The sequence below is a fragment of the Actinomycetota bacterium genome (assembly GCA_041658565.1).
Lineage (GTDB): Bacteria > Actinomycetota > AC-67 > AC-67 > AC-67 > JBAZZY01.
In genome coordinates, this window is the sequence record JBAZZY010000001.1 from 345251 (window position 1) to 402921 (window position 57671).

Here is a 57671-nt window from a genome sequence, read left to right on the forward strand (position 1 = left end):
TGCACAGGGCGGCGTCGAGGACCCGGCCCCCATGGGCGCGCCGCCTGGAATCCCCGCGCGCGATCGAGCGCGCATCCGACGCCGGTCCACCCGCGCGCCCGGCTACAGCGTCCCCGCAGGGACGTCGCGGTTCCGCATCGTCACGATCCCGAGCCACGCCGCCAGCGCGACCCAGACCCCGAGGACGACGAATGAGTGAGACGCGCGGAAGGCCGCCACTTCGAACTCCCGACAGCCGACCGGCGGCCCGCAGGTCGTGTATCGACTCAGCGGCCACCAGATTGCAGGCCCCGCACGCCCGGCAGCATCGTGGAACAGGCTGGCGACCGATTGCGCCGGCAGCACGTAGCGAAAGAAACCCGCGCCGCGCGTCAGCAGCCCGTCGCCGAGAAGGAGCAGCAAAGGCATCGCCAGTCCGGCAACGGCCGATCTCCCTACCGTCGCGGACAACGCCGCGAGACACGCGTACACCAGGACAACGACAAGTCCCGCCACGACGTCCCCCGCGTATGCGCGCACTCCGAGCCGTCCTGCGCCGCCTACATCCAGCGCGATTCGGAGAACCCAGTCCTCGGCGGCCAGAAGCACCTGCGCGCAGACGTACACACCGCCGACCACAGTGAGGATGCTCCGGAGTCGGGCGAGGTATGCGCGACCCCGATCCGGCATGTGAACAAGGACGGTCGGCCAGGTTCGGCCTGTCCAGTCCCTGCCCGCGAGAACGGCGCCTACCAATACCGCCCACACGACTCCGACGGCGGACCCGGTGGTTCGCGCTCGCCCGGCGGCGGCCTGGAGGGGAGCGAGTCGCCGCTCGGACACGGCGATCAACTGATCGAACTCATCCGAGAAAACGACCCGGAGAGCAGAAACGGGAAGGTCTCGAACTTTGCCCGGATCCAAACCGAAGCCAGGGTGGTAACACATCCCCGAGTCGCAGACCCCCATGCCCGCGCTGATACGGGTCGTCGTGCGCGCCAGATCCCGAAAGTGACGCTGCATCCTCAAGTCTGAGTAGGAGCTGAACGCCAGTCCTCCGAGCACGACGAGAAACGCGCCGGTGAGTAGCCACACTGAACGTCGGCGTACGGCCTCGTTCAACACGTCGGCTCCCCCACGTCTTCCCGCGGGCCCGGATCACCCGACCGGCCGCCGACCAACCGAATGAACGCCTCCTCCAGGGACTCCGAAACCGCACTGATGTGTTCCGGGAAGATCCCCCCGCCGGCAAGAATGCGGCACACCTCCGCCGGCGCAGCCCCCTCGACCCGAGCCGCTCCGCCGTCCACGCGAACGGAAAGACCGGCGCCGGACAGAACGTCTCGCACGGCCTCGAAATCCGACGCGACGACGCACACGGCGGCCGAGCCGGAGAGCAACTCGGCAACCTCTCCCTGATAGACAAGCGCGCCCCGCCGAATGAACGCGACGTGAGAACACACGCGCTCGACCTCGGTCAGGTTGTGGCTGGAAAGGAAGATCGTGCACCCCGCGCGCGCGCGCGACTCCAGGATGTTACGAACGAGCCGAAGCCCCGGCGGATCCAATCCGTTGGAGGGCTCGTCCAGAATCAACACGTCCGGATCGGCCAAGAGCGCAGAGGCCAGCGACAGACGCTGCTTCATTCCCAGCGAGTAGCCTCCCACTCGCTCGCGAGACCGCGACGACAACTCGACAAGGTCCAGAACGCCGTCCACGCGACCCACAGGCACGGCAGCGTGCATCTTCGCGAGCATGAGGAGGTTCTCGCGCGCGCTCAGGTGAGAAAAGAACGCCTGGCCCTCCAACATGAACCCGACCCGCCGCGAGCGAAGCGCCTCCGCGAGCGGCCGGCCGCCGATCAGTGCGCTTCCGCCGTCCGCTTTCAGCAGACCGGCACACAGCCTGATCACAGTGGACTTCCCGGCGCCGTTAGGTCCGAGGAACCCAAACACGACTCCCGCAGGAACAACCAAGGACACCGGTCCAATGCGCGCACGCGGCCCATAGGTCTTCGCGATGTCCCGAAGCTCAATCGCGGCAACCGTCATCGGATGATGCTCGCCCTCAAAGGCCCTCTCTCAGCAGGCGAGCAGGTCCCGCTGGACGCCGCACCCGCAATCACCGAGGAGAAGTGGAGCGGACTGCAGGACAAGCCCAGCGTGAACTCCCGGACGTGTCGGTGTCCTCATCTCTATTCGCGTTCTCGTCGGCCCCATTACCGTCAGCTACGTTCCTATACGTATACGTCGTGTCGCTCGCACAGGACCATTCCATTTGAGCCTCTGCTGTTCCTTGCCCCTCCTCGAACGGTTGCGCGTCCGCGATCACCGCCAAGTTATGCCAGAAGATCAGGATCCCCTGGCGCTGTAGCGTTACCCGAACATTCACCAACCCACTCTCGCTACTTGGAACTACCGTGCATGCTTCCTTTCCGTGCACTTCAACCATTCCCGTCGTATTCGTCGCGTCAAAACCGAACTGCGGCACATATGCCGTTGCGCCACAGCTAACGGACCCAGCTTGGGCGCCCACCATCGCAGCAACGTTGAGCGCTAGAACACCGGCCAACACAACAGGTACCGATCGGAAAACGCGTACACGCCACATGCCCTCTCCCCATCTGTCCCGGGCCTGCTTAACCCCCAGGACATCGAGATTACCATCCCCGCAGAGAGAGTCAATCGGCGTCCTTCCCCACGTCCCCGATCGCGCCAGCCCTCGTTTCCCCCGGTGCTGGGGTTCACCTCCGGCGTACTTCCGGCCCCAGCCTGCGCCGTCCCCCTTGGCTCGGACTGGCGGCCTGGGCCTCCTTCGTGGTCAACGTGGACGTCGTCCTGGACGGCCCAGCCTGCGGCCGTTCGCCGGAAGCTTGCGACGTCACCTTCACCGCCAAGCGATTGCACATGCCCGGCGCACTAAGGAGAAAGGAGGGACGCGAGGTCCCTCCTTACAGGAGTTCTCCTATTCCGGGGTCAACACCCCGGACTCACTAGGGAAGAATCGGTGGTAACGACGGCGGCCCGAACGCGAGCGCCGCATTTGCCGCAACCACCATCAGCAATGAAGCAGCCGCAAATACGGCGACCGACCGTGCCCAAAGTCTGCGCATCTGATCTTCTCCTTCCGCCTGTTTCCGACGACGGAGATGAAATCGGGGCTATTTGCGGGATGCCACACCCCCAAAAATGACTATCTTCGCCACCCCGAGTGCTCATCGGACCGCCAAAACAGAGGGGTCGGAGCAGCTCGAAAGAAACAGCCTGGGTAAACCTGGAAACTGGAGTACCCGCCGGCGCCGCCCTAGATAAGGCCTTGCTTTGCCGCCCAGGCTGCAAGCCCGGCTCGGCCGCTCACTCCCAGGCGCCGCTGAGAATTGGCGATATGGTCCTGGACCGTGCGTTCGGACAGGAAGAGTCGCCTGGCGATCTCGGCGTTCGTCGCCCCCGCCGCAACCAGAACAACAACCTCTTCCTCGCGAGTCGATAGACCTCGCGTCGACCGTCCAGAGCCCTTCGGGCGCCCGGCCCTAGGCCGCAGTCCCAATTCCCGCATGCAGCGTTCAACCGTGTTCACCTCGACGATCGCACCGGCCGCCAGGGCCAGTTCACGCGCCGCCTTCAGCCTCGTGATCGCCTCTTCGCGCCGTTCCGACAACGACTCCGCCGCCAAGCGCAGGCATCGCGCGCGGTCGGACACATTCGAGCACTCCGCGAGAATTTCGGCAGCGCGGTCAAAGTGTCCCACCGCCCCCGAACCGGACCTAGCCTTCTCTATCAAGCCCTTCAGTTCAGCGACCGTCGCTTCGTGTGGATGGTAGGGCGACGCCATCAACACGTGCTCTGCTTCCTGAACGCGCTGGGCCGCTTCATCGATTCGACCAGCCAAAACCAGCGAGCGGGCGTACAGCAGGAGCACGAGCAGTCGCATGTCGGGCGCCGAGTCCTCCGAGAACTCGTTATATGAACGGGCGAATTCCACAGTCGCCGCATCCGCCGGGCCGGCGCCGTGGACACGCATGATCAACTCGGCCAAAAGAGCCAGCGCAGCGGATCCGTCCTCGGCGACCGTCCCAGGGTCAAGGACCGCCGAAAGGTGGCGCATCTCGCCACCTAGATCCTCCCACCAGGAAACGATGATCCTTCGGGCCGCGTCCTCGTCGCCGCGTTCCACGGCAGCCCAGACGCGCACCACTCCCGCGTAGTGGCGCGCCCAACGCGTCGCTTCCAGGCGGCCTGCCGTCCGATCGGCCTCGGCAGGTGCGCCCATTCGCCACAGCAACCAGGCTCGCAAGTGGTCAATCGTGTGCACGTACAGCGTCCCGGTCCCTCGGACCAAGAACGCCCGAGCTTCCTCAAGATAGGTCAGGGCTTCCTGCAGACGCCCGCGCATGGCAAGCCGGAGTGCTTGGTTGCCGTGGGTCTTGCCGATCAATTCGTCCTCACCGGCGGCCAAAGCGAGTCGGCAGGCTTCCTTCCCGCGCGTCTCCGCCTCGACAACGTCGCCCCTGAACTCCGAGACCCACGCCAGCCCCTCGGTGGCCTCGGCGGTCAGCCGGGTGTCCCCGAGCTTGTCGGCACGGGCCACTCCCTCCAACAGAACCGCCTCGCCCCCGTCGGGATCTTCGAATACCCGGGCGAGCGCGTACCCCTTGTCTACGAGAACACGCGCGTATTGGGGGTCATCCTCGCAACCCGTCAGCAATGCAAGCGCCTCGTCGAATATCTCGACGGCCACCCGATCCCCAGCGGCGCTCTGCCTGACCCACGCGAGCCGAACCAGACACCGGGCGCCTTCGACGGGGCGCCGCAAATCCACCCACCCGTCCGCCGCGCGCCTCAGCGCTTTGGCGGCCTCTTCGAACTCCCGAGTGCGAATCCCAACCTCCGCACAACCTTCGAGAGCCTCAAGCATTGTGCCGTCCTGTTGCTCAAGCGCAAGCGCGGAAGCAAATGCCGCTCCCGCCTCGTCGAGCGCGCCGGCGTCGAGAGCTCGACGGCCGGCGAGGACGTGGTACTCAGCGGCGCGAGCCGAATCTCCGGCGCCTGCGAGGTGAACGGCGAGCGCGTGTGCGTACGGACCCAGCCGCGCGCCGTGATGACGCTCGATCGCAGCCGCAACCCGCCTATGGATGTCCCGACGCTCAACCGACACGATCGTCTCGGAAATCGCCTCCCGTACGAGCGCGTGGCGGAAGGCGAGTCTTCCTTCCTGGTCGGCCAGCAGTCCGGCGGTCACCGCCGAAAGCAGGCAGCGAGGGACCTCCCTCTCTCCGACCCCCGATGCATCCGCCAGCACCACCGGATCCAGAACTCCGGCCATCAGGGATGCGACCCTCATCACCTTCAGCGCAGGCGCGTCCAGCGCTTGCATTCGAGTCAAGACGGCGCGCGCGATAGTCGGCGGGATCGACTCGGCGCCGGCGACGCGGGCGGCAGCCAGTTCCTCGACGAAGAACGGCACACCGTCGGCCAGTCGTGCGATGACTTCCAGATCCTCCTGCGACGGAGGCGATCCCCACATCGCCTCGAGCATGACGACGAGTTCCTCTCCCCCGAGATGAGTGAGGTCGATCCGAGTGGCCAGCCGGTCCCGCCGCAAGAGATCTAACAAGCGCGTCGCACTTCCGCCCTGCGCCTCCTCGGGACGGTAGGTGGCCAGAAGCAAGATCCCGTCGTCCCGAGCCGACCGAGCCAGGTGAGCAATCACCGCCTGCGACAACTCATCGGCAGCATGCAGGTCCTCTGCGATCATCACCGGGTTCGGACCCAGCCTCGCCACCAACCCACGAGTCCGGGCCGCCACCTGACGCGGAGCAAGGCTCGCGCCGCGGTCCTCGAGGTCCTCCGCCAGCTCGTGCGCCTCCCGCATCCCCCCCGGCGCCACCGACGCGAGGTCCTCCAGCAGGTCGACGATGAGTGAATACGGACCAGGGCTCGTCATCGCTTCGGGGCGACCCCACGCGAACACGTGGCCGTGCGTCTCGGGCGACTGCGCGAACTCCCTGAGCAACCGCGTCTTGCCGAGCCCTGCCTCTCCGGCCACGAGCACCAGTCCACCGCCCTGCGCGAGCGCCGCCGCGAGCACATCCATCTGCTCGCGGCGCCCAACCAACACGGGACACGTCGTGGCGGTCGCCATCACCGACCACCGACTTCGGTGCACTCACTCATTGCCGGAATCCCTGCGCTACGGTTCGTGGTCGTTACACTACTGTTTCGCGCGATCGGCCCATGTCCTTCTCGCCCTGGAGGTCCGACTGTGTTTGCACTACTGGCGATCGCCCTCGGATTAGGGCTCGCGATCGGAGCCGCGTTAGGCGGGACCCCGCGCGCGCTCGCAGATGTTCGTTTGCGCGCCACCCCGCTACTGGCCGCGGCACTCGTCGCCGGACTAGCACCACTGGCAATCGAGATCGCCGCAGAACCGCGACGATGGATCCAGACGGCCACCAACCTCGGCGTACTGATCTTCCTCGCCGTGAACGCACGCGTCCTGCGCGGAAACCTGCGTGCCGGCTTGGCTCTGATCTCACTCGGCTGGGCGCTGAACTTCCTCGTCATCGCCGCAAACAAAGGCATGCCGTTGTCCTTGTGGGCGTGGAAGCACTCAGGGCAGACCGGAGCGCCGACGCCCGGAGAAGGCGGATTCTTCAAGATCGTGCTCGCCGGTCCCGACACGATTCTGAGACCGCTGGGCGACATGATTCCGCTGCATGCGCTGAACCAGGTCGTGAGCCTCGGCGACATCATCCTTCTGGCAGGGATCGCGGCGCTGATCGCGGCAGGCATGCGCAGCGCCCCGTGCGAGATGCCGGCCGAATCCGGCTCTGCCGAGGCAGTCGCCGCGCACGAACGTCGTTAGGCGATCGCATGACGGAGCCGGACAACGTCCTGCGGGTCGGCGCGGCGCGCATCCGTATGTCGGAACTTGTCTTGCGGTTCTCGCGCGCGAGCGGCCCCGGTGGACAGAACGTGAACAAGCGCTCCACTCGCGTGGAGGTGTTCTTCGACGTCGCGCAATCCCCGTCGCTAACCAGCGCGCAACGAACGCGCGCAACGCAGCGTCTCGCTACGCGACTCGACGCGCGCGGACGGATTCGCGTCACGTCGTCGGCCGGGCGAACGCAAGCCGACAACCGCGAACGAGCAATCGCGCGTCTTGTGAGCCTTCTGGCCGAAGCGCTGCGCGCGCCCCCTCGGGCTCGGGTGCCGACGCGCCCGTCGGCGAATGCGCGCGCGCGGCGTGTTGACGAAAAGAAGCGTCGCGGAACGACGAAACGTCTCCGCTCACAACCCCGCGACGACTGACCGTCAACCGCCGTATAGGTCCTCGATCGCCTCACCGAACTTGTCCACGATCGCACGTCTGCGCACCTTCAGGGTCGGAGTGATCTCGCCGGCATCCATCTGGAAGTCCCGATCCAGCACATGCCACTTCTTGATCTGTTCGACCCGCGCCAGGTTCTCGTTGACCTCCGCGATGACGTTGTCGATCAACTGACGGATGTCTGGGTGACCCACCAGTTCGGCGAACGAACCGGGTATCCCCTTCTGCTCAGCGAATTGTGTCACCTTCTCTTGGTCCAGCGTCAGCAGTGCCACCAGGTACGGACGCCGGTCGCCGATCACAACGCTCTGCGAGATCCACGGCGAGTACTTGAGCATGTTCTCTATCACCTGCGGTGCAATGTTCTTGCCGGCCGCGGTGATGATCAAGTCCTTCTTGCGATCCGTGATCCGAAGGAAGCCGTCTTCGTCGATCACGCCGATATCGCCGGAGTGCATCCAACCCTGCGGGTCGATCAGCTCTGCAGTGGCAATCGGGTCTCTGAAGTACCCCGGCCCCACGTTGTCGCCCTTCACGAGGATCTCGCCGTCCTCAGCGATCTTGACCTCGACGCCGGGAAGAGCCTGGCCGACGGTCCCGATTCGGATGTCCAGCGGCCGGTTGATCGACGTCGGGCCGCAGTCCTCGGTCTGACCGTAGACCTCTGCGACCGGCAAGCCGATCGCGTGAAAGAACCGCAGGATCTCGGGATTGATCGGCGCCGCGCCGGAAACCAACGCCTTCGCCTTGTCCAGACCGAGCGCGGCGCGCGCGAGCGCGAACAGCCCCGCGTCGGCCTCGGCGTACTTCGCCTCGAGTTCGGGCGGCAACTGCGTTCCCGCCTGCAGCGCCTCGACGCGCTTGAGGCCGAGTTGGATCGCCTGTTCGGCGGGCTCTCGCTGCTCGGCGGGGAGGTTCTCGATCAAGCCCGTGATGCCGGCGTAGAACTTCTCCCACACGCGCGGGACCCCAAAGAAGACCGACGGCCGGCACGCCTGCAGGTCCTCGCGTAACGTTTCTATCGACCCCGCGAACCAGGTCTCCAGTCCCAAACGGATCTGCTGGAAGTGACTCGTGACGCGCTCGGCGATGTGCGAGAGAGGCAGGTACGACAGCGCGCGGTCACCGGGCTCGGTCTCGAGCACGCTCGCCAAGGCGTCGCACGTCCAGACGATGTTGTGGTGCGTCAGCATCGCGCCCTTCGGCGGACCGGTCGTCCCCGAGGTGTAGACCAGCGTGCACAGGTCCTCGGGCCGCAGGCCGGCAACGTGATCGTCGAAATCCGACGGATTTGCCGCCGCAAACACGGCACCTGCTTCGATGAACGCCTCCCATGTCGTCACGAAATCGTCCGGCCGCACGCCGTCGGCATCGAACACTACGACTCGACGCAGGTCCGGCAGATCCGCGCGCGTCTCGAGCACCTTCGCAAGCTGCGCGGAGTTCTCGACGAAGATCACCTTCGACATCGAATGTGCGGCGATGTACGCCGCCTGCTTGGGTGCGTTCGTCTGATAGATGGGGACCGTAGCCCCTCCGCAGGCCTGCGTTGCGATGTCGGCGACATGCCACTCGAATCGATTCCCCGACAGGATCGCTACCTTGTCGCCGGCGTCCACGCCGACGTCTCGTAGTCCTCCCGCGACGCGACGAACGAAATCCTCGTACTCGGCCCACGAGATCCCTTGCCACTCGCCGCCCACCTTGCGGCGAAACGCAACCACATCAGGCCCGCTTCGGGCGCGTTCAACGAACGTGTGAACGACGGTAGCACCCATCGCACTCCTCCCCAGTCCGGCTCTCTCCTGTTGTATAGCCGGTCGGCGCAACCGTGCGCCACCCCTGCATGTCGCTATAGCGCGCGAATCATGCCCGCGTATCGCTCGACGACACTCTCCCAACGGTGAGATTCCTCGACGAAACGGCGGCCGTTCGCGCCCATCGCGCGCGCGCGCGATGGATCGCCCAGCAATCGAGAGAGCGAATCGGCGAGCGCGACGGAGTTCCCTCCGGCGACGACGTCTCCGGTCTCTCCAACAACGACCGCCTCAGGCGCGCCGCCGGAATCGCCGGTGATCGCGGGGCGCGCGCAAGCCTGCGCCTCGAGGTAGACCAAGCCCAGACCTTCGACCTCCAGACCTGCGAAGCGGCTGCGACACGGCATCGCAAACACGTCGCCGGCCGCGTAATAGGCCGCCAAGTCCTGCTCGGAGACTTCACCGGCGAACACCGTCGCATCGGCGACGCCGCGCGCGCGCGCCAGCCGCTCCAGGCGCGCGCGTATCGGTCCCCCGCCGGCAATAAGCAGCGTCGCATCGGGCACTTCACGCCGCACGGCCGGGAGCGCGCGGATGAGGGTGTCCTGCCCCTTTCGCGGAACCAAACGACTCACGCAAGAGATCACCGGACGGCCTTCCAGTCCGTAACGCCTGCGAACTTCGTCTCCGCTCACCTCGGGGTTGAAGCGATCGATGTCCACGCCGGTGCGCAGCATCCGCACGGCCCCTGGGGTGCCAAGCGCCGGTTCGAGAATCTCGCGCGTGAAATCGCTGACGACCGTCACGAGCGCGGCCGCGTCTCCAATGCGGCGCAACCACCGACGCAACCCCGGCAGGCGCGCCCAAGCGACTTCAAACCCGTGCGTGTGCACGACGACCGGACGATCTATGGAAGCCGCAAACAAGTTCATCGGCAAGACGGCCCCAAACGCCACGACATCGGCATCGGCAGCCATCGACCGCACGGCAGCACGAAGCTTCGACGTTTGCCGGCGAACTTCACCCGGCCATCGCACGATCTCCATCCCGGACGCGGCATCGAACGCGGCATCTCCGTTGAATGCGGGTGCGAGAACGCGAACCTGCACACCGCGCTCGGCGAGACGCCGGTAGATGTTCCACAGGTAGCTCTGGATCCCACCGACGCGAGGTGGAAAGTCGTTCGATATCAGCAGGAGTCTCATGGTCTGTGTGCGGACTCGTAGTCGAGCGCAGACTGGATGCGCTCCAAGGGTGCCGGATGAGTGTAGAAGGCCCAGCGAAGCACACGATTCGGCCGCAAATCGGCGAGCGCGTCACGAGAGAGATTGACTTCAAGCGAAATCGCAGCCGTCGGGTCCTTCGTGACGGTGATGGCGGTCAGGTCGGCCGCCGCCTCCGCGCCTCTCGAGATCCAGTTCTGCAGCGGTGCGGCGACGAGTCCGGCGGCAACGATGAAGAAGGCGAGGAACGGAAGAACGCGCGGATCACCGGGTCCCGACACGCCGATCCAGCTCGTGAACCTGCCCCACCCGAGGATCAGCCTGATCACCACGATTCCCGCGACGACGCCCGCCGCACCGTACAACGCGCCCTTCAAGACGTCGCGGTGCTTCTCGTGCGCAATCTCATGCGCAACGACGACATCGACCTCGCGCGGGGAGGACTTCTGAAGCAGAGTGTCGTACAGCACGACGCGACGCGTTGAGCCGATTCCGGATACGTAAGCGTTCTGCTTCGTCGTGCGCCGGCTCGCGTCGGCAACCAGCACGTCGCGCACGCCTACCCCTTCCGCCTTTGCGATCGCGAGCACGCGCGCGCGAACTTCCCGCGGCGCGGGGTCAAAGCGATTGAACGCGGGTTCGTATACGACCGGAAACACCCACACCAGCAAGAAAGTGAGACCGACGCCGGCAAGCGCCGCATACGCTGGCCAGACCCTAGGCAACGCGCGCGCAAGAGCGACGAACCCGAGCCCCGCCGCGCACGCCACTACAACCTGAAACCCCGTAGCCTTCGCAATGTCGATCAGCGCCCCGGCGAGCGAGTCAGTGCGCAGCCCCCAGCTGCGATCGTGCGAGTGCGAGAGGACGGAGAACGGAAGCGCAAGCAAGACCGGCACGACGACCACGACCGCCGCGAGCAGCAACGCTTGGCGCACCCAGCGCTCACCGGCGATGCGAGCGGACCAGTTGCCCAGGCGGCGCGAACCCGGACCCAGGCCCATCGCTCCCGTCGCCAAGAGCGCGACACCCAAAGAGCTGAAGGCCGCGAGGTAATGCGGTCCCTTGTAGCGGTCGGCGCGCGCGATCTCCTCGACCGAGAAGAAGTCCGTCAGGCGCGCGCCGCCCTCCCTGCCGGCTGCGAACAACCCAGCGAGTGATCCAAGGAAACCGAAGATGCGCCCCACGGGCCGTGATTCTAGAGGGAGTACCATCGCAACGTGACCCGCGAGCCGACGACGCCCCCGCAACGCCCGGCCCCACGGTGCTCCGAGTGCGCCGCGTCCATGGTCTTCGACAAGGGATTTCAGTCGCCTGATGGATGGGCGGAACGCTTTGCCTGTCCCGAATGCGCTCGCACGCACTATCGAAACTACGGACGGGGCTCGGTCTAGAACCGACGGTCAGCGCGACCGACGCCGCGCCGCAGGCCTCTTGGCCGCAGCCTTGCGGGCTGGTGGCTTCTTCGCCGCAGGCCTCTTGGCCGCAGCCTTGCGGGCTGGCGGCTTCTTCGCCGCAGGCCTCTTGGCCGCAGCCTTGCGGGCTGGTGGCTTCTTCGCCGCAGGCCTCTTGGCCGCAGCCTTGCGGGCTGGTGGCTTCTTCGCCGCAGGCCTCTTGGCCGCAGCCTTGCGGGCTGGTGGCTTCTTCGCCGCAGGTTTCTTCGGCTCACCAGAGCCACCCGATGGCGCGCGCAATGCCCGGCCGGTTCCTTGCACCCAGCCCAGATCCGCAGCCAGCTTGTTTGCGGGAGTCAGCTCCCGAGTTCGCTGATCGAACTTCCATGAGGCCTTGCGTGACCTGCCGCGGAAGGAGAACGTCAGCGTCACCGTCCACGGAAGTCCGTCTCGCCTGGTCGCCGACCAAGCGTCGGCCAGCATGTCGTCGGTAAGGCGCACGCGCCGCGCGATATTGACGGCGACGGCCTCCCCAAGAGGCAACCGCGACATCCCCAAACGCGGCTTCTCCTGGTACGTCGACTTCGCATCGGAGATGACACCTGCGCGTTCGTACAGCACCGGTGGATAGAACTGCTCAACGTACGCAACGTCAACTTCCGCCACCTGCGCGACCTGCTTCAAAGATGTGCCCGAACGCAGGAGCCGCTGCATCTCCGGCGGAGCCAGCTTCGGTTCAGTGGGCGGAACCGGCTCTTCCGCGCCACCTCGCGCAGCATCACGGCGTGCGTACACAGCGTCCTGCAAAACCTTCAACAGCCGCTTGTCGATAGCCACAGAGTGGCTGCCCTTGCGGCCGGAAGGCTTGTTACTCAGGACAAGTTCGGCCTGGTCCGGCGACGTGCCGACCACGCGGAGTTTGATCATGACGAGACCCCGATCACCCGCGCATTCTTGCCCACGAAACCATGCAGGGCAAGCACCTGCGGATTTCTGACGCAAAGAGTGGGCGCCGGTCGTCGGCGCCCACTCGTCCTCCTGGGGGAGGAAACCTCATTTCAGTTGCGACCTCGGCCGGCCCTCAGCCCGTTAAGAGATCCAAACGCACACCGGGAAGCAAGCCCCCGTCTCTCAGAGATCGCAGCGCTCGCTCCTCGTCCACATCGAAGATCACTGCGCCCGCGGGACAGTCCAGGACGTAGGACACCAGACAGCCGTCGCAGGCGTCCGCTTCACGCCCGGGACAGTCGCTGCAATCCAGCGTTAGGGTCTCGGTCTGACGGTATGCGGCCATGGTCGGCACCTCCTGCGGTCACCCTAGGGGGACCCCCCGACAAAAACCGCCGCCGGACGCTAGAGAGCGCCGCAGTCGCGAAGAGAGGCGATCTCGGCGTCGGTGTACCCGGCCGCCCGCAGGACTTCGTCCGTGTGCTCGCCGATACCCGGCGGCGAGGCCATAGGTCCAACCGAATCGCCTCGGAGCCTGATCGGATTCCCGAGGGCAGGCACAGATCCCCCGCCCGGCAACGGCACCTCCGCGATCATGCCGCGCGCGCGCACTTGCGGATCCTCGACGGCCTCGTCGAAGTCCTTCACCGGACCAAAACATGTCTCGAGGTGCTCGAGTTCCGCACACCATTCGTCCCGTGACTTCGTGAGCAAGACCTCTTGCAGTCGGGCGCGAATCAAATCCTGTTCATCGTCGGAAGCGAACTGGCGCTCGATCAGCTCCGGCAACCCGACGGCCTCACACAGCGCGCGCCAGAACTGAGGCTCGAGAGCACCCACGGTGACGTAACGGCCGTCGCCGGCGCGATACACCCCGTAACACGCCATCTGACCCGACAGCCCCATCCGCCCGCGACGAGGAACCTCTCCGGTTACCCAGGAGGCTTGCGCGTGGATCGAGAGCCAAGACATCGCGCCGTCCATCATTGAGATGTCGACGAAACGGCCCGTTCCCGTCCGCTCGCGCTCGGCGAGCGCGGCCAGGATTCCAACTGCACCCATCAAGCCCCCGCCTCCGAGATCGGCGATCTGCACGCCGGGAATCACGGGCGGCCCATCGCGGTCCCCTACAAGGCTGAGGACTCCCGCGTAGCCGAGATAGTTCACATCGTGCCCGGCGCGCTGCGCATACGGACCATCCTGTCCGTACCCCGTGATGGCGCAATACACCAGCCGCGGGTTCTCGGCGGCAAGCGCGTCGTACCCCGCCCCGAGACGATCCATCACGCCCGGCCGGAAAGACTCCACCAGCACGTCGGCGTCGCGAACGAGGCGCTTCAAGACCTCGACGCCCTCAGGTCGCTTAAGGTTGAGCGTCATCGAGCGCTTGCCGCGATTCAATGCGATATGACCCGCGGCGACGCTGCCGGACATCGGCGGGATCCAGCGAATGTAGTCACCCTTGCCCGGCTCCTCGACCTTGAGGACGTCTGCTCCAAGATCGGCAAGCAACATGGTCGTGTACCCGCCGGGAAGCAGCCGGCTGCAGTCGAGCACTCGAAGGTGCGCAAGCGGGCGCATCACTGCGTCGGAACCTTCTGCACTACCTCGATGTGCTCCGCGCTACCGCACCAGCGGCACGTCACGCGCACGATCTCCTCGCCGATGATCTCTTCTTCCTCGATCGAGGGGTCACCGCCCAGCGAGTAGTGCAGGTACTGCCGCGTATGCCGGCGCGCCTCGACGTCGAATCGGGTGAGGTTCCCGCATCCGCCGCAGCGATAGCGCGTGTCCGGAGATGTCGGTGTCGCCATGGGGCCGGAGTATACCGGGGCCGCGCGATCGGCTCCGCCGGCCGGCCCGGTGCGGCTCCACGGTATGCTCGTCGACGACCTGAGATCCACACGGAGGAATCGCCGATGAGCAACATGCGCCGCGTGCGGGTGATCGCGAATCCTGCGGCGCGCGGCGGCGCGCGCGACGTGGTCCCCCAAGTGATCGCGCGCCTTCGTGCGCTTGGTTGCGAAACACGCGAGACGTGGACGCGCGCGCCGGCCGAAGCGATCGACGTCGCAGTCGCCGCGGCACGAGAAGGCTTCGATACGATCGTCTCGGTCGGTGGAGACGGAACCGCCGGCGAAGTCGCCGAGGGCCTGGCGCGCGCACGAGGGCGTTGGCCGGGTGCGACGTCGGAAGCTACGGCCGATCCGGCACTCGTGATCGTTCCTGCGGGCACGGGAAACTCTATGTTCCGCGCGCTGTGGAGCGACCGGCCGTGGGAAGAGGTGCTCGACGAAATCGCGGCCGGGCGCGCGCGCGTCCGCACTCTCGACCTCGGTCGCGTCGTCGGAGCCGACCGAGCGTTCGTGCTCGGAGCCAGCGTGGGATTCCTCGCGCGCGTCGTCGAAGTCGCGGCGGGCTTGGACGCACTTGCCGGACGAGAACGCTACGCGGCCGCGGCGATGCAAGCGATGCAGACCCTGCAGACCGAACCGGTCGAGGTGGAAGTGGACGGCGTGGAGTTGTTCAAGGGCTCGGCGGTGTTGGTCGTCGCGGGAGGCGCGCGCCACCGCTCGGGTGTCTTTGAGTTCCTGCCGCGCTCGATGCTCGACGACGGTTTGCTGGATGTCAGCGTGATCGAAGGCACAGATGCATCGGCAATCACCGAGATCGCCGCTCTGATTGTTCAAGGCGCACACCTCGATCGGCCGGAGGTTCGATACGCGCAGGGATCTCGCATCCGCATCTCGCGCACCGACCGAGCGCCGCTGGTCTTTGAGCGCGACGGCGACCTCGGCCGGGCGCGCGGTCCGGTGCTGGAACTCGAGGCGGTTCCCGGCGCGGTGCGCGCGTGGGCTCCACCCGACGCCCCGGCGGGTTGACGCCGGGCCCCGCGCCTAAACCGTCATCGCTTCGCGAAGGACCGCAACCAGGTCACGGGGCGACAGCGTCTCAAGTCCGCCGATCGCGTCCGCGGCCGCTTGGGACCCACCGCACGCCAGGAACTTCTCCCGCATCAGCGCCGGGTGCTCCCGGCGAGTATCCGGGCCGGCGGCACCTATCGGGATTTCTCGGTCCCGAACGGCGGTGCGACCCCCCACAAGACGCACCTCGACGCGCGCGCCGACTGCCTTTTCCGCCTGCTCGAATGTGATCGCCGGGGCGCCGGGCTCAAGCGGTTCGCCATCCATCGCTCCCAGAAATTCGGCTGCGCGAGGGCCGGCGGCCCGCAAAGCTTCGCCGACAGGCGCCGTCGCGAGCAGCGCGCGCCGCGACAGCGCCGGATCGTGTTCAACGCGTACGCGGGCCGCAAGGTCCCACACCGCTGAATCACGGATGCGATCATCGCCGAAGTCCGCGGGTCCGAGCGCGCCGCGAGCGAGCATCACCGCAACGTTGTAAGCCACCGAGAAGTTCAAGGCGGCCACTGTCGAATCCGGCCCCTTCACGTACGGCCCCGATCGGTAGTTCATGCCGACGGTGAACACCGGCGCGCGCACCACGATCTCCTCGACATCCGGCGCGACGAGCGATCCAAGCTCTCCGTAAAGGTCGCGCGCGCAGTCCAGGGCCGCGTCGATGTACGCGCACCCCGGGTAGACCTTGAACGACAACGTCTCGGTGTGCCAGCGCTCGCCGAGTCCGTCGATCACAGCCTGCGGCAGCGGCACCGAAGAGAACTTGGCAAGGAACCCGTCACGATGCTCCAGAATATCGGGCGCACCGCGCAGTCCCGCCGCCGCAGCGTCGCATGCGTCCAGCGCCACGCCGATCGGAACCGACGCGGTGAATATCTTCGCGTCGCTTCCCATGAACGCCCGGTATAAGGCCCACGGCGGCGCCGCAAACGCGATTCCCCAGGCGTCTACCCACTGGGCCTGCGATCCCCCCTCGGCCCGCAGGCGCGCGGCGACCGCTCCGGCCAAATGTGCATGCGCAGCGGTCTGCCCACGGAAGTGCCCGAGCGTAGCCGAAGCCGTGATACGGGCGGCGCACTCATTCGCGGCGATGATCGACTCCAAGAACGCACGACCGTTGAGCCCCAGGATCGCCGCATAGGCGATAGGGACGTTAACCGTGGAGTGCGAGACATGCCCCGCATAGACCGTGTCATCGAAGTCCAGACACATCGTCAACGCCGCAAGCACGTACGCCGCGCGGCGAGGATCTTCCTGCGTCGGGGACCCAAAAGCCCGCACCGTCCGCCGCCCCAGATCGTGGGCGAGGCCGGCGCGCGCGGCGCCGAGTTGGGACAGAACCTGGCTCCGGGCGAAAGCCACGACACGGTCGGGCACGTCGTCAAGCGACATGCGACTTGCCCAGGCGGCAAGAGTTTCGGTCAGAGTCACGGCCGAGAGCGTACCGGTGGCGCGCCCGTCCGGTGCGAATCGGCTTCCAAGATTGAGTCCGAACGCTCGTTCGGATAGGCTTCCGAGCCATGGCGCTCGGCATGCAGCGGTCCTTCGATGATCTCGGCAGCGCGCTGTCGGACACAGAGTTCGTCGTGTTCGACCTTGAGACCACCGGTGGATCGCCCGCCTCCTGCGCCATCACCGAGATCGGCGCCGTCAAAGTGCGCGGCGGGGAAGTCGTCGGAGAGTTCCAGACCCTGGTCAACCCGGGCGTTCCGATCCCCGCAGCAATCACTTACCTCACCGGAATCACCGACGACATGGTGGCCGGCGCCGAGCCGATCGATCGCGTGCTGCCGGCGTTCCTCGAGTTCGCCGGGCGCGCAGTGCTGGTCGCGCACAACGCTAGTTTCGATACGCGCTTCATCGCCGCAAACCTCGCGCGCCACCACTACCCCGCCATGGGGAACCCGATCGTGTGTACCGTTCGACTCGCCCGGCGACTGGTGCGGGACGAAGTTCCCAACTTGAAGCTTGCGACGCTTGCGCGCGCGCTCCGCGCGCGCACCAGTCCCTCTCACCGCGCGCTCGACGACGCGCGCGCGACGACCGACGTCTTCCACTCGCTGATCGAGCTGGCCGGACGGTGGGGCGTGTCACACCTGGACGACTTGCTCTGGTTCCAGTCTTCGCGTGGACACCCCTCGTACTCGAAGGTTTCCCTCGCCGAGGAGTTGCCGCGCGCGCGCGGCGTCTACCTGTTTCGCGGCGAAGACGACACGGTGCTCTACGTCGGCAAGGCGACCGACCTTCGCTCACGCGTACGGCAGTACTTCGGCGGCGACGACCGTCGCCACATCGACGACTTGCTGCGCGATCTCGCTCGCATCGACCACGTTCTTTGCGCAACCGACCTCGACGCGAGCGTGCTTGAGGCCCGTCTGATCCGCGCGCACTCACCTGCATACAACCGCGCGCAACGCGGGCGGCGCGCGCAGTGGTTCCTGACGCTCACCGACGAACGCTTCCCGCGCCTCAGCGCCACGCGGCGCGCGCGCAGCTCAGGCGGCGCGCCCGACGGTGCCCTCGGACCGCTGGCGTCCACTACCGCAGCCGCGGTGCGCGAGGCAATCGAGGAAGCCACATGTGTGCGAACATGCACGCCCCGCATCACAGCACGCACCTCGATTCCGGTGTGCGTGCGCGGTCAGATCGGACGCTGCCCCGCCCCGTGCGACGGCGCGGTCGATCCCAACGCCTACGCCGAAGTTCTGGATCCCGTCCGGCGCGCGCTCGGCGGGGACCCCACGCGCGCGATAGAAACGCTCGCCGCTCGAATCGAGCACCTCTCGTCGGCGTCTCGCTTCGAGGAAGCCGCTTCCACTCGCGACCGCCTGTCGGCCTTGGTCGAAGCCGCGCGCGCCGGGCGCGCGGTGAATGCCGTTCGCGACGCGGGACGGATCAAGATCGCCGTCGGCTCAGACGTCGCGATCATCGAAGCCGGCTCCTTGGTGAGCGTGAACGGGCAAACGCTTCCGATCGATACCGACGGACACCCGGACGAAGAACGACTCATAGCCGGATGGCTCGCCCGCAACGTCGAACGCATCCGTTTGATCGCGTGCGACGGCGAGTTTGCGACACCCCTGGAGGGCGGACGCATCGTCGCCGAGTGGTTCGAACGCATCCGCAAGATGCGGCTCACCGCCGCGCCGGGGGCCGACCCGTTGCCGCGCGCGCCATCATCGCTGCCCGCCTACCGTCACGCCGCCGCGACCGCGGGAGCATCCGCGCGGTAGGTTGTACCGGCTCGCACCCGGGGAGGGACCTGCATGAACTCAAAGACCTTGTTCTCCGTCGAAGGCAAGACCGCGATCGTAACGGGCGGATCTCGGGGAATCGGCCTGATGATCGCGCGCGGATTCATCGACGCCGGCGCGCGCGTCGTGATCTCCTCACGCAAGGCCGACGTCTGCGACGCTGTGGCGGCGGAACTCGGACCCAATTGCGTGAGCATCCCCGCCGACCTCTCCAATTCGAAAGGAATCGAGCACCTGGCGCGCGCCGTCTCTGAGCGCGAGAACGCAGTCCACATCCTGGTGAACAACGCCGGCGCAACGTGGGGCGCGCCGCTTGAGGAGTATCCGATAGAGGCCTTCGACAAGATCTGGGCCGTGAACGTCAAGGCGATCTTCCACTTGACGCAGTTGCTGCTCCCGTCATTGCGCAAGGCCGCCGTGCCCGGCGATCCCGCGCGCGTCATCAACATCGGATCGATCGACGGGCTGAAGGTTCCCTTCTTCGACAACTACGCATACTCGGCGAGCAAGTCGGCGGTGCACATGCTGACGCGCCACCTCGCGCACAACTTGCTGAAGGACAACATCACCGTTAACGCGATCGCGCCGGGGTTGTTCCCAAGCAAGATGACGCAGTTCGCCTTCGAGAACGCCGGCGAGGCGCTCCTCTCGGCCATTCCAATGGGCCGCGCCGGCGAACCCGAGGACATCGCCGGAACCGCGATCTACTTGTCCTCACGTGCCGGCTCGTATCTGACCGGTGCAGTCATCCCCGTAGACGGCGGTGTCTCTACGCGGTAAGCGCGCCGATCACGCGGGACGAACGCGCTGGGAAACATCACGTAGACGATCCAGCGCGCGCCCCGCGCGCCCCGAATCGATCGATTCGCGCGCCAGCAAGAGCCCTTCGGCGATGTCGGATGCAAGTCCGGCGACCTCCAGAGCAGCCGCCGCATTCAGCACAACGGCGTCGCGCACGGATCCGACTTCCCCCGACAGCACCCGCTCGACCACCCGAGCATTGTCGGCAGCCGTCCCGCCGGCAAGCTCGGCCAGGCTCGAGCGCGCAATGCCGACCGACGCCGGATCGAACCGCCGCGCGCCGCCGCCGTCACCCACATCCCAAATCGTCGATGTCGTCGTCACCGTCAACTCGTCGAGCCCGTCGTCACCACGAAAGACCATCGCACGCTCGGTCCCAAGGCGCCCCAGCGCAGCGGCAAGCTTCGGGGCCATGTCCGCGTCGCTCACTCCCACGGTTTGGCGCAACGCCCCGGCAGGATTGGTGAGCGGACCAAGGAAATTGAACACCGTGGGGATGCCAAGCTCGCGGCGCACCGGTCCCGCATGCCGCATCGCGGGATGGAACACCGGAGCGAAACAAAAGCCGATCGCCGCCTCACGAATGCAAGCGGCAACTCCCTCCGGCGCAAGATCAATGACGACCCCGAGCGCCTCCAGAACGTCGGCCGAACCGCACGCCGACGACGCCGCCCGGTTCCCATGCTTTGCGACCGGCACACCTGCTCCGGCGACCACCAGGGCAGCCATCGTCGAAACGTTCACGGTTCCGGCACGATCTCCGCCGGTGCCGCATGTATCGATCACGTCGGGCCCGGCGTCCACCTTCAACGAGAACTCCCGCATCGCGCGCGCGAAGCCGGCGATCTCTTCCACCGTCTCGCCTTTTGCGCGAAGACCCAGCAACAACGCGCCGATTTGCCCCGGTGACGCCTCCCCCGACATCACAGCGCGCATCACGTCGGCTGCGCGCGCCTCGTCGAGGTCCTCACCGCAGGCAAGAGTTGAAAGAGTGTCGGGCCAGGAGAAATCGCTCATGATCCACGGAAGTATAGAGGCTCCCCGGCGCGCGATATCCTGAACTCATGCGAATCGCATTCGGAGCCGACGAACGAAACGCCGTCACGGATTTCGTACGCGCGGAACTCGAGCATCGAGGGCATTCGGTAACGGTCGGTTTCGGGCCTTCCGCCGGGAGCGACGAGCAGTGGGCCGACGTCGGCCTCGGCGTTGGGAACGCCGTTGCGCGCGGCGAAGCCGACTCGGGCATCGCGTGCTGCTGGACGGGGACCGGCGTGACGATCGCCGCGAACAAAGTCGGCGGCATCCGCGCCGCGCTGTGCAGCGACGCCGAACAAGCGCGCGGCGCGCGGCGCTGGAACGACGCAAACGTCCTCGCGCTCAGCCTTCGCCTAACCACCGAAGCGCTCGTCGCCGAGATCCTCGATGCGTGGTTCTCGACAGAACCCGATGCGTCGGAAGCCGACAACATCGCCAAGGTTACGCGCGCCTGACTACTGCGCGTCGGCGAGCATCAGCGACATCTGGGCGGCATTGCGAACCCCGTAGTCGCGGTAGCAATTATTGAAGAGCACATGTGTCCGGCGCGCGCGACCGGCCAGCTCCCGCACTTGCGGCACCCATTCCCGAAGCTCTTCCTCCGAGTACAGGTACTCGAACCGCTGCGCCGCGGTGATCCCCCGCTGCTTCCACGTCCGGGTGTTTCGGCCGTGGAACCGCACGACCGCCAATTCACTCGTGGTCACCAGGGTGAGCGGCGGCATGCTGGAGGAAAACCCCTGCGGCATGTCCACGTTCACATATGCAAGATCGTTGTCGGATAACCACCGCACAGTCTCCGAGGCGCGCGCCGGCGTCAGCATCCAGTCGCGGCGACGGAACTCGACGGCAACACGGTAATCGGGAAGCCGCGCCGCGCAGGACTCCACGTACGCGCGGTTGCCGTCGCAGGGAACGAACCACTCGGGGAACTGGAAGAGCACAAAGCCCAACTTTCCTGCCGAGTGCAACGGCATCAACGCCGAACGAAACATCTCGAACACTTCGTCGAGAATCGGCGCCGGGACATCCCGTCGCGACAGCGTGGCCGTATCCGCAACCGCCGCGCGCATGCGCTTGGGGAGCGACGACACCTTCGTCGGGTGCCCGGTTAGCAGCGAGAACGCCTTCACGTCAAAAGTGAACTCCGGCGGAGTTCGCTGCACCCACAACACGCAGTTCCGCTCGGACGGCAGCGCGTAGTAGCTTGCGTCGACCTCGACCAGGCTGAACCGCGAGGCGTAGTAGCCCAGACGGGCCTCAGCCGTCGTCGCACCGTCCGGGTACCAGCCGGCGTCCAGCAACGTCGGGTCCGTCCACGAGGACGTTCCCACCAGAACCTCGCCCATCGCTTAGGAAAAGTATCGCGCTGCGATCCGGGCGGCGACCCTGGTGGCAACTGCCTGTGCCGTTAACCCCGGAGCAACGCCTCCCGCCCCGTTTGGGAAGATCGACGTGTCGGCAATGAACAGCCGACCCACATCGTGCGCTTCGCCGTCGCGGTCAACCACGCCCGCGGCGGGATCAGCGTGCATGCGCATCGTTCCGTGCGCGTGCATCGTCGTCGGCGCAGCGTCGGCCCGGTGAATCGAGTCGGGTTCTGCTCCGGTTGCCAGCAGCACCTCGGCCGCGCGCCGCGCGAGCCAGTCGCGGCGGCGAGAAGTCCCGGCCGTCGGGCGGTAACGGACGACGGGCGCCGGGTTGTGCTCGTCTGAGACCTCGCAGGACAGCGCGACGCCGTTCTCCAAAACAGCGTCATCGTCGGTGGTGATCGCGATGACGAGCGTGTGCCGGTACGCCTCCAATCGCCGCTTCAGCGCGCTCCCCCACGCACGGCCCGACACCGCCCATGGTCCGTCCCCTCGGATTGCCCGCGGACCGAACGAGGTCGAATGCGCGAAGGACAGCGGCCCCATTCCGACGGACTCAAAGGATCCGTACCCGGGGAAGTCGGCGCGCGCCATCGACGTCTGCCCCTCGAACATGTCCACGTTGCGCGGCAGCACCCCCGAGACGTAGTCGCACCAGTGCGTAGTCAGGTAGCGCCCGACGACACCGCGGTCCGGCAGTCCGCTCGCCAGCCAAAGGCGGGGGGTCTCGACGGCTCCGCCGGCGAGAACGATCACGCGCGCCTGCTGCTCGTAGCGCCGTCCGTCGCTGGCGCGATAGCGCACAGCACGGGCGCGCGCCTTGCCTTCGTGCTCTTCGAACACGATCGCCGTCGCGAAAGCGCCTGTGCGGAATTCGCACCGGCCGGTTCGTAACGCCGCCGGCGCGTAAGTGACGTTGGCGCTTCGCTTCGCCAGCCGCTCCAGGGGCGCCCCCTCAGGGTTACGACATCCGATCAGGCACTCACCGCACTGCGTGCACCCGTCGACGGCCGGGTAACGCATCGACGCGACCGGCTTTACGGACGGCAGGACGGCGTTCGACTGCATTCGCCATCCACTCGCGCGAAGGTCCGGCCCAACCGCGTGTTCGATGCCGATCACCTCGCACCCCCGGATGAATAGCTCGTCCTTCGGAGCCACGACGTCGGGAACCGAGACCGGCAGGGTCTCCTCGACCCGGTAGTAGTAATGCGCCAATTCGCGATAGGACAAAGGCCAGTCCCGCTCGATCGCGTCAACGTGCGCGCGGGGACACGTGGCCCCAAAGCGCAAGGTGTTACCGCCGACTCCAGCCGTCTGGAACAGAGTTCCCAGCCCGTCTCGCACGCGTGGCCACGACGGCTTCGTGCGGTCCCTGGGACCCCAGCGAAGAACCCCGTCGAATGGATTGCTCATGTCCCATTCGAGCCCGGTGAACTCACGCTGAGGGTCGTGCCATGGTCCGGCCTCCAGGACCACGACCCCCAGCCCGATCTCCGCCAGTTCCTTCGCGACGACCGTGCCGGTGGCGCCGGCACCGACGACCACGACATCGGGAACGTTCGCCGGGGGCGAGAACGACATCACCGACCCCGCAATAGGCGGGACCTTGCGCGTGATGGCCCGTCGAACCCCGTCATCTGCCATCCCAACGAGGAGCGGACAACTCTTCCGTCAGCGTCTTGCCCCGTCCACTCGCCGTACACGGCAGCGACCGAGAGCAGTCCGAGCAGTTCGGGGATCTCGCGAGACTCGGCGGAATCCGCCGAGGCGAGTTCGTCGAGCACGCGCGCCCGCTCGCCTAAGTCGAGCTCGCAGAAGTCCCGGCCCGCGAACACCGAAGCGGCAATGGTATCCAGCGTTGCCGCAACCGACTCGGCAGACGAAAGGTAGTGCGACACGAAGCGATCGGCCTCGACGCCGGCGGCGCCCGGCGATGGATCATCGTCGGGACCGGGCACGAACACCTCGGTGGCGGCGCGAATCGTGCGGGCCGCGGGCGAGTCGTCGTGACTCACGAGTGCGTCAGGCCGGCTCGGAAAGCTGCTCTTCGGCCACGTCGTCGGCAGACGCCTCTTCGGGCGGGGCATCCCCCCCGGCCGGGCCTCCCGGCCGGCGCACGCTTCCGGCGGCGGCTACGCGCGCAGCCTCGGCCGCGAGCACTCGCGGCGAAACCGGCTCAACGATCGCATGATCGGCCCCGGACCACCTCGCCAGCCCGGCATCCTGCGGGCGGCTCAGCAGCACGATCACTGCCGGCGGAGCATCCAGGAGCTTCAACTCGCGCGTCAACCCGAATGCGCCGTAGGGCTCTGCAATCTCGTCGGTGACGACCAGATCGAACTCTTGGGTCTTAGCGAGGTGAAGTGCCTCGACACCGTCGTGCGCGACCGACGTCTTCCAGGATTCACCCAGAGAGGTGGAAATGCGCGCGCGCTTTTGTTCGTTGTTGGAAACCAGGAGAACTCTCACGGGGGCCAATCTTATCCCAGCCGGCACGTTCGCGGGCACGGGAGTACTTGATCGGACCGACCGGAGGTGTATGAAGTCACCAGCAGGATGCAACCCGAGGAGGCCCTATGGAGCGAAGCATGGCAGAGAAGCTGCTCGCCGAGTTCGTCGGCACGTTGACTCTGATCTTTATCGGAGCGAGTTCGATCATCGCCGCGAGCGCGAGTCCCGGCGGAGCCGGCCTGGTAACCATCGCCCTCGCGCACGGCTTGGCCATCGCCACCATGGTCTCGGCGCTCGGACACATCTCCGGCGCCCACTTCAATCCCGCCGTAACCATCGGAGCCCTGGTGACCGAGAAGATCGGCGCCAAAGATGCGGCCGGCTACATCGCCGCCCAACTCGCCGGCGGCGCAGCCGGTGCGGCGCTCATTCGCGCCGCGCTCCCCGAAGGGGTTTGGGGAGCGGCCAAGCTCGGCGCCACTCTGGTGTCCCCCGTCGTCTCCAACGGACAGGCCGTCTTGCTCGAAGCCGTTCTTACGTTCTTCCTGGTCTGGGTCGTGTTCGCCACGGCAATCGACCCGGAGGGTTCCTTCGGCAAGATCGCAGGCCTCACCATCGGTTTTGTCATCACGATGGACATCATGGCCGGCGGACCGTTCACCGGCGGCGCAATGAACCCTGCGCGCAGCTTCGGCCCGGCGCTCGTCGGCGGGTACTGGTCCGGATGGTGGGTGTACTGGGTCGGACCCGTGGCGGGCGGAGTCATCGCAGCCGTCGCCTACGACTGGCTGATCCTGTCCAAGCGCGGCACCGGCGGCGCCGCCACACCGGACGATCCCATGCCGGCGCCGCACGGCTGGGGCGCCCATGGCGAGGACCGCGACGCCACCATCGACGGCGAACACGAATAGACGAACGTCGCGAACGCTCGAAGCACGACGGAGCCGGTCCCAAAGGGACCGGCTCCGGTTGTTTTGAAGTGCTCGAGTCGCCTAGGAGACTTCCCAGGTGTCCCCGCTGACCAGCAACTTGGACAGGCTCCCCTCGCCGAGCTTGGCGCGCGCCGCGTCCAACTGCTGCGCCATCTGATCGCCGTACACCGGCCGTTCAACCGAACGGAAGACCCCCAGAGGGGTCGGCTCCTCAGGACCGGACGCCAAGTGCGCGAGCTGGAATGCAAGCGCTGGGTCCTGGCGGTGCGCATCGTGCACGAGCAGGTTCTCCTCGCCGACGTCGGCAACTTCAACGATCTCCAGCGAACCTTGAGCCGTCATGCGCACGCCCCGCGCCCCGTCGGCGCCAAAACGAACCGGCTTTCCGTCTTCCAACCGGATCTGGTTCTGGAGCTTGTAGTCCTTGCCGGACACCGTCTCGAAAGCCCCGTCGTTGAAGATCACGCAGTTCTGGTAGATCTCAACGAACGACGTCCCGCGGTGCGCGGCGGCCTGGCGGAGCACCGAGGTGAGGTGCGGCCGGTCGATGTCTATCGTGCGAGCCACGAACGTCGCCTCCGCCCCGAGCGCCAAGGCGACCGGGTTGAAGGGGTGGTCAAGGGATCCGAACGGAGAGGACTTGGTGACCTTGCCCATCTCCGAGGTCGGCGAGTACTGCCCCTTGGTGAGCCCGTAGATCCGGTTGTTGAACAGCAGGACCGTCAGGTTCACGTTGCGGCGCATCGCGTGGATGATGTGGTTACCGCCGATCGACAATGCGTCGCCGTCTCCGGTGATCACCCAGACATCCAGGTCGGGGCGCGCGGTTGCCAGTCCCGTCGCGATCGCGGGCGCGCGCCCGTGGATTCCGTGGATCCCGTAGGTGTTCATGTAGTACGGGAAACGGCTCGAGCAGCCGATTCCGCTGACGAACACCGTGTTCTCCTTCTTGATGCCGAGTTCCGGCATCACGGCCTGCACCGCGGAGAGAACGCCGTAGTCCCCGCACCCGGGGCACCAGCGGACCTCTTGGTCGCTGACGTAGTCCTTCTTCGTCAACGTCGCCGTCACTTGTCCGTTGCTCTCTGTCATCTGGGTCACGCCCTCTTCAGGATCTCAGCAGCGATTTCAGAAGCGCGGAAGGGCAGGCCCCGCATCGAGGAGAAGACCTGCGCGTCCACCAGGTACTCGGCCCGGATCAACTTCGTCAGCTGGCCCAGGTTGTTCTCCGGCACCATGATCCGCTTGTAGCGGCGAACCACATCTCCGGTGTTCTTCGGGAAAGGATTGATGTGGTACAGGTGCGCGTGAGCGACCTTGCGCCCCTCGTCGCGAATGTCGGCGATCGCCGCCTTGATCGGACCGTAGGACGACCCCCATCCCAACACCAGCAGCTCGGCGTCCCCAGTCGGATCATCGACCTCAAGCTCAGGAATGTCGTCGGCGATCTTGTCGACCTTCGCTTGGCGGAGCCGGCTCATCTTGTCGTGGTTGTCAGGGTCGTAGGAAACGGTCCCGATGCCGTCGGCCTTCTCAAGACCTCCGATACGGTGCTCCAGGCCCGGCGTTCCGGGAATCGCCCAGGGCCGCGCGAGGTTCTCGTCGCGCAAGTAGGGCCAGAACTCCCCATCGTGGTTTGGTTCGGTCGTGAACGGAACCGAGATATCGGGCAGCGCGTTCGCGTCCGGGACGAGCCACGGTTCAGATGAGTTCACCAAGTACCCGTCCATGAGCACGATCACAGGCGTGCGGTACTTGAGCGCGATCCGTGCGGCTTCCACTGCGGCCTCAAACCCCTCCGACGGAGTCCGTGTCGCAATGATCGGAATCGGAGCCTCTCCATGACGTCCGTACATGGCCGCCATGAGATCCGAGGCTTCCTGCTTGGTCGGCAACCCGGTGGACGGACCCCCGCGTTGGACGTTGATGACGATCAGCGGCAACTCAAGAATGACCGCGAGCCCAAGGGTCTCGCTCTTGAGGTCGAGTCCGGGCCCACTCGTCGTCGTGACGGCGAGATGCCCGCCGAAAGCCGCACCGACCGCCGCCGCGGCGCCGGCGATCTCGTCCTCTGCCTGGAACGTGCGCACCGGGAAGTTCTTGTGGCGCGACAACTCGTGCAGGATCTCCGTGGCGGGCGTGATCGGGTACGTCGACAGGTACAACGGCAGCCCCGACTTCTCCGACGCGGCGAGCAGACCCCACGCCATCGCGGTGCTGCCCTGGACGTTGCGATACACACCGGCCGCATACGGCGCAGGCTTGATCTCGAACTGGTGCGCGAACAACTCGGCCGTCTCGCCGTAGGCGTGCCCGGCCTTGAACGCCCGGACGTTCGCCTCAAGGATCTCGGCTCGCTTGGAGAACTTCCCTTCCAGCCAGCGGACGGTAACGTCCGTGGGGCGGGAGTACATCCACGACAGCAGGCCGAGAGCGAACATGTTCTTCGCGCGCTCAGACTCCTTCTTGGTGATTCCCTCGATGCCCTTGGAAGACTCCAACGTCATCGACGTCATTGGAACAGCGTGCACTTGGTAGCCCGACAAAGACCCATCGGTGAGCGGATCGGACGTGTACCCGGCGCGCTCAAGGTTCTTGTCGACAAACGCATCCTTGTTGGCAACGATAATGCCGCCGGGAACGAGGTCCTTTACGTTCGCCTTCAGACCCGCCGGGTTCATCGCGACAAGGACGCCGGGCTGATCCCCGGGAGTCAAGATGTCCTCGTCTGAGAAGTGGATCTGGAAGCCCGACACGCCGGCCAGCGAACCGGCAGGAGCTCGGATCTCGGACGGATAGTCCGGCAGTGTTGCAAGGTCGTTACCAAAGACAGCGGTGGCGTTGGTAAAGCGCTCACCAGTGAGCTGCATCCCGTCGCCCGAATCGCCCACGAATCGAATGACTACTCGATGGATCTCCTCAACGGATTTCGTTGCCACGTCCCATCTCCCCGTCGCCAGGAATTTCACCGACGATCACCGCCGGCCACAACCGAAACACGACGGGCAAACTACGGGAGAGCGCACCGAGCGTGGGGGCTGCGTGTCTCATCATACGCCCCCGGGCGGGAACTGTTTCGCGGGTCCCGGCAGTGAAGGCAGGCGGAAATCCCTTGGAAAAGGTAGGTTTTCCCCGTGAGCCTCTACTTCGACCATGCCTCGACGACCCCGCCGCACCCGGCGGCCCTGACGGCCGTGGCCGAGGCGACCGCCGGACTCTGGGCCGACCCTTCGCGGCTGTACGGCGACGCTCGGCGCGCGCGCATGGCCCTGGATCGCGCGCGCGAGCAAATCGCATACGCCATCCAGGCTCGCCCCGAGGAGATCATCTTCACAGGCAGCGGCACGGAGTCGTGCAATTTGGCCATCGCGGCAGCCGCGGGCGCCGCGCGCGCCGCGCGCAAACCCACCCGCGCCCTTGTCTCGGCAGTCGAGCATCGCGCCGTGTTGGCGGCTGCGCGCGCGCTCGAGGGCTTCGAGGTCGTCGAGATCCGCGTCGATGGGCAGGGGCTCGTCGATCTCGAAGCGCTGCGAAGCGAGTGCGAGGCCGGAGCGGGACTCGTTTCGATCCAGACCGCGAACTCCGAAGTCGGCACCTTGCAGCCGGTTGCGGAAGTTGCCGGGATCGCGCGCGCGGCCGGAGCCCTGTTCCACACCGACGCATGCATCGCCACCGGGCACATCCCGGTTTCAGTCGCATCGATGGGCCCCGACCTGCTGTCGGCCAGCGCGCACAAGTTCTACGGACCCAAGGGAGCCGGTTTCCTATGGGCACGCCGCGGCGTTCGCGTTCGCCCTCAACTTCTCGGCGACGACCGCGAGCGGGGACGCCGCGCGGGGATGGAGAACCTCCCGGCCATCGCGGGAATGGCGGCGGCACTCGACGCCCGCATCGCGGAGATCTCGGCCGAGGACACTCGGCTGCGCGCGCTGACCGACCGGCTACGCGAGGAACTTCCCTGGCGTGTCGAGGATCTCGTCGTTCACGGGCACCCCACCGAGCGGCTGCCCGGCATCGTGGCCTTCAGCGTGCTGTACGTAGACGGCGAGACGATGTTGCTCGACTTGGACAGACGCGGAATCGCGGTGCACTCCGGATCGTCGTGCACGTCCAGCACGCAGGAACCTTCGCACGTGCTGGCGGCGATGGGGGCTCTCACTCAAGGATCGGTGCGGGTCTCGCTGGGGCGGGACACTCACGACAAGGACATCGAGTTCTTCCTCGCCGCGCTTCCCGGGGTGGTCGCCGGCGCGCGCTCGCTTGCCGGAGCTGCAACGCGAAAGGCGAAGCGGTGACGACCGGGGAAACGACGGAACCGGAGGTCCTGGTGGACTGCGTCGGCGAGTTCTGCCCGGTCCCGCTGATCCGGCTGTCGAGAGCGGTGGACGCCGCCGGCGCAGGCACAGTCATCGAGGTTTGGTCGGACGACGAGGGAGCCAAAGTCGACATCCCGGTGTGGTGTCGGATGAAGGGTCAGGAGTTCCTGGGCCGGCGGGACCGCGAAATGGGCTGGGCTTTCCTGGTGCGTCGCGTCTGAGCGGAGCCGCCCGAGTTCTCGTGTCTACTCGAAAGAATCGCCGCACGCGCAGGTGGACTGGGCATTGGGGTTGTTCACGATGAACCCCGACTTCGCGAGCGAATCGACGTAGTCGACCTCGGCGCCGGTCAGGTACGGAACGCTCTTCTTGTCCACCGCGACCCGGACCCCATCGAACTCGGCGACACGGTCGGAGTCCTTCACCTGGTCGTCGAAGTACAGCGCGTAGCGCAAACCCGAGCACCCACCGGGCTGCACCGCGACCCGCAGCACCAGATCAGAAGCCTCCGCTTCGCGCGCAATCAACTCGCGGACCTTGCCCGCAGCCGCGTCGGTCAGCTTGATTCCGGTGGCAATCGCTTCGGTTTCCATGCGAGACGTATCTCCTTGGTCGGGCCCGATTGAGCCTGCCGCGTGGCTAAATTATACCCCCCGCGTGGGATTTCCACATGGGTAGCTCCAGCTCACCGTTTGCGTTCAAGAACCAATCGCGCGGCGAGCGACTGAAGCCCCGCCGCAGCGCGCTCCCGAGCCTCTGCAGCCGTTCCGAAGTGCTCGGTAAGCGTTCGCACGTCGGCGAACTCCGCAGGTCGCACCCTCGCGTCACCGACGAGCGCGATGCAGGGGATCCCTGCTGCCGCCGCCATTCGCGCCACCATCATGGGAGCTTTTCCGGCTGTGGTCCCAGCATCGAGCAGCCCTTCCCCGGTCACGACAAGATCGGCCCCCACAAGACGCCGCTCAAAGCCGATCGCCTCAAGAACGACCTCTGCGCCGCTGCGAAGCTCCGCGCCGAGCCCCAGCAGCATCGCCCCGGCGCCCCCAGCGGCACCGCCGCCCGGCGCGTCGAGGACGGGAATCCCCAGATCCTGCTCAATGCGCTCCCCGATCACTGCCAAGCCACGCTCCAGCAGCTCGACCACCTTCGGGGTCGCGCCCTTCTGCGGGCCGAACATCCGAGCCGCGCCCTCGGGGCCCACAAGCAAGCTCATCACGTCGGCGGCAACCGTAATCGGGATACCCACCAATCGGGAGTCCAGCCGCTCCGGATCGATACGCGCGACTCGCTCCATGTTCTGTCCACACGGCTGCAGCTCGGCACCGGCAGCGTCGAGAAAGCGGACCCCCAGCGCGCGCGCGATCCCCATACCTCCATCGACCGTGGCGCTGCCGCCGATGGCGATGAGGACCTTCGTCGGACGGCGCGCGAGAGCCCCCTTGAGCAACTCGCCCGTGCCGTAAGTCGAAGCGCGCAGAGGATCGAGGTCGGTCTCGGCAACCAGGCGAAGTCCCGACGCTTGAGACAACTCGACAACGCCGGTTCCGTCATCGAGCCTACCCAGGTGCGCGCGCACCGGAGTTCCAAGAGGACCGCGCGCGATGACCCCCATGATGCTCCCGCCCGCGGCGGCCACGAGGGCGTCGAGCGTCCCTTCGCCTCCGTCCGCGACCGGCGAAACGTCTGCGTCGGCGCCGGCGGAACGCAGGCCGCGCGCAATCGCCTCGGCCGCCTCGGCGCCGGTGAGCGTCCCTTTGAACTTGTCGGGTGCAACGATGACTCGCATGGCGCGCAAGCCTACCGGGTAGCGCACGCGCCGCAAGACGCGCCCCCGCGGATTCCGCGCGCCTCAATCCAGCCTGTAGAATCGCGCCTTCTGGAAGACCACCAACGGAGCCCGATGAGCCTGCGCATCGTTCTCGTCAGCGACACATTCGCCTACGCGTTCTTGAACCGGCGGCCGTATCCCGCATGGGAGCCCTACTGGAAGGGCTACCGCGACCGCGCGATCATCACTCCCGAATACGGATTGCTGTACATCGCAGGCGTTCTGAAGCAGCGCGGGATCCCATTCGATCTGGTCAACATCGTCGCCGACCGCTGGAACGACGTGCGCTGGTTCGAGGTTTCCGACGAGCACCAGCACAACGAGGCGGCGCGCGCGGAACTCGACGGCCTCATCGACGGGATGCGCGAAGACCTGTGCGCGCGCCTGACCGACGCCGACGTCGTCATGGTTCCAATGTCGTACTACTACATGGTGCGCGGCGTGAAACGGATGATTGCCCGGATGCGCGCCGCGGCACCGAATGCAATGTTCGTCGTGGGAGGCAACTACGCGACGATGCACGCGGACCAGGTGATCGCCGAGGGTCTTGCCGACGTCGTCGTTCGCGGCGAAGGCGAGGACGTGGTGGTCGGCCTTGTGGAGGAGATCCGCGCAGGCAAGCACTTAACCGGCATTCTTGATACCCGCGGAATCACCTACCGCCTGCCCGGAGGCGACCCGCGCAGCAACCCCGACATGCCCCGCATCGACGACCTCGACCGCCTGCCGCACATGTACTTCGCCGGCGATGAGTTCCGCGTCGGGATGCGGCATCGGTTCTTGAAGGCTCTGCAACCCGACGGCGACTATTTCATCGGGTCTTCCTATGTGACCAGCCGTGGATGTCCGGAGCGATGCACATTCTGTATGGACCCAACGATTTGGAACCGAAAAGTGCGCTTCCACTCCCCCGAGTACGTCCAGGATGTCGTGCGGTTCTGCTGGGACAACTACCACACGGCCGGCAAGCCGAAGTTCTACTTCGGGGACGCAACGTTCACCCTGCGCAAGGCCCGCCTGTACGACATCTGCGACCGGATCGGCAAGATCGGCTGGACCTACAACGTTCAAACGCGCGCCGACATGGTGGACGAAGAAACGCTGCTTCGAATGAAAGCTGCGAACTTCACCAGCCTCGCGTTCGGGAGCGAGTCGTTCAACGACGAGATTCTCGAAAGCGTCGTGCTGAAGCGGCAGACATCTGAGCAAATCCTGCGCGGCGCGACGATGGCGCGCGACCTCGGGCTCGATCCGATTCTGACGTTCATCGCCGGGCTCCCCGGCGAACCCAAGGAGTCCCATCTGCGGACGGTGTCGATTCTGCGCGAGCACGGGTTCAGCGAAGCGACGTTCTTCCCATTGGTTGTATTCAATGGCACTCCCCTGTACGACCAATTCGTCGCCAATCGGAGTCATCAAGACATTGAACTCGCGAGATTCGACGAGGACTCCGAGGAGTACTGCTGCCTATCGGAGGACTTCCCGACCAAAGAAGCACTGATTTCCTGGGCGGGATACCTCAACGGCGAGGTCCGCAAAGCCGCGAGTCCGGGTGACGACTTGTCGGGATCGACGACCGGACACCTTCTCGCGGGCTAGCGCCGTACGCCACCTACCTACGCGAGCGGTTTCGGCACGAATGCCCCTCGCTTCACCACCGTTGCGCACAGATTCACGCCGTAGTGGTACGCGAGATCGATCTCGGAGTCCGCATCCAGAAGAACCAGGTCGCAGGCTGCCCCCCGACACAACTCCCCGATGCGACCTTCGCGCGCGAGCGCGGCGGCCGCGTGCCGCGTGACTCCAAGGATGGCCTCGGGAACCGACATCCCAAGGTGCATGGCGGCGAACGCAACCACGAGTTGGAGATTCTCCGAGTACGACGTCCCGGGATTGAAGTCGGTACTCAGCGCCACGCGAACACCTCGATCGATCAGCATCCGTGCCGGCGCAAACCGGCTCCCCGTCGCAAGCGATGCTCCGGGGAGCAACACGGCGATCGTGCCTGCCGCCGCCAAAGCGTCGGCGTCGCCTTCGCCGGCGCACTCCAAATGGTCGGCGCTGCACGCGCCGAGCGTCGCCGCAAGCGCGGTTCCACCGGACCGCTGGATCTGCTCGGCGTGGATCTTGACTCCAAGACCCGCGTCTCTTCCCGCACGCAGGACGCGCGCGCACTGCGCCGAGGTGAAAGCCCCCTCATCGCACCACGCGTCGACGAACTCGGCCTCTTCGTTCAGTGATTGGATCGTCGCGCACACTTCGTCGATGTAGTCGTCGGCGCTCCCCGTCGCGTCCGGAGGCATCACATGCGCACCCAGATACGTCGCAACTACTTCGACCGGATGATCCAGCGTCGCCGCAATTCGCAACAGGCGACGCTCGTGCTCGGGCGTGAGCCCGTACCCGCTCTTTGCCTCAACCGTGGTCACGCCGTGCGCCGCAAAACGATCCAGGCGCGCGCGCGCCAGATCACGCAATTCCTCGTCGGTCGCCGCGCGCGTCGCCGCAACCGTCGCGGTGATTCCCCCCGCCGAATACGCCCTGCCCTCCAGGTGCGCGACGAACTCCTCCGATCGATCTCCCGCGAACACCAGATGCGTGTGGCAATCGACGAGTCCGGGCAGAACGACCCGCCCGCCGGCGTCTATCTCGGCTGCGTGCGGCGCGATCTCCACCGCATCACTCAGATCGCGCTCAACGCCGATCCAGATGATCTCACCGTTCCTCGCGGCAAGCGCTCCGTTCTCGATCACGCCGAGCGGACCCTCCCCCAGGCCGGGAGAGCACGTAACCAGGCGGCGCGCGCCGGTCAAGACGGAGTCTGCGAGCATCACGGCGACATCGGGATCCGCACCCCGCGCTCGTGCGCGACTTCGATCGCGCGTTCATACCCCGCGTCGGCGTGGCGCATCACTCCGGTACCGGGATCGTTTGTCAGCACGCGTTCTACGCGCCGCGCGCCGTCGGCCGTTCCGTCCGCCACCACGACGACTCCCGCATGGATCGACTTGCCGATACCCACGCCACCGCCGTGATGCACGCTCACCCACGACGCACCGCTCGCGGTGTTCAGCAACGCATTCAGTATCGGCCAGTCCGCGATCGCGTCGGAGCCGTCGCGCATGCCTTCGGTCTCGCGGTACGGCGACGCCACCGACCCGGAGTCCAGGTGATCGCGGCCGATCACGATCGGCGCGCGCACCTCGCCGCGCGCCACCAAGTCGTTGAACGCAAGACCGGCACGATCGCGCTCGCCGAAGCCGAGCCAGCAGATCCGGGCCGGCAGACCCTGTGCGGGGACACGGGCGCGCGCCAGCCGCAGCCACCGCTGCAAACCCTCGTCGTCGGGGAACAGCTCGGCGACCGCGCGGTCGGTCGCTGCGATGTCGGCGGGATCTCCCGACAGCGCAACCCAACGAAACGGGCCCTTTCCCTCGCAAAACAGCGGCCGGATGTAGGCGGGGACGAAGCCCGGATAGGCGAACGCATCGACGAATCCGCCGGCCTTTGCTTCCCCGCGCAAGTTGTTGCCGTAGTCGAACACCTGGGCACCCGAGCGCATCATCGCCACCATCGCCTCGCACTGCGCAGCCATCGAGACGCGCGCGCGCCGCACGTACCCCTCGGGATCGCGCATGCGCAGATCCGGCGAGTCCTCCGCCGAGCACCCGCTCGGGATGTAGCCGTTCAGCGGATCGTGCGCGCTGGTTTGGTCGGTGACGACATCGGGGCCGAAGTCGCTGCGCGCGATCTCGGGGAACACATCGGCCGCGTTTGCGCACAGTGCAATCGAGATCGCCTCACCGTCCGCTCGCGCGCGCTGCGCGCGCGCGAGCGCTGCCTCGAGTGATTCAACCGTCTCGTCTACGTACCCCGCTCGCAAACGCCGCTCAATCCTGCGTGGATCCACCTCGACGCACAGCGCCACTCCTTCGTTCATCGTGACCGCCATCGGTTGCGCGCCGCCCATCCCGCCAAGCCCAGCCGTCAGCACCACCCGCCCGCGAAGCGAACCGCCGAAGTGCGCGCGCGCGACCGCACCGAAGGTCTCGTAGGTTCCCTGCAGAATCCCCTGCGTCCCGATATAGATCCAGGACCCCGCCGTCATCTGCCCGTACATCGTTAAGCCGGCAGCATCGAGTTCCCAGAACTTCTCCCATGTCGCCCACTCCGGCACGAGCATCGCGTTAGAGATCAGCACCCGCGGCGCGAAAGGATGTGTTCGAAAGACGCCCACAGGCTTTCCCGACTGAACCAGCAATGTCTCGTCGTTCTCAAGGGCGCGCAACTCACGCATGATCGCCGCAAGCGCTTCGTGGTTGCGCGCCGCCTTGCCGCTCCCGCCGTAGACGACCAAGTCCTCCGGCCGCTCGGCAACCTCCGGATCGAGGTTGTTGCACAGCATCCGCAGCGCCGCCTCCTGATGCCATCCCTTGCACGAAAGGACGGAGCCCCGGGCGGCTCGGATTCCGCTCACGGCACTTGCCAGACCTGCGGACCGATTACCGACTCCGCCGCGCGCACCAGCGTCCCGTCGCGCACCAGCCTCGTAACCGCTGCGATGTCCGGTGAAAGAGGTCGGTCCGACGTGAGCGTGGGAACCTCGGCACGAACCGCGGCGGCGACGGCGCGCGCAGCCTCGCTCGCCTGAAGCGGCGCGCGCTGGTCGAATGCCTGCACCGCACACAAAGCTTCGATAGCTATCACCGTTGCCACGTTCGACAGGGCGCGCCGGAGTTTGCGTCCTGCGTCCCACCCCATGCTCACGTGATCCTCGGTCGAACCCGAAGTCGGAATGGAATCCACGCTCGCCGGAACCGCCAAGCGCTTGCATTCCGACACCATCGCGGCCTGCGTGTACTGCGCCAGCATGAGCCCCGAATTCACTCCTGCCTCGGGCACCAAGAACGGCGGGAGCCCATTGGAGTGCGCCGGATCGAGCATCCGATCGGTGCGCCGCTCCGCAATGCTTCCAATCTCCGACGCCGCGATCGCCAGCAGGTCGAGCGCGAAAGCGAGCGGCTCACCGTGGAAGTTCCCTGCGGACTCGACCGTGCCGGTCTCGTGCAGCACGACAGGGTTGTCCACCTCGCTGGCGAGTTCAGCCTCAATCACTCGCATCGCGTGCAACGCGCTGGAGCGACAGGCGCCGTGCACCTGCGGCGCACACCGAAGCGAGTACGCGTCATGCACCGCGTGCGACGTAGTCCGATGCGACGCGATCAGCGGCGAGTCTGCGGTCATGCGAGCGATGATGCGCGCGCTGCGCGCTTGACCGGCCTGCGGGCGCAAGGCATGGATCGCATCGGCGAACGGTCGGTCGGTCGCGAGCAAAGCCTGCACGCTCAATGCACACACGATATCCGCGGTTGTCACGAGCAGCGCGAAGTCGCGCAACGCCAGACACGACATCGCCAACATCCCCTCGGTGCCGTTGACGAGTGCCAGGCCTTCCTTTGCCGCCAAGCGGAAGGACGACTCCAGCCCGAAGCGCACCAGTTCATCCGCCGCAGGCACGCGCATTCCGTCAAGGAGCACTTCACCCTCACCAAGAAGTGCCAGCGCGCAGTGCGCGAGCGGAGCGAGGTCCCCGGATGCTCCGACGCTTCCGTACTCGGGCACGACCGGCGTGATGCCGGCGTTCAGCATCGCGACCATCCGCTCCACGACCACCGGGCGCGCGCCGGCATGTCCCGCAGCGAGGGTGCGCGCGCGCAACAGCATCATCGCGCGCACGATCTCGGGGTCTATCGGCTCCCCCGCCCCTGCCGCATGCGAACGCACGATCGCGTGCTGCAATTCGACGACGCGCGACGGCTCAATGTGAACCTGCGCCAGCGCACCGAAGCCCGTCGTGATCCCGTAAACCACTTCACGCCGCTCGATCACACCTTCGACAAGCGCGCGCGCCGGAGCCATGCGCGCGGCAACTCCCTCCCCCACCCCGACCTCGACGCGATCGCGCGCCACCGCGACCACCTGGTCGATCGTCAGCGGATCTCCGGTGAGAACAACCCTCATCGTGCCGCCACCCCCGCCGCGTAGTTCATGACCAGGGCTCCCGCAGTGCGGACGGTCACCTCGCCGACGTCGGCCGACGGATCCACCTCGGTGATGTCGATCCCGACTACCTGCGGCTCTTTGCCCAGCAAGAACGCGGCTTCCTCCAGGTGTGCCGGCGTCAGGCCTCCCGGCATCGCGGCCGGAGCGCCGGGAGCGAACGCGCGATCCAGGACGTCGATGTCGAAGTCGACCCATACGCGGCGCGCGCCGCCCAGCAATCGCAGCGCACCACGCACCGTCTTTGCGATGCCGTCGTCCCTCACGCGGTCGGACTTGATCACATGCACCTTGTGGTCGAGCGCCCAGCGCGCGTGCGCCTCGGCGTTGGCGAACCCGTGGATGCCGACCTGCACCACCGCGCGGATGCCTCCCTCGATCAACTGGCGCACCGGACACCCATTGGTGAGCCCGAGCGCAGGGTCGCGACAGTCGTGGTGCGCGTCGAAGGTGAGCAACCCGTCCGCGCGCGCCCCGCGCGCGGCCCCGACTGTGATCGAGTTGTCTCCGCCCAGAACGATCAGCGGCGAACGCGGCAACGCGGCCACCACCTCGGCGATCCGACGCTGCGTCTTCTCCACGTCGTCACCGTCGGGATCCACGTCCCCGGCATCCAGGACCGGCATCCCCTCCACAGAGACCGCACGATCCGACGACCAGACACTGAAACGCCCGAGCGCGCGGCGCACCGCCGCCGGCGCCATGTCACACGCCGCTCTCGAAATCGACGCCGCCGAAAAGGGTACCCCGAGCACAACCAAAGCGGGGTCCCCTTCTGGGCGCATTCCCAACCACTGCGCCGCGGTGGGAAAGTCCGGATCGTGAAAAGCCGGGGGCTCAACGGCCGGCGGCCTGTGAAGGAACGGAATACCGTCTACGTCCACAAGCCCATCCTACGGAACGCAACCCGGCCAAACACCACTCCCGGGAATCATTTCCACTGCTCCGCCGGTCCGCGTCACCTTGTCGAAGCGTTCCGGAAGAAGAGCCTTCAAACCATTCGCGCGGCCCTGCCTCAAGCACTAACATCGATCATGGAAATCACGAACGAACGAGGACGCCCGTGCCCCCAGAACCCCTAGGTGCCCTGATCATCGACCCCGTGGCGGCGCCCGAGCAGAGCGAGCGCGGAACGACCTGCGCGGATCTCCCCCCGGCGTCGGATCCGACTCTGGCCGACCGCGTCGCGGCGGCCAAGCAGACGCTCGGCGATCGCGTTGTCTTGCTCGGCCATCATTACCAACGCGAAGAGGTCATCCAGTTCGCCGACACGCGCGGCGACAGCTTCAAGCTCGCGCGCTACGCCGCGGATTCCGGTGCCCCCTACGTCGTGTTCCTCGGCGTGCACTTCATGGCCGAGTCGGCCGACATCCTGACCGGCGACGACGTTTCGGTGATCCTGCCCGACACCGCCGCCGGCTGCTCCATGGCAGACATGGCAGACATCGCCCAAGTCGAGGAGTGCTGGGCGATCTTGCAGGGCGTCGCGCCCGGCCGCGTGATGCCGCTGACGTACATGAACTCATCGGCCGACATTAAGGCGCTGACCGGCTTCCAGGGCGGCGCCGTTTGCACATCCTCCAACGCCGGCGCTGCGATGCGCTGGGCGTTCGAACAGCGCGAGAAGATCCTGTTCCTCCCCGACCAGCACCTCGGTCGCAACACCGCCGTGGCACTCGGCCTGACGCCGCAGGACTGCGCGGTATGGGACCCGCACCAGGACTTCGGCGGCCTAACGGAGGAGGAGATCGCGCGCGCCAAGGTCTTGCTGTGGCGCGGCCACTGTTCGGTGCATCAGCGGTTCGCACCGCAGATGGTCGACGAGGCGCGCGCGCGCATCCCCGGCGTCCGGGTAATCGTGCATCCGGAGTGCCGCCACGAAGTCGTAAAGATGGCCGACGAAGTCGGCTCGACCGAGCAGATCATCCGCGCGGTTTCGCAGTCACCGCCGGGTTCGAAGTGGGTTGTCGGCACCGAGTTGAATCTAGTTCACCGGCTCGGACTCGAACACCCCGACAAGACCGTCGCATTCCTGGATCGCACCGTCTGCTTCTGCGCGACGATGAATCGCATCGACCTGCCGCACCTTGCGTGGGTGATGGAGAACCTGGTCGAGGGCACCGTCGTGAACCGCATCCGCGTCGATCCAACCACCGCTCAGGGCGCACGCATCGCGCTCGAGCGCATGCTGGAAATCACGTAGTCCGCGCGAGCGCGGCGATCCTCACTTCGTGCGGAACGTGACTCGAGCGGTCACCCGCGGATTGAACACCCCATGGTCTGTCGCAACGAACTCGGCGTCCAAGACGTGCAATCCCGGGCCGATCTGCCCCACTTCGACAATCTCGTTCAGAACGAAGTCCGTTTCAGCCGTCAGCGTGACGACTTTGCTGTCGAGCGCCAGATGGATATACCCGGCGTTCGGCGCGATCGAGCCGGAGGACTCGCGAGCCAGGTGCGCGCCCGTCAACCCAAACTTCACGCGCACCTTCCCGTGAGGAACCAAGGACCCCTCCGACGGCGAGAGGAATCGCAGCTTCGCCATTGATTCCGGACGAGGGACCGCGGATGACGAAGACCCGCCCATATCGGAGTCCTTCATGATCGAGCCGTCCGGCATCCGATGCTCTCCGGGACCCGGTTCCCGCGACTCCGTATTCGTGCCGCACGCGCTCCCGGCGATCACGAGCACCGCCACCACTGCAGCCGAAACCAGTCTCTTCCTCAATGCGAACCTCGCGATCAGGCCGAGGGCTCGAAAGACGACAGCCCCTCTTGCAGGGCGTCCCACGAGAGCACGGCGCACTTGATGCGAACCGGGTACTTGACCACACCCTTGAGCGCGACCAAGTCGCCCAGGGTCTCCTCGTCCACGCCTTCGGTCTCCCCCGCCATCATGCGACGGAACCGCAGGACCAGCTCCTCGATCTCGGCCATCGGCTTGCCCTTGATGTAGTCGGTCAGCATCGAAGCCGAGGCCTGCGAGATCGAACACCCCTGCCCCTCGAACGCGGCATCCACCACGACCCCGTCGCGCACCTGGGCGTGAACGGTGATGTCGTCGCCGCACAAGGGGTTGTTGCGGTGAACGTCGATGTCGGACCCATCCAGCCCATGCTTGTTCCGCGGGGACCGGTAGTGGTCAAGGATTACTTCGCGATAAAGGTCGTCGAGAGACATGCCGGAAGGATATCGCAGCCTAGGAACCTGGACCCGCGGGCGCGCGCTAGACCGTCGCGCGACCCGCCCGGCACCGCGCGCGCACTTAGGCAATCCGGCGCAAGCGCGGCCCCCACCCCGCACGCCGGCTGTTCCCACCCGTTCTGGTGTCGGTTTGGCGACACATGGAGCCTGTCGCGAAATCGCCGTGACAGGCTCCCGGACGACGCCGGGGCTACACCAGAACGGCGGCAACACGCAGCGCCGGGTGGATCCTCCGAACGCGTGAGCTTCCGCCGGGCCGGGGAAGGTCAAGTCCGAGTGTTTAGAAGGGCAGGCCGCCGCCGGACATCGTGGTGCGCGCCCTCTCGACCGCGGCAACCAGGACGTCCACTTCCTCGATGGTGTTGTAGACCGAGAAACTCGCGCGCGTCGTCGCGGGGGCGCCGAGGCGGCGCATGAGCGGCTGAGCGCAATGGTGGCCGACGCGCACCGCGACACCGTCGGTGTCGACGATGGTTGCGAGGTCATGCGGGTGAACGTCGTCGAGCCAGAAGGAGACGGCGCCACCACGGTCTTCGGCGCGCTGCGCCATTCACCCTGGAGCCGTCGTCAGGCCCACACGGTGCCATCCACGGCAAGAAACCTGGAAGCGACACCACGGCAAGGTTAGTTCCGACGAGTAATGCACCTGCTCTCTTGACCGGCCTCCAATACGGCGACGTACGCCATCGGCGAACTGGCGATCACTTCACGGCCGCCTTGTACTCGCAGCAACACAGCGCGAACTCCGAGACACCCCTTGTCGGACAGCAGTTGTCGGCCTTCATCGGTAAGTCGCACCAGCAGAATCAGCGAGAGCGTTTCCTGATGTCCCGAACGAATCGGGATCGGGAGCAACCCCTCACGCCCACGGTCGATGAGTCGCTGCGCTTCGGCGTCCAGCGGACCGCTGCCGACACAGCCGCGCTTGCAGGTCGTGTAGCCGAGATAGTCGACAGCGACCCCGCGATCCGACCTGAATCTCACCGCTTCGACCTTCACCGCAGCAGGGACGTCGGTAGCCAACTGCACGGTCGTCACCATGTGTCCCGGGTATGGGGGAAGCCCTGGTAAGGCGGAGTTCGCCAGGAACTCCGCCTCCAACCCAGGACTCCCAGAAGAACACGCCCCCAACATGGCGACCCCTAAGAGCGCCGCGGCTATTGCTCGGAGCGTCGTCATCAACCTACGAGCCGCGATTCCAGCAACTGCCACCGGGTGGGCCGGGGTTGCCGGTGCCCCTGTCATCGTCGAACTCACAACTCCAACCCTCGTTTGCATAGCCCGTGGAGCCGAGTGCGTAGCGATACCACTTGTAGAAGTGAGTGTAGTCCGTCGTCGGCCGGAACCAGTGCCAGTCGCCCCACTTCGACGCCTTCGTATGCTTGGTCGAAGACGTGAAGGAGGTTGAGCCAAACGACTCCGGGAAGCTGATGTCCACCGTCACTCCGGAGCCGTACGAGTTGTCATTCGTTCGAAACAAACCGACCGAAGAGCCCGGCGTGAACTGCGCCCAGGAACCCCATGTGTTCGCCCTCACTTCGGTCGGCTTCTTGTAGTAGCCGGTGAGATCCCACGCGCAATCCGGAGCACACTCGGAGTCAGTGCCGCCATCGTACTGCTTGTTGAAGAGCGATTCGTGGGTCCAGTACACCTCGATGCACGGCAAAAGCGGGATCGGCAAACAGGACGCGTGGATGCCTTGCGCCCACCGCCAAGTGTCGTTGCCGAACTTCTTCTGGCGGCCATCGGCGTTGCCTTCTTGTCCGTTGGAAGTGCAGTTCGGGCCGTCATGTGGCAGTGACGGGTCCCAGCAATCGCTTCGAACCGGCCAGAAGGTGTCCTGGCTCGTGCCAAGGGTGCGGTCGGTATGCGACTGCACCGCAAACGGCCCCGCCTGATAACGGTAGCCATTCTGCCATCGCTGCGTGTCGGCGGCGTGCATCTCGAATCGACTCGTAGCCCCCTTGACGCGATGGGACGTCCCACGAAACGCCCGCTGTCCGGGCATGTCGTAGCCGTGCAAGTCCTGGGAAGGATCACCGGGTCCCAGCAATGCTGGGTCATCGCCTGAATCCACGTACACGCAATCCGGGCAGGAAGAACCACTGGAACTGGTTGAGGAGGCACTTGAGGGCCCATGGGGGCCATTAACTGCAAGGATGGCGTCTTGCGGGTCGTCGTAGACGTTCACTTCCGCGAGCGGCACCGACCCCCATTCGACCTTCACGCCTGCCGCGACATCGGCGAATTGCAAGCCGATGCCGATGACCGCCACACGAGCGCGCGTTGTCGAGCCGGGCAATAGTGAAGCGATCGCCAACTCAAACTGATTGCTGGTTGTTGCGGCCTGGGCGATCGCCGAACTGATCGTGACATCAACGTCGCCGACGCCGTTCGCGTTGCCGGAGACGAGATCAACAAAGCTGTTCTGCTGTGGTCCGCCGTATGTGTACAACGAGTAGAAACCGCCAGCAGCGGACGAGCCGAAGTGACCGACGACACGCACTTGCGCATTGCCGGTCACGGTAACCGTCGTTGAGACTGCCGCCGACGCTGGGCTGATCGGTCCAGCGACGACGACTCCGGCGGCCAGGATCGCGACGAGGGCGAGGTGTTTCACGGTTCCCCCCTATCAGAAGTTATCGCCTGATTGTTTGTTGCGGACTGCGAGTTCTTCAGCTGGCCTCACCCCCCGTCGGCGTCGCCGTCGTTGTCGTAGACCCTGAAGTCCCGCGTGCGCGCGGAGATCACCGCGAGGCGTTCGGGAGCCGCCTGAACCTGGCGCGGGCCAAAGGATCGCCACACCGCCGCTACACTCGATGCGTCGGCGCGCAGGATCGCCCCGAGCGCCGACGCCCCCAAGACCGATGGGATTATGGAATCAAGTGAAGAGAGAGAGAGAGAGAGAGAGAGAGATGCCCGGATGCGGCAATGCGGGGAGGTGCTACCTGACCGGGCTCCGAAGCGCCGACCAGAATCGATGAAACAGTTCGTCCACCCGTGAAGCGAGCCATTCGTGCCCCCCGCTCCCCGCGCCACCGATGTCGGTGAAGCGCTCCAACTTGCGAACGCGTTCGCCGACTGCGTTGGAGGGCAATGGCATTGATGCGGCATTCCGAAGCGAACGCACGCAAGCTATACCCACGCGCGGATGGGTGTCAAGGATCCCTTTGCGTTCGGGAGCGGGGGGCTCGCTAGAAGGGCAGGCCGCCGCCGGACATCGTCGCGCGCGACTTCTCGACCGCGGCAACCAGGACGTCCACTTCCTCGATGGTGTTGTAGACCGAGAAACTCGCGCGCGTCGTCGCGGGGACGCCGAGGCGGCGCATGAGCGGCTGAGCGCAATGGTGGCCGGCGCGCACCGCGACTCCCTCGGTGTCCACGATCGTCGCCAGGTCGTGCGGGTGAACGTCGTCGAGCCAGAAGGACACCACACCACCGCGGTCGGCGGCGTTCGGAGGGCCGAAGATCCGGATCCCTTCGATCGCACCGAGGGTTTTGAGCGCGTAGGCGGTCAGTTCCTTCTCGTGCGCGCGCACCTGGTCCATGCCGATCTCGGTGAGGTAATCCACCGCGGCGCCCAAACCGATCGACGGGGCGATGTTGGGGGTGCCGGCCTCGAACTTGTAGGGCACGTCGTTGTAGACGGCGCGATCCATCCAGACTTCCAGGATCATCTCGCCGCCACCAAGGAAGGGCGGCATCGCTTCGAGCAGTTCGGCGCGCGCCCATAATCCGCCCGATCCGGTGGGCCCGAGCATCTTGTGCCCGGAAAAGGCCAGGAAGTCCGCACCCAGCGCGCGCACGTCCGTCGGCAGGTGCGGCACACCCTGCGCTCCGTCGACGAGCAGCAGCGCGCCGACCGCATGCGCGGCTTCGGCGATGCGCGCGAGTGGTGGCATGGTGCCCAAAACGTTGGACATATGAGTGATGCACGCGAGTTTGGTTCGCTCGGTGATAAGCGACCCCATCGCGTCCATATCCAAGAACCCGTCGTCGGTGACCGGCCACGAACGCAGAGTCGCGCCGGTGGCGGCGCACGCCATCTGCCACGGAATCAAGTCCGAGTGGTGCTCCATCTCGGTGACCAGAACTTCATCGCCCGGTCCAAGGTTCGCGCGCGCCCACGTGTACGCGACGAGGTTGATCGCCTCGGTGCAGGACTTGGTGAACACGATCTCGGACGAAGTCTGCGCGCCTATGAAAGCCGCCACTTTGGTGCGCGCGCCTTCGTAGGCAGCGGTCGCTTCCTCGGCAAGCTCGTAGACACCGCGATGCACGTTGGCGTTATGCAGTTCGTAGTAGCGGGAAATGGAATCGATGACGGCGCGCGGCTTCTGCGAAGTCGCGGCGCTGTCCAGGTACACCAACGGCTTGTCGCCGTGGACGCGCCGCTCCAGAATCGGGAAGTCCTTGCGGATGACCTTGGGATCAAACATGACGGTCACGGCAGCGGCCCTCGATCGTCAGGGGATGCCGCGTCCTCCTCCCGAAGCGAATCGTAGCCGGTCTTCTCCAGCTCGGCGGCGAGTTCCGGACCGCCGGAGCGCGCGACGCGCCCGTTGACGAGAACGTGAATGACGTCGGGCGTCACGTAGTTCAGGATCCGCTGATAATGCGTGATCAGCAACACTCCGACGTGATCGCCGGCTACCACGTTGATCCCCTCGGACACCGACTTCAGCGCGTCGATGTCCAGACCCGAGTCGGTTTCATCGAGGATCGCGAGGTCCGGTTCGAGCACGGCCATCTGCAAGATCTCGTTACGCTTCTTCTCGCCGCCGGAAAAGCCCTGGTTGACGTAGCGACGCACCATGTCGTCGCTCATGCCGAGCATCTCCATCTTGGTCTTCAGGAACCGGAAGAACTCCACCGCGCCCATCTCGCGCTCGGACACCGCGTTCTTGGCCGCACGCAAGAAGTTCACGACCGACACGCCGGGGATCTCCTGCGGATACTGGAAAGCGAGGAACATTCCGAGGCGCGCGCGCGCGTCCGGCGTCATCTCGAGCACGTTCTCGCCCTTGAATCGAACGGTCCCGCTGGTGACGTGATACCCCGGGCGCCCGGTGAGGACGTAGGAAAGCGTGCTCTTTCCCGAACCGTTCGGCCCCATGATCGCGTGCACTTCGCCACGGCGAATGACCAAGGACAAGCCTTTGATGATGTCGCCCTCGTGTCCGTCGACGCCGGCGCGCAAGTCCTGGATCTCGAGCAGCACTTCGCCGGGCGCGCGCTCGGTCGCGGCCGCTGCGGTCTGCGTCTTGGTCATCATGCCTCCACGAATACATCTCCGTCCGCGACTTCGATCGCGAACGTGGCTACCGGTTTGGTCGCCGGAAGCGACCGGGCCTCCCCCGTCGGAATATGGAACTGGGCCCCGTGCTTCGGGCACTCGATGCAGTCGTCGTCGATCTCGCCCAGCGACAGCGATGCTTCCTCGTGCGAGCAAGTGTCGGCGAGCGCGTAGAACGTGCCTTCGAGGTTGACGACGGCGATCGGCAGACCATCAACCTCTACCCGGGTGACCTCTCCCGGCGGCAACTCGCCGGTCGCGCACACGCGCACCCGCGTCACGGCGAATCCTCCAGCGCGAGTTCGTCTTCCACCGCGCGCTCCAAGGCGGTTCGCATCTCGGGAACACTCACGCGATCGAGCACTTCCTGGAAGAACCCCTTGACGTACAGTCGCTCTGCGTCGGCGGCACTCAGGCCGCGCGACTGCAGGTAGAAGAGCACCTCGTCATCGGGCCGACCGACCGAGACCGCGTGCGAACAACGCACGTCGTTGGTCTCGATCTCCAAGAACGGCTTCGGATCCGCGATCGCACCGTCGGAGAGCAACAGGTTCCGGTTGGTCTGCTGCGCGTCGGACTTCTGCGCGCCCTTGGTGATGTGCACCAAGCCCGAGTACACAGCGTGCGAACTGCCCTTGAGGGCGCCCTTGTAGTACAACTCGCTGGTGGTGTCGGGCGCGCGGTGAGCCTGCAGCGACCGGTTGTCGATGTGCTGCTCGTGGTCGCCGAAGTACACGCCGAGCATCTCCGAATGCGCGCCGCGACCGTCCAGCAAACTCTCGACCAACGAGCGCGACATCCGGCCGCCGAGCGTAACCGCCAGCGATCGCACCGACGCATCGCGATCGATGACCGCGCGCTGCACGTGGAAATGCCACACCGACTGCGCCAGGTCTTGCACCGCCAAGTAAGACACGTTCGCGCTCGGTGCCGCGTAGATCTCGACGGCCGAGGCGTTCACCGACGGGTCTTTGAGCGCAGCCGACGTGTACACGTCGATGTAGGTAATCGAAGAGGATTCCTCGGCGACCACGACGACGCGCGGGCACACCAACACGCCCTCGCGCGAGAGCCAGTGCAGCGTCTGGATCGGGAACGCAACCTCGACGCCGGCCGGTACGTAGACGAACACCCCGTCGCCGCGAAACGCGGAGTTCAGCGCGACGATCTTGGCTTCGTGGCCGCTGACGCCGCAGCGTCCGAGCCACGCCTTGACCAGTTCTTCGTGCTCGGTTGCGGCGCGCGCCAGCGAGGTGAAGATCACGCCGCGCGCAGCAAGCGAAGGGTCCAGAGACTGATGCACCGCGACCGCGTCTACGTGAACCGCGAGTCCGGCGCGATCGCCGACGACGCCGAGTGCATCTTGCGCTTGGGCCGGAACCGCATCGAGACCACCGACCGCAGTCGGAGCCGCAACCTCAGTTGTGAGCGAGGTGAAGTCCAGGCCGCTCAAGTCGGTGTGGCGCCACTCCTCCTCGGTGCCGTCCGGCCAAGGCAGCGAAGAGAACAGAGAAAACGCAGCAGACCGGACTTCGGCGAGCCACGCGGGATCGCCCGTACGCGCGGCCAGGCGCGCAGATGCCTCAGATGTAAACGGATCGCTCATGATGTTCGCTGCGGCCGGCGGACTAGCCAACCGAGCCTTCCATCTGCATTTGGATCAACCGGGTCAACTCGACAGCGTACTCCATGGGCAATTCCTTGGTGATCGGCTCGATGAAGCCGTTCACGATCATCCCCATGGCCTCCGTCTCGTTGATTCCGCGGCTCATCAAGTAGAAGAGCTGCTCCTCGCCGACCTTGGACACCGTCGCCTCGTGGCCGATCGACGCCGTGCGATTGGCGATCTCCATGTACGGGTAGGTGTCCGAGCGCGAATCCTCATCAAGGATCAGCGCGTCGCAGCGCACGAAGGTCTTGACGTCGTCCGCCTCGGAATCCACCTTCACCAGTCCTCGATAGCCGGTGCGACCGCCGTAGGCGGAAACCGACTTCGAAATAATCTGTCCGGAGGTGTTCGACGCGGCGTGAACGATCTTTCCGCCGGCGTCTTGGTGCTGTCCGGCGCCAGCAAACGCGACCGAGAGAACCTCTCCGCGCGCGCCGTCGCCGACCAAGTAGATCGACGGGTACTTCATGGTGATCTTCGAGCCGATGTTTCCGTCCACCCACTCCATGACCGCGTTCTCGTGCGCAACCGCGCGCTTGGTCACCAAGTTGTAGACGTTGTTCGACCAGTTCTGAATCGTCGTGTAACGGCAGCGCGCGTTCTTGTTTACGACGATCTCGACCACGGCCGAGTGAAGCGAGTCACTGGAGTAGATCGGCGCCGAGCACCCTTCGACGTAGTGAACGTAAGCGCCCTCATCGACGATGATCAGCGTCCGTTCGAACTGGCCCATGTTCTCTTTGTTGATGCGGAAGTAGGCCTGCAGCGGGATCTCGACGCTGACGCCGGGCGGAACATAGATGAACGATCCACCCGACCACACGGCGGTGTTCAACGCTGCGAACTTGTTGTCGTTCGGCGGGATGATCTTGCCGAAGTAGCGGCGCACGATGTCGGGGTGCTCGCGAAGACCGGTGTCCATGTCCGAGAAGAACACGCCCTTGTCTTCGAGGTCCTTGCGCACGGAGTGGTATACGACTTCGGAGTTGTGAACGACGAACCCCTCGGCGACGAAGTTGTGATGGCCCTCGACTTCGATGTCGTAGACCGGCTCCACCCCGACTGCGGTAACCGAGTCGATGCGCACGAACCCCAGCATGTCGCTCGTGTGCGTGCGGAAGGTCGTCCCTTTCGCACTGCGATACCCGTGACTGTATATGCGCGCGCCAAGCCGCTCCCGACGCTTCGGGGAGCGACATGGAACTCGATCGAACCGTCCGCTGAGAGAGACTCGGTACGCCGTGGTCGTTTCCTGCGGCCGCCGAACACCACGCCCCGAGAACGCGGTTACGCGCCGCGACCGGATCCCGGACAGTGCCGCGAGTTTCGCCGTGTCTTCCAGAAGGTCCTTGCTGACGCTCGTGAGCACGATGTCCTTGTTCGACGGATGCGCGCGCACGTAGCCGTCGGCGTCCACGTACCCGGCAAGAAACGCAAGACGCTGCGACGCCGGGACACCGAAGACCCAGTCGGGGATTCGCTTTGTATGGGACGTCCCACCAAGGCCGTTAAAGAGAAGGAAATCGGCCAGCACGCCGGTTCCCCGGCCGCAGAGGCGGAATCCATCCTTGGCCATCGACATCTCGATGCCGAACAACTCCCGCGTTACGCGGGTGATCTCGGCGATGAGATCGATGTCCTTGCCGTCCACGGCGATCTCGACGCTCAGGTACCCGCTCCGGTTATGGATGTAGCCGTCCCCAATGTAGAGGCCGGCCCACCAGCACAGGTCGTCGGACGACGCGGCCGGGAAGCGATCCGCTTCGGGCCGGTCCGGGCGGTGGAGTGTTGCCGGGTTCCCATAGTCGGGAACGTCGGTCGCGATCGCGACCAGATCGCCGACGCGCAGATCTTCGGCAGGGACCCAGCGCGACTCGAAACGAGCGCGAACGCGTCCCGGCTTACGGCTGTCACGCAGAACAAGGAAGGGATGATTCGCCGACGCGCCGATCGCAGCGCCGCGGGCACGAATCTCTAGGATCTCCTTCTCGCCGGAGGATCCCGCTGCGCGCACGCGCGCAACCTCGATCCTGCGCGCCTCTTCGTCCAGCGCGAAGACCTCATCTCCGGGCTGCAGTTCCTTGATGAAGCGCATGCCGTTCGTCGTCCACACGGTCGTCGATCCGCGCAAGCACTCGTACTGAGCTGTGACGCCGCCGAGGAACTCGCGCTCGGCTTCGGGGATCCCGAGCTTCACGTAGGTGTTCCTGATGTCTTCGGGGAGGTCGTCCCAGGACTTCACCTGCTCTTCGAGCGGCTTGACGTAGTAGTAGATGTCGTCGAAGTCGATCACCGACAGGTCGGCGCCCCAGGTCGGCATCGGGCGGCGAAGGAAACTCTCGTAGGCCTTGACGCGGATCTTTGTCATCCACTCGGGCTCGTTCTTGCCGCGCGAAATCTCTTCAACGACCTCTAGCGAAAGGCCCTTCTTCGGGACGTTGACCGACGTCGACTCGTCGTGCCAGCCGTATCGGTACGCCTTGCCCAGATCGAGATCTTGGGCCTTCGCCACCATGCCGCTCTCTCCTGATTCCACCCGATCGCCTCGTCAATTCCTATGCTATCAGGCGGAATTAGATTCCACCATCGCCTTAGCGGGCTTTCATGGGCCTGACCTGGGAGTTCTTAACTCCCACCTTCCGACTCGGGAGCCTACCCCACCAGCGACCCAACGTCACACGAGGCGAAGTCTAGCCGGGGATTTGACCCTCGGGAACGCGAGGGAGGCTCGCTTCTTGGATTGCCGGGCACGGGGCCGGCCGTTAGCCTGCCGCCATGGCAGCCGACCAGGACCACGTGCTCGAGACGTTCCTTTCGTTCTGGGTGGCGCGCGGAGTGATGGCAGCCGTCGAAATGGACGTCTTCGAGATTCTGGAGGGCGACGGTCTGAGCTTGGAGGCCGCCGGCGCGCGCCTCGGACTCGCCTCACGCCCGGCACGCGCCCTGCTGGACACCTGCGTGGCCGCGCGCCTGCTCACCAAGTCCGACGGCGTCTACCGAAACACCGAAGCCGCCTCGCGCTATCTGCACAGTGCGAGCGAGCACTCGGTGCGCAACTACGTCCTGGACGAACGGTGGTGCTGGGGGGCTTGGGGCCGCCTGGACGAGGCGCTTCGCGCGGATGCCCCGACGCTTCCCCAAGACGACGACGGTTATCACACCTTCCCCGCCGAGTTCTTCCTCGACTTCCTGCACGGGCACTCACTGCGCATGGGCGAGCAACTTGCGACCGCGGTGGACTTCTCGGGGCTCACGCGCGTGATGGACGTCGGCGGCGGTTCCGGCGCGGTGTCGATCGCGCTTTGCCGCGCGAACCCTTCTCTGCACGCCGTCGTCGTCGATCGAGACGAAGTGCTGCGCGCGGCCGCCGCACACATCGCGCGCGCCGGTCTTTCCCAGCGCATCACGACGCATCCTGCAAACGTCTTTTCGGATCCGCTCCCCGAGGACTGCGACGGCGCGGTGATCGCGAACATGCTGCACGACTTCTCCCCCACCAAGGCGCGCGAGATCCTGGCGCGCGTCGCCGCGGCGCTTCCATCGGGCGCGCGCCTGGTGATCATGGAGATGGCACCAAACGACGACCGAAGCGACCCACCGATCGCCGTTGCGTTCGCGCTGACGATGATCGTCAACACCGAAGGCGGCGACGCATACACAGTGCCCGAATACCGCACGTGGCTGGAAGAAGCCGGCTTCGACGTGGAGCGAGTCGTACCTCTCGGTGGGCGGATCGTCACCACCGCGATCGAAGCGCGAAAGCGCTAGAACATTCCCATCGCTAGGCGCGCTTCTTCGCTCATGCACTCCATCGTCCACGGCGGGTCGAACGTCAAGCGCGCGTCCACGAAGTTCACGCCCGGCAACACCGTAAGGACCTGCTGCATTTGCTGCTCGATCATCGGTCCGATCGGGCACCCCATCGTCGTCAGCGTGTAGGAGAGCGTGACGATGCCCTCATCCAGGGTTACGTCGTAGACCAGCCCGAGGTCGACGACGTTGATGCCAAGTTCCGGATCGATGACGACCTTGAGGGCCTCGAGGAGCTGCTCGCGCGTAGGCGCCTCGGTGGATGCGACTGGATCACTCATGCCGTCATGCTAGCGCGCGTTCTTGTGCTGCGGGGCGCCACCGAACCAGCAGGCGCGCGCGGAACCGCCACAGAACTCGCAGCACCGGGCGGCCGAGCGTGACGATGAGCAGGGCGTTGACCACGGCGCGCGCCGAGTCCCACGCAAGCGAGGTCAGCAGGTAAAAGCGCCAGTAGCGACCTGCGGCAGCCGCGGCACCGAGTCCGGGCGTCCAGGAAATATCCGTACTTCCCGCTTGGAACGGCCAGAACCACACATTGATGAGCGCCCCAAATCCCAGTCCCGCGGCCCATCCGTAGACGGCGAGCACCGCGACCGCCCACGGACGCGACACCCGGCGACCGAGCATCTTCCCGACCATGCCGGCGCCGAGTCCGACCCAGCCGAGCGCCCACATTTGAAACGGCAACCACGGCCCCACTCCGCCGGTGATCACCGCCGACGCCGCCATGCTGGAGGCGCCGAGCATGAATCCGAACCGAGGCCCGAACACGTAACCGCAAAGGATCGGCAAGATGAACATCAGACTCGCGCCTGCGAGCGCGCCGGGCAGTCGAAGCACAGCGTTCACGCCCGACAGCACGCCGAGCAGCGCGATCTGCTTCGCGTCCATGCGGCCGGCGCGCGCCTCGGTGACCGCCACCGCGATCAACAACACTCCGAACACAGAGAAGAGCACCGGCGCCTCAGACGCGTGCGACATCGTGCGGTTGGCCGCGGTCACCGGACCGAGGAAGAACGGATACATGAATGCCGCAACGCCCAAGGCGTGGGTCGCAAAGGTCAGCGCAGCCGCAGCAACACTGGTCGCGCGCGAAGGCTCTGCGCCGCGCGTCATCCGGCACTCACCGCGGCCAGTGCGTCCTCGACGGTGAGAATCCTGGCATCGGAGAAGACCTTGTTCATCTGCGACCCGAACAAAGTGGATTCGCCGAGCACGTCGCGCACCGGACCATCCAGCACGATCGATCCTGCGGAAAGGAGCACGACCCGCGTCGCAACGCGGGCGACCAACTCCACGTCGTGGGTCACCAATAGCGTCGCGCGCCCGGCCGCGCGCCACGCGGCGAGGTCGTGCGCCAATCGATCCTTGCCCGCAGCGTCCATGCCTCGCGTCGGCTCGTCCAGTAGCACGACACGCGGATCGCCGGCCGTCGCCGCGAGAAGAGCCACCCGCAATCGTTGGCCCGCGGAAAGGTCCCGCGGGTCTGCGGTTGCGAAGTCCGCCAGTCCTGCCGACGCTAGAAGCACGTCGACGTCTTCGTGCGGCGCGCGCGCGGCCAGCGTGAAGCGAATCTCGTCCCGTACGTTTTCGTGGAACAGCAGCGCGTCGGCGGCCTGCGGAACGTAAGCGACGCGCGCGGCGAGTCGCTCGACCGGCACGTTCGCAGGATCCAACCCCGCGACCGTGCGGCGCCCCGCGTGCGGACGCAGCAATCCAACAAGCGCGCGCAACAAGGTTGTCTTCCCAGATCCGTTGCGCCCGACGATCGCAACCGTCTCGCCGGCCGACACCCGAAGGTCGATCCCGCGAACCACCTCGCGCGCGCCCAGAGCGACGCGCATTCCCTCGACCTCCACCAACGACTCGCCGAACGAGGGCGCCGGGGTCTGCACCGGCGCGAGTTGATCACGAAGCGCCGACGCGAACGCGCGCCCTTCGCGAACCGTCAGAGGAAGCGGTTCCCAACCGAGCGCGCGCCCGATGCGGGACAGCGGCGTGGCAACCCCGTTGCGCCCGAGAACGTCGCGCGGCGTTCCGTCGCACGCTATCCGCCCGTCGTGCAGAACGATCATCCGGTCCGCGTACTGCACCACGCGTTCGAGTCGATGCTCGACCAGCACGATGGTCAGTCCAAGGTCGGCGTTCAGACGGTGCAGCACTCCGAGCACGTCCTCCGCGGACTGCGGATCGAGTTGGCTGGTCGGCTCATCGAGCACCAAGCACTTCGGCTGCGCGGCGAGCACGCCGGCGATCGCCACGCGCTGCCGCTCGCCGCCGCTGAGAGTTTCCAGTCGCCGGTCGCGAAGGTGTGAGATCGCCAGAGCGTCCAGGACCTCTTCCATTCGCTTGCGCATCAAGATCGGCGCAACCCCGAGGTTCTCCATCGCAAAGACGATCTCGTCCTCGACCCGATCCACGACCGCTTGCGACTCGGGGTCTTGCGCGACGAACCCGACGACGTCGGCTAAGTCGCGTGGCGCGTGCGTCCGAGTGTCGCGCCCTCCCGTGAGAACCGTTCCGGCGAACTCCCCGCCGTGGAAGTGAGGGACGAGGCCTGTGATCGCGCGCGCCAAGGTGGACTTCCCGCCGCCCGAGTCGCCGGCGATCACGACCATCTCGCCATCGCGCACGCGCAGCGACACCCCATCGAGCGCCCACGTGGAACTCCCCGGGTATCGGTAACGAACGTCCCGAAGTTCGATCATGCCGCCGCCCTTTCGGCCGGCGCTGCGTGGGATTCCGACGCTCGCCGCATACGCGCCGTACGCGCCGAGGCGAGCCCCACAGGCAAGACCAGCGCTGCAGCGAGCGCAATCAGGCGCGCGTCCAGCGCCGGCCAAGACACCGACGGATATGCGTACCAGTGGGCACCGCCGAGTTTGCTCGCCGCAACCGTAAACGCCATCAAAGCGAAGGACCCGCCGATGAGAACGCGATCCCAAACGTCGGCCGGATCAGGACGAAAGCGCGTGCGCTGCACCGAACGCGCCAGCGCGCGCAAGGCCCCGGCAAGACCCGCCCCACCGAGCACCGCCAGCGCCGCTCCCGGGAGCGTGCGTCCGAACAGCACCAGAGCACCGCCTGCGGTAACCGCGCACAGCGAGACCAGTGCGGCGCTGCGCGCTGCGGCCTCGACGCGATCGGGAATACGTTGCGCGCGCCCGTACCCTCGCGACTCCATCGACGCCGCCAGGGTGAGCGAGCGCTCCAGCGCGTTCGCGAGCACCGGCACAACCAGCGGACGGAGCGACCGGAGCCCGCGAAACCGATGCCCGCGCAAACGCTGCGCGTCACGAACCGATGCAGCCGAGCGCATCAGCACCGGAATGAACGCGAGCGCGATCCCGAGCACCAGCCCCGCTTCGAACGCGAACCGCGGCAGCAGGCGCAGCACGCGATAGGTCTCGACAACCGACATGAACACGCCGAAGCACACCAAGAACGCAGCGATCTTCAGGCCGTCGGCCAACTGCTGTCCGAGCACTTCACCTGTGACGGCGCCGCCCAGGGAAAACCCACCGAGCCATTGCGGGAGCCCCACCGAGGGAAGAGTCACCAGAGTCGTGGACCCCGCATGACCGGTGAGCCCGAACAGCGCGACGCGCGCCGCGAGGAAGACCAAGCCGATCTTGAGCATGAGTAGGTACGAACGGCCCTCGGGCCCCGGCGCTGCGAACGCGACCGCGACCACGGCCAGCGCTGCGATAGCCGTCAGCGTGACAAAAGGATTGCCGATCACGAGCACCAATGTCGCGGCCGACGCGCACCAGGCGAGCCACGCGGTCGCATGGAAGCCCGGTGCCGGTTCGGAGTTCATCCTTGTTCGCGGCGGCGCGCGCGCGCAATGCGCGCGCCCCACACCCCGAGTCCTCCGAGAACGGCGGCCAACCCGACGCCTCCCGCAGCGCCCGGCGCACTCGAACGTGCTCCGGCGGCGCTCCCCTCGGGGCCGACCGCCGAGCCCGGCGGGGTGGATTCAATGATTCCGGCCGACGGCGCACCCTGCAGCGCGGACGGCGACGGACTCACGCCAACCGGCGTCGCAAACGTCGAGAACGGAGAAGGCGATCCGGCCGCCGTAGACCGAGGCGCCGACGTGCCGCCGGTTTCGCGGACCGCAGGAGATGTGACTGGGTCAACGTGCTCCCCGCGCTCGCAGACTCCGGCCAACGTCGACGGCGCCGGGGATCCGAGTCCCTGCTGGTGTTGACCCCAACGCCAGCCCTCCAAATCTCCGTCGCGCACGCGCGTGGATCCGGGACCGCCGTTGGCGTAACGCCACGCGCCGCTGGACGAATCGATCCGGTAGTAGCCCCAGAACGTGCAGGTCTTCACGCCCGCGTCCAGGCACTGGCAGAAGCAAGGCTTCGCCGGGTAGTCGCACCCCTCGCCGCCGATCTTGCAGATGGTGACGCTTCCGCCGCCGTAGTCCTGATACACGATCGCCAGGCCGGTCCGCTCCAACAACTCGAAACCCGAGATCGAGTCCTCGGTGAACGAAACGCAGAACTCACGCGTGGACAGATCTCCGAACTCGATCACGATTCCGGCGTGGTTTGCTCGTCCCGCCGCGGCGAGCGTCCTGCAGGGCGCGGCCACGGCGGGACGAGTCGGCACGAGCAGCAGCGACCCGGCCAGAACTACGCCGAGCGCGACCGCGCGCGCCGCACGCGTCATTGCATCAGCACCAAGTCGAGTCGGCGACGCACGCGAGCGGCTTGCCGACGACGGCCGGAACCGCCTGCACCGTCGCCATGACCTTGTCCCAGTCCGAGAAGAAAGACCCGTCGGCGTTCTGGTGCGCCACAAGCCACCCAACCGGCGTTGAACCCTTCGTCCACGCGGCACTACCGATGTCTTCTCCGGCAGCAACGAGAGCCTCGATCACATAGGCCGTCGAATTCACATCCGCCGTGCACACCGGCGAGCAAAACGCCCCGACCCTCTGGTAAGCGAACCCGCCTTCGTCGTCCTGGTTGAGCGCGAGGAACTGCAGGGCGCGCGCAATCGCAACGTCGGTCACGCCGGGAATCGGCTCGGCCACCAACAAGGCCTGCACCGCGAGCGCAGTGTCATTGGTGTCGGACAAGTACGGATCGACCGGAGCGCCGCTGAACCCCCAGCCGCCATCGGGAGCCTGACCCTTGAGAATCTGCAGCGCCGTGGTCGCGTCCTGGGGAACACCGGCAGCCGCCAGCCCGAGCATCGCGAAAGCCTGACCCGGCAAGCCCGTGTCGTAGGACCCCGCAACGGCGGCATCGGTCAATGCGGCGACGAGGTTCTTTCCCCCGAAGACGCGCGGATCCTGCCCGGCGGCCTTCGCCGCGAGCAACACCTTGCCGATGGTGCCGGGCCCCGCGGTGATCGCAGCCGCGGCGTTGCTCTTGAGGAACTCGACGGCCGAGGGCGACGGCGTCTGCCCGGCGGCCTTCATCGCCAAGACGAACTCCGCGGTGCGGCCGACGTCCGAACCCAGGCTTCCGTTGGCAGCTTGCTGCTCCAGCAGCCACCCAACGCCCTTAGTCGCCGACTGCGCCGGGGTGGTGGCCATCGCAGACCCCCAACCCAAGGCGGACAGGGCCATGACGAGTGCCACGACACGCCGAAAAATGAAAATCCCCTTGCCTGTTGGCAAGGGGGCTGCAATGCGGGATACCTGCATTGCTCCTCCCCCTTTCGCACGAAGGTTGATCCGGAGCTACGCGGACGGTGGGTACCCTGGCTCGCCGCGCCGCCTCGTGGGCGGCCATCGGCCTACAGTTGCGGGACAGCGCCGGACTTGGACCGGCTTCCCCCTCGGTGGCTCCTAGCTTCCGTGCTTTGGAGCACCGCCGCGTGCGTTATTCGGTTTACAAGGTGCGCGGCCGAGCGTACTGGGACGAACCGCGTACCTCAAGTCGACAGGGCCGTTTCCGGGGCCACGGATGACGTCCCGTAGTGAAAACGGGCGCAATACGGCCCCGATCGCACACATCGAGGGAATGCGAGGTCGGCGCGCGCCATTCCGGATTCCCTCCCGCGCCGGCAGGCATCAACCCCGAACGCGTCGAAACCACACAAAACGAAAGCCCAGGGTGAGGGTCGA

At 66.2% G+C, this 57671-nt stretch carries 52 protein-coding genes, 1 pseudogene and 1 riboswitch; of the genes and pseudogenes, 12 read left to right on the forward strand and 41 right to left on the reverse strand.

The genetic code is table 11. The annotated features are described in order from the left end of the window. Positions 1–102: 102 nt before the first annotated feature. The 3 genes from WDA27_01805 to WDA27_01815 form a co-directional block, all read right to left on the reverse strand. The gene (locus WDA27_01805) at positions 103–1104 is read right to left on the reverse strand and encodes a hypothetical protein (GenBank protein MFA5889681.1); all 1002 of its coding nucleotides are present in this window, start codon (positions 1102–1104) and stop codon (positions 103–105) included. Then, the gene (locus WDA27_01810; GenBank protein MFA5889682.1) at positions 1098–2030 is read right to left on the reverse strand and encodes an ABC transporter ATP-binding protein; all 933 of its coding nucleotides are present in this window, start codon (positions 2028–2030) and stop codon (positions 1098–1100) included. The genes WDA27_01805 and WDA27_01810 overlap by 7 nt, the downstream gene beginning before the upstream one ends. A gap of 1252 nt (positions 2031–3282) precedes the next feature. Further along, on the reverse strand, positions 3283–6120 hold the full coding sequence (locus tag WDA27_01815) for an AAA family ATPase (GenBank protein ID MFA5889683.1): 2838 nt from the start codon (positions 6118–6120) through the stop codon (positions 3283–3285). Positions 6121–6240: 120 nt separating this feature from the next. Between WDA27_01815 and WDA27_01820 the strand changes: the two genes are divergently transcribed. Further along, positions 6241–6843 (forward strand): DUF5317 family protein, encoded by a 603-nt coding sequence (locus WDA27_01820; GenBank protein ID MFA5889684.1) that lies wholly within the window; start codon positions 6241–6243, stop codon positions 6841–6843. A gap of 8 nt (positions 6844–6851) precedes the next feature. Next, positions 6852–7289 carry an alternative ribosome rescue aminoacyl-tRNA hydrolase ArfB gene (gene arfB, locus WDA27_01825; protein MFA5889685.1) on the forward strand — a complete coding sequence of 146 codons (438 nt, stop codon included), beginning with the start codon at positions 6852–6854 and terminating at the stop codon, positions 7287–7289. A gap of 3 nt (positions 7290–7292) precedes the next feature. Here the strand turns inward: arfB and WDA27_01830 are convergent, their stop codons facing one another. The 7 genes from WDA27_01830 to WDA27_01860 form a co-directional block, all read right to left on the reverse strand. Continuing rightward, positions 7293–9086, reverse strand: coding sequence for a long-chain fatty acid--CoA ligase (locus WDA27_01830; protein ID MFA5889686.1), 1794 nt, complete (start codon positions 9084–9086; stop codon positions 7293–7295). Positions 9087–9160: 74 nt separating this feature from the next. Continuing rightward, positions 9161–10270: a glycosyltransferase family 4 protein gene (locus WDA27_01835; protein ID MFA5889687.1), complete on the reverse strand. Its 1110-nt coding sequence runs from the start codon at positions 10268–10270 to the stop codon at positions 9161–9163. Next, positions 10267–11475 (reverse strand): M48 family metalloprotease, encoded by a 1209-nt coding sequence (locus WDA27_01840; GenBank protein MFA5889688.1) that lies wholly within the window; start codon positions 11473–11475, stop codon positions 10267–10269. Before WDA27_01840 ends, WDA27_01835 begins: the two co-directional genes overlap by 4 nt. A gap of 216 nt (positions 11476–11691) precedes the next feature. Next, complete coding sequence (sepH, locus tag WDA27_01845) at positions 11692–12609, reverse strand: septation protein SepH (GenBank protein ID MFA5889689.1); 918 nt, start codon at positions 12607–12609, stop codon at positions 11692–11694. 154 nt (positions 12610–12763) lie between these two features. Then, entirely contained in the window at positions 12764–12976 is a 213-nt protein-coding gene (locus WDA27_01850; protein MFA5889690.1) for a hypothetical protein, read from the reverse strand. Positions 12977–13035: 59 nt separating this feature from the next. Next, complete coding sequence (locus WDA27_01855) at positions 13036–14211, reverse strand: CaiB/BaiF CoA-transferase family protein (GenBank protein MFA5889691.1); 1176 nt, start codon at positions 14209–14211, stop codon at positions 13036–13038. Next, the gene (locus tag WDA27_01860; protein ID MFA5889692.1) at positions 14211–14444 is read right to left on the reverse strand and encodes a hypothetical protein; all 234 of its coding nucleotides are present in this window, start codon (positions 14442–14444) and stop codon (positions 14211–14213) included. Before WDA27_01860 ends, WDA27_01855 begins: the two co-directional genes overlap by 1 nt. Before the next feature lie 105 nt (positions 14445–14549). On the opposite strand from WDA27_01860, the gene WDA27_01865 reads away from it, so the two are divergent. After that, positions 14550–15512 carry a diacylglycerol kinase family protein gene (locus WDA27_01865; GenBank protein ID MFA5889693.1) on the forward strand — a complete coding sequence of 321 codons (963 nt, stop codon included), beginning with the start codon at positions 14550–14552 and terminating at the stop codon, positions 15510–15512. A gap of 15 nt (positions 15513–15527) precedes the next feature. Here the strand turns inward: WDA27_01865 and WDA27_01870 are convergent, their stop codons facing one another. Continuing rightward, positions 15528–16979 (reverse strand): MmgE/PrpD family protein, encoded by a 1452-nt coding sequence (locus WDA27_01870; protein MFA5889694.1) that lies wholly within the window; start codon positions 16977–16979, stop codon positions 15528–15530. An 89-nt stretch (positions 16980–17068) separates the two neighbouring features. Here WDA27_01870 and WDA27_01875 point away from each other — a divergent pair, with 89 nt between their 5' ends. Then, positions 17069–18781, forward strand: coding sequence for a DEDD exonuclease domain-containing protein (locus WDA27_01875; GenBank protein MFA5889695.1), 1713 nt, complete (start codon positions 17069–17071; stop codon positions 18779–18781). Between the two features lie 33 nt (positions 18782–18814). Continuing rightward, a complete protein-coding gene (locus WDA27_01880) occupies positions 18815–19582 on the forward strand; it encodes an SDR family oxidoreductase (GenBank protein MFA5889696.1) in 768 nt (255 codons plus the stop codon). A gap of 9 nt (positions 19583–19591) precedes the next feature. Here the strand turns inward: WDA27_01880 and trpD are convergent, their stop codons facing one another. Next, positions 19592–20620: an anthranilate phosphoribosyltransferase gene (gene trpD / locus WDA27_01885; protein ID MFA5889697.1), complete on the reverse strand. Its 1029-nt coding sequence runs from the start codon at positions 20618–20620 to the stop codon at positions 19592–19594. 47 nt (positions 20621–20667) lie between these two features. Here trpD and WDA27_01890 point away from each other — a divergent pair, with 47 nt between their 5' ends. Continuing rightward, positions 20668–21096, forward strand: coding sequence for an RpiB/LacA/LacB family sugar-phosphate isomerase (locus WDA27_01890; GenBank protein ID MFA5889698.1), 429 nt, complete (start codon positions 20668–20670; stop codon positions 21094–21096). Here the strand turns inward: WDA27_01890 and WDA27_01895 are convergent, their stop codons facing one another. Genes WDA27_01895 through WDA27_01910 form a run of 4 tightly spaced genes read right to left on the reverse strand, consistent with a single transcriptional unit; the run spans position 21097 to position 24483 of the window. After that, positions 21097–21990, reverse strand: a complete 894-nt coding sequence (locus WDA27_01895; GenBank protein MFA5889699.1) for a DUF72 domain-containing protein — start codon at positions 21988–21990, stop codon at positions 21097–21099. A gap of 3 nt (positions 21991–21993) precedes the next feature. Continuing rightward, positions 21994–23595, reverse strand: a complete 1602-nt coding sequence (locus tag WDA27_01900; protein MFA5889700.1) for a GMC family oxidoreductase — start codon at positions 23593–23595, stop codon at positions 21994–21996. Then, a complete protein-coding gene (locus WDA27_01905; GenBank protein ID MFA5889701.1) occupies positions 23595–24029 on the reverse strand; it encodes a gluconate 2-dehydrogenase subunit 3 family protein in 435 nt (144 codons plus the stop codon). The genes WDA27_01900 and WDA27_01905 overlap by 1 nt, the downstream gene beginning before the upstream one ends. Positions 24030–24036: 7 nt before the next feature. Next, complete coding sequence (locus tag WDA27_01910; protein MFA5889702.1) at positions 24037–24483, reverse strand: hypothetical protein; 447 nt, start codon at positions 24481–24483, stop codon at positions 24037–24039. A 119-nt stretch (positions 24484–24602) separates the two neighbouring features. Here WDA27_01910 and WDA27_01915 point away from each other — a divergent pair, with 119 nt between their 5' ends. Next, complete coding sequence (locus tag WDA27_01915; protein ID MFA5889703.1) at positions 24603–25376, forward strand: MIP family channel protein; 774 nt, start codon at positions 24603–24605, stop codon at positions 25374–25376. 81 nt (positions 25377–25457) lie between these two features. Here the strand turns inward: WDA27_01915 and WDA27_01920 are convergent, their stop codons facing one another. Together WDA27_01920 and WDA27_01925 are read right to left on the reverse strand one after the other, a co-directional pair. Then, on the reverse strand, positions 25458–26489 hold the full coding sequence (locus tag WDA27_01920; GenBank protein ID MFA5889704.1) for a 2-oxoacid:ferredoxin oxidoreductase subunit beta: 1032 nt from the start codon (positions 26487–26489) through the stop codon (positions 25458–25460). Between the two features lie 5 nt (positions 26490–26494). Next, complete coding sequence (locus WDA27_01925; GenBank protein ID MFA5889705.1) at positions 26495–28336, reverse strand: 2-oxoacid:acceptor oxidoreductase subunit alpha; 1842 nt, start codon at positions 28334–28336, stop codon at positions 26495–26497. A 195-nt stretch (positions 28337–28531) separates the two neighbouring features. Here WDA27_01925 and WDA27_01930 point away from each other — a divergent pair, with 195 nt between their 5' ends. Both WDA27_01930 and WDA27_01935 read left to right on the forward strand, forming a co-directional pair. Next, positions 28532–29692: a cysteine desulfurase family protein gene (locus tag WDA27_01930; GenBank protein ID MFA5889706.1), complete on the forward strand. Its 1161-nt coding sequence runs from the start codon at positions 28532–28534 to the stop codon at positions 29690–29692. Next, the gene (locus WDA27_01935) at positions 29689–29934 is read left to right on the forward strand and encodes a sulfurtransferase TusA family protein (GenBank protein ID MFA5889707.1); all 246 of its coding nucleotides are present in this window, start codon (positions 29689–29691) and stop codon (positions 29932–29934) included. Before WDA27_01930 ends, WDA27_01935 begins: the two co-directional genes overlap by 4 nt. A gap of 24 nt (positions 29935–29958) precedes the next feature. On the opposite strand, the gene erpA is transcribed toward WDA27_01935, so the two are convergent. Further along, positions 29959–30306: an iron-sulfur cluster insertion protein ErpA gene (gene erpA / locus WDA27_01940; GenBank protein ID MFA5889708.1), complete on the reverse strand. Its 348-nt coding sequence runs from the start codon at positions 30304–30306 to the stop codon at positions 29959–29961. A 92-nt stretch (positions 30307–30398) separates the two neighbouring features. Beyond that, the gene (locus WDA27_01945) at positions 30399–31499 is read right to left on the reverse strand and encodes a glycerate kinase (GenBank protein MFA5889709.1); all 1101 of its coding nucleotides are present in this window, start codon (positions 31497–31499) and stop codon (positions 30399–30401) included. 114 nt (positions 31500–31613) lie between these two features. Between WDA27_01945 and WDA27_01950 the strand changes: the two genes are divergently transcribed. After that, on the forward strand, positions 31614–33140 hold the full coding sequence (locus tag WDA27_01950; protein MFA5889710.1) for a radical SAM protein: 1527 nt from the start codon (positions 31614–31616) through the stop codon (positions 33138–33140). A 17-nt stretch (positions 33141–33157) separates the two neighbouring features. Here the strand turns inward: WDA27_01950 and hutI are convergent, their stop codons facing one another. From hutI to WDA27_01970, 4 genes are read right to left on the reverse strand one after another with little or no spacing between them, the layout of a single operon-like run. Further along, positions 33158–34372: an imidazolonepropionase gene (gene hutI, locus WDA27_01955; protein MFA5889711.1), complete on the reverse strand. Its 1215-nt coding sequence runs from the start codon at positions 34370–34372 to the stop codon at positions 33158–33160. Then, positions 34372–36018, reverse strand: coding sequence for a urocanate hydratase (gene hutU, locus WDA27_01960; protein MFA5889712.1), 1647 nt, complete (start codon positions 36016–36018; stop codon positions 34372–34374). Before hutU ends, hutI begins: the two co-directional genes overlap by 1 nt. After that, positions 36015–37562, reverse strand: coding sequence for a histidine ammonia-lyase (gene hutH / locus WDA27_01965; GenBank protein MFA5889713.1), 1548 nt, complete (start codon positions 37560–37562; stop codon positions 36015–36017). The genes hutU and hutH overlap by 4 nt, the downstream gene beginning before the upstream one ends. After that, the gene (locus tag WDA27_01970) at positions 37559–38485 is read right to left on the reverse strand and encodes an arginase family protein (GenBank protein ID MFA5889714.1); all 927 of its coding nucleotides are present in this window, start codon (positions 38483–38485) and stop codon (positions 37559–37561) included. The genes hutH and WDA27_01970 overlap by 4 nt, the downstream gene beginning before the upstream one ends. Positions 38486–38664: 179 nt before the next feature. Between WDA27_01970 and nadA the strand changes: the two genes are divergently transcribed. Next, positions 38665–39804, forward strand: a complete 1140-nt coding sequence (gene nadA / locus WDA27_01975) for a quinolinate synthase NadA (protein MFA5889715.1) — start codon at positions 38665–38667, stop codon at positions 39802–39804. Between the two features lie 21 nt (positions 39805–39825). Here nadA and WDA27_01980 read toward each other — a convergent pair whose 3' ends face one another. The 11 genes and pseudogenes from WDA27_01980 to sufB form a co-directional block, all read right to left on the reverse strand. Next, on the reverse strand, positions 39826–40329 hold the full coding sequence (locus WDA27_01980) for a hypothetical protein (protein MFA5889716.1): 504 nt from the start codon (positions 40327–40329) through the stop codon (positions 39826–39828). 14 nt (positions 40330–40343) lie between these two features. Further along, complete coding sequence (locus WDA27_01985) at positions 40344–40781, reverse strand: SUF system NifU family Fe-S cluster assembly protein (protein MFA5889717.1); 438 nt, start codon at positions 40779–40781, stop codon at positions 40344–40346. A gap of 304 nt (positions 40782–41085) precedes the next feature. Next, positions 41086–41337 (reverse strand): annotated as a pseudogene (locus tag WDA27_01990) (aminotransferase class V-fold PLP-dependent enzyme). Positions 41338–41429: 92 nt separating this feature from the next. Then, entirely contained in the window at positions 41430–41846 is a 417-nt protein-coding gene (locus WDA27_01995) for a hypothetical protein (GenBank protein MFA5889718.1), read from the reverse strand. A gap of 142 nt (positions 41847–41988) precedes the next feature. Then, positions 41989–43425, reverse strand: a complete 1437-nt coding sequence (locus WDA27_02000; GenBank protein ID MFA5889719.1) for a hypothetical protein — start codon at positions 43423–43425, stop codon at positions 41989–41991. Between the two features lie 65 nt (positions 43426–43490). After that, positions 43491–43667, reverse strand: coding sequence for a hypothetical protein (locus WDA27_02005; protein ID MFA5889720.1), 177 nt, complete (start codon positions 43665–43667; stop codon positions 43491–43493). A 332-nt stretch (positions 43668–43999) separates the two neighbouring features. After that, the gene (locus tag WDA27_02010) at positions 44000–45244 is read right to left on the reverse strand and encodes a cysteine desulfurase (GenBank protein MFA5889721.1); all 1245 of its coding nucleotides are present in this window, start codon (positions 45242–45244) and stop codon (positions 44000–44002) included. 5 nt (positions 45245–45249) lie between these two features. After that, complete coding sequence (gene sufC, locus WDA27_02015; GenBank protein ID MFA5889722.1) at positions 45250–46080, reverse strand: Fe-S cluster assembly ATPase SufC; 831 nt, start codon at positions 46078–46080, stop codon at positions 45250–45252. Continuing rightward, positions 46077–46382, reverse strand: coding sequence for a non-heme iron oxygenase ferredoxin subunit (locus tag WDA27_02020; protein ID MFA5889723.1), 306 nt, complete (start codon positions 46380–46382; stop codon positions 46077–46079). The genes sufC and WDA27_02020 overlap by 4 nt, the downstream gene beginning before the upstream one ends. After that, positions 46379–47737, reverse strand: coding sequence for a Fe-S cluster assembly protein SufD (gene sufD / locus WDA27_02025; GenBank protein MFA5889724.1), 1359 nt, complete (start codon positions 47735–47737; stop codon positions 46379–46381). The genes WDA27_02020 and sufD overlap by 4 nt, the downstream gene beginning before the upstream one ends. After that, positions 47730–50285, reverse strand: a complete 2556-nt coding sequence (gene sufB / locus WDA27_02030; GenBank protein MFA5889725.1) for a Fe-S cluster assembly protein SufB — start codon at positions 50283–50285, stop codon at positions 47730–47732. The genes sufD and sufB overlap by 8 nt, the downstream gene beginning before the upstream one ends. A gap of 260 nt (positions 50286–50545) precedes the next feature. Here sufB and WDA27_02035 point away from each other — a divergent pair, with 260 nt between their 5' ends. After that, positions 50546–51538 (forward strand): methyltransferase, encoded by a 993-nt coding sequence (locus WDA27_02035; GenBank protein MFA5889726.1) that lies wholly within the window; start codon positions 50546–50548, stop codon positions 51536–51538. Here the strand turns inward: WDA27_02035 and WDA27_02040 are convergent. The 6 genes from WDA27_02040 to WDA27_02065 are packed head-to-tail and all read right to left on the reverse strand — an operon-like array spanning position 51535 to position 57137. Beyond that, positions 51535–51861: a metal-sulfur cluster assembly factor gene (locus WDA27_02040; protein MFA5889727.1), complete on the reverse strand. Its 327-nt coding sequence runs from the start codon at positions 51859–51861 to the stop codon at positions 51535–51537. The two genes, WDA27_02035 and WDA27_02040, sit on opposite strands and share 4 nt — an antisense overlap. A gap of 4 nt (positions 51862–51865) precedes the next feature. After that, positions 51866–52699, reverse strand: a complete 834-nt coding sequence (locus WDA27_02045) for an ECF transporter S component (GenBank protein ID MFA5889728.1) — start codon at positions 52697–52699, stop codon at positions 51866–51868. Further along, positions 52696–54291: an ATP-binding cassette domain-containing protein gene (locus tag WDA27_02050; protein ID MFA5889729.1), complete on the reverse strand. Its 1596-nt coding sequence runs from the start codon at positions 54289–54291 to the stop codon at positions 52696–52698. The genes WDA27_02045 and WDA27_02050 overlap by 4 nt, the downstream gene beginning before the upstream one ends. Beyond that, positions 54288–55403 carry an energy-coupling factor transporter transmembrane component T gene (locus WDA27_02055; GenBank protein MFA5889730.1) on the reverse strand — a complete coding sequence of 372 codons (1116 nt, stop codon included), beginning with the start codon at positions 55401–55403 and terminating at the stop codon, positions 54288–54290. The genes WDA27_02050 and WDA27_02055 overlap by 4 nt, the downstream gene beginning before the upstream one ends. Beyond that, positions 55400–56263, reverse strand: a complete 864-nt coding sequence (locus WDA27_02060) for a hypothetical protein (GenBank protein ID MFA5889731.1) — start codon at positions 56261–56263, stop codon at positions 55400–55402. Before WDA27_02060 ends, WDA27_02055 begins: the two co-directional genes overlap by 4 nt. A 4-nt stretch (positions 56264–56267) precedes the next feature. Beyond that, the gene (locus WDA27_02065) at positions 56268–57137 is read right to left on the reverse strand and encodes a prenyltransferase/squalene oxidase repeat-containing protein (GenBank protein MFA5889732.1); all 870 of its coding nucleotides are present in this window, start codon (positions 57135–57137) and stop codon (positions 56268–56270) included. Between the two features lie 139 nt (positions 57138–57276). Continuing rightward, positions 57277–57434, reverse strand: a riboswitch (cobalamin riboswitch). Positions 57435–57671 lie beyond the last annotated feature (237 nt).

Coding starts and splice junctions, on each gene's coding strand:
- sepH (MFA5889689.1), bottom strand. CDS start 12,609: ATGATCAAACTCCGCGTGGTCGGCACGTCGCCGGACCAGGCCGAACTT.
- WDA27_02065 (MFA5889732.1), bottom strand. CDS start 57,137: ATGGCCACCACCCCGGCGCAGTCGGCGACTAAGGGCGTTGGGTGGCTG.
- arfB (MFA5889685.1), top strand. CDS start 6,852: ATGACGGAGCCGGACAACGTCCTGCGGGTCGGCGCGGCGCGCATCCGT.
- WDA27_02050 (MFA5889729.1), bottom strand. CDS start 54,291: ATGATCGAACTTCGGGACGTTCGTTACCGATACCCGGGGAGTTCCACG.
- WDA27_02055 (MFA5889730.1), bottom strand. CDS start 55,403: ATGAACTCCGAACCGGCACCGGGCTTCCATGCGACCGCGTGGCTCGCC.
- WDA27_02045 (MFA5889728.1), bottom strand. CDS start 52,699: ATGACGCGCGGCGCAGAGCCTTCGCGCGCGACCAGTGTTGCTGCGGCT.
- WDA27_01880 (MFA5889696.1), top strand. CDS start 18,815: ATGAACTCAAAGACCTTGTTCTCCGTCGAAGGCAAGACCGCGATCGTA.
- erpA (MFA5889708.1), bottom strand. CDS start 30,306: ATGGAAACCGAAGCGATTGCCACCGGAATCAAGCTGACCGACGCGGCT.
- WDA27_01835 (MFA5889687.1), bottom strand. CDS start 10,270: ATGAGACTCCTGCTGATATCGAACGACTTTCCACCTCGCGTCGGTGGG.
- WDA27_01945 (MFA5889709.1), bottom strand. CDS start 31,499: ATGCGAGTCATCGTTGCACCCGACAAGTTCAAAGGGACGCTCACCGGC.
- WDA27_01920 (MFA5889704.1), bottom strand. CDS start 26,489: ATGACAGAGAGCAACGGACAAGTGACGGCGACGTTGACGAAGAAGGAC.
- WDA27_01810 (MFA5889682.1), bottom strand. CDS start 2,030: ATGACGGTTGCCGCGATTGAGCTTCGGGACATCGCGAAGACCTATGGG.
- WDA27_01865 (MFA5889693.1), top strand. CDS start 14,550: ATGAGCAACATGCGCCGCGTGCGGGTGATCGCGAATCCTGCGGCGCGC.
- WDA27_01855 (MFA5889691.1), bottom strand. CDS start 14,211: ATGCGCCCGCTTGCGCACCTTCGAGTGCTCGACTGCAGCCGGCTGCTT.
- WDA27_02060 (MFA5889731.1), bottom strand. CDS start 56,263: ATGACGCGTGCGGCGCGCGCGGTCGCGCTCGGCGTAGTTCTGGCCGGG.
- WDA27_01860 (MFA5889692.1), bottom strand. CDS start 14,444: ATGGCGACACCGACATCTCCGGACACGCGCTATCGCTGCGGCGGATGC.
- WDA27_01830 (MFA5889686.1), bottom strand. CDS start 9,086: ATGGGTGCTACCGTCGTTCACACGTTCGTTGAACGCGCCCGAAGCGGG.
- WDA27_02040 (MFA5889727.1), bottom strand. CDS start 51,861: ATGAGTGATCCAGTCGCATCCACCGAGGCGCCTACGCGCGAGCAGCTC.
- sufB (MFA5889725.1), bottom strand. CDS start 50,285: ATGGTGGCGAAGGCCCAAGATCTCGATCTGGGCAAGGCGTACCGATAC.
- WDA27_01995 (MFA5889718.1), bottom strand. CDS start 41,846: ATGGTGACGACCGTGCAGTTGGCTACCGACGTCCCTGCTGCGGTGAAG.
- WDA27_01850 (MFA5889690.1), bottom strand. CDS start 12,976: ATGGCCGCATACCGTCAGACCGAGACCCTAACGCTGGATTGCAGCGAC.
- WDA27_01890 (MFA5889698.1), top strand. CDS start 20,668: ATGCGAATCGCATTCGGAGCCGACGAACGAAACGCCGTCACGGATTTC.
- WDA27_02035 (MFA5889726.1), top strand. CDS start 50,546: ATGGCAGCCGACCAGGACCACGTGCTCGAGACGTTCCTTTCGTTCTGG.
- hutI (MFA5889711.1), bottom strand. CDS start 34,372: ATGCTCGCAGACTCCGTCTTGACCGGCGCGCGCCGCCTGGTTACGTGC.
- sufC (MFA5889722.1), bottom strand. CDS start 46,080: ATGATGACCAAGACGCAGACCGCAGCGGCCGCGACCGAGCGCGCGCCC.
- WDA27_01900 (MFA5889700.1), bottom strand. CDS start 23,595: ATGTCGTTCTCGCCCCCGGCGAACGTTCCCGATGTCGTGGTCGTCGGT.
- WDA27_01875 (MFA5889695.1), top strand. CDS start 17,069: ATGGCGCTCGGCATGCAGCGGTCCTTCGATGATCTCGGCAGCGCGCTG.
- WDA27_01985 (MFA5889717.1), bottom strand. CDS start 40,781: ATGTCTCTCGACGACCTTTATCGCGAAGTAATCCTTGACCACTACCGG.
- trpD (MFA5889697.1), bottom strand. CDS start 20,620: ATGAGCGATTTCTCCTGGCCCGACACTCTTTCAACTCTTGCCTGCGGT.
- hutH (MFA5889713.1), bottom strand. CDS start 37,562: ATGAGGGTTGTTCTCACCGGAGATCCGCTGACGATCGACCAGGTGGTC.
- WDA27_01950 (MFA5889710.1), top strand. CDS start 31,614: ATGAGCCTGCGCATCGTTCTCGTCAGCGACACATTCGCCTACGCGTTC.
- WDA27_02010 (MFA5889721.1), bottom strand. CDS start 45,244: ATGTTTGATCCCAAGGTCATCCGCAAGGACTTCCCGATTCTGGAGCGG.
- WDA27_01815 (MFA5889683.1), bottom strand. CDS start 6,120: ATGGCGACCGCCACGACGTGTCCCGTGTTGGTTGGGCGCCGCGAGCAG.
- WDA27_01915 (MFA5889703.1), top strand. CDS start 24,603: ATGGCAGAGAAGCTGCTCGCCGAGTTCGTCGGCACGTTGACTCTGATC.
- WDA27_01895 (MFA5889699.1), bottom strand. CDS start 21,990: ATGGGCGAGGTTCTGGTGGGAACGTCCTCGTGGACGGACCCGACGTTG.